The sequence below is a fragment of the Allostella sp. genome, from assembly GCF_041913585.1.
GTDB lineage: Bacteria > Pseudomonadota > Alphaproteobacteria > ATCC43930 > Allostellaceae > Allostella.
This window is the reverse complement of sequence record NZ_JAYSFE010000013.1, coordinates 1-53771: the sequence shown is the minus strand read 5'-3', so window position 1 is coordinate 53771 and position 53771 is coordinate 1. Positions and strand designations below refer to the sequence as shown.

The following is a 53771-nucleotide window of genomic DNA, read 5'->3' as shown; positions in this document are numbered from 1 at the left end:
GTCACCGGCCTCTACCCGCTCGTCATCGACTGGACCTTCGACCTCTTCACCGCCCGCGATCCGCGGGTCATCTGGGTGGTGCCGCTGCTCGCCGTCGCCGTGACGGTGGCGAAGGGCATCGCCACCTACGGCCAGAACGTGCTGACCGAGAAGCTGGTCCAGCGCACGGCCGCCGACCTGCAGAAGCGCATGTTCGGCCACCTGCTCGGCGCCGATTTCGGTCAGGTGACGGCAGTTCCCGCCGGCAGCCACGTCTCGCGCTTCGTCAACGACGTGGCGCTGGTGCGGACCGCCCTGCAGCGCGCCCTCAACAACCTGGTGCGGGACGTGCTGACCATCGCCGCCCTGGTCGCGGCGATGCTCTATCTCGACTGGATGCTGTCGCTGGTGGTGTTCGTGATTTACCCGATCGCCGCCATGCCGATCGTCGGCATCGGCAAGCGCCTGCGCCGCGTCTCCAAGGTGACCCAGGAGCATCTGGGCGAGATCACCACCCTGCTCGGCGAGAGCCTCGCCGGCGCCCGCATGGTCAAGACCTACGGGCTCGAGGCCTACGAGCGCCGCCGCGCCGACGGCGCCTTCGACCGCCTCTACGAGCTCTACATGCGCGCGACCCGGAACCGCGCCCGCCTCGACCCGATCCTGGAGGTGCTGGGCGGGATCGCGGTCGGCGGCGTCATCGCGTTTGCCGGCTGGCGCATGGTGACGGGCGGCGGCACCGTCGGGACCTTCACGGGCTTCGTCACCGCGCTGCTGATGGCGGCCCAGCCGGTGCGCGCGGTCGGCACGCTGAACAGCGTCGTCCAGGAGGGGATGGCGGCGCTGGAGCGGATCTACGCCATGCTCGACCAGCCCCCCGCCGTCGTCGACCGGCCGGACGCCCGCCCGCTCGCGGTGTCGGGCGGGCGGATCGAGTTCGCCGGCGTCCGCTTCGCCTACGGGCCCGGGGCGGCGGCGCTGGACGGCGTCGACCTCGCCGTTCCGGCGGGCCGCACGGTCGCCCTCGTCGGGCGCAGCGGCGCCGGCAAGTCGACCGTCTTCAACCTCATCCCCCGGCTCTTCGACGTCGCCTCCGGGTCGGTCGCGATCGACGGCCAGGACGTGCGCAGCGTCACGCTCGCCAGCCTGCGCGGCGCGATCACCCTGGTCAGCCAGGACGCCATCCTCTTCGACGACACGATCCGGGCCAACATCGCCTTCGGCCGGCCGCAGGCGGACGACCCGGCGATTGAGGCCGCCGCCCGCGCGGCGGCCGCCCACGACTTCGTGGCGCGGCTGCCGCAGGGCTACGACACCCGGGTCGGCGAGCGCGGCGCCCGCCTCTCCGGCGGCGAGCGCCAGCGCATCGCGCTGGCCCGCGCGATCCTGCGCGACGCTCCCATCCTCTTGCTCGACGAGGCGACGAGCGCGCTCGACGCGGAGTCCGAGACCCTGGTGCAGGCGGCGCTCGACCGGCTGTCGGCGGGCCGGACGACGCTGGTGATCGCGCATCGGCTGGCGACCGTCCGCCGCGCCGACCTGATCTGCGTCATGGATCGCGGCCGCATCGTCGAGCAGGGCACGCACACGGACCTGATGGCGATGGACGGCGTCTATGCCCGCCTCAGCCGGATGCAGTTCCAGGACGAGGCGGCGGCCCCCTCACTCGCGACGTAGGATGCGGTCGACGAGGGCGCTGCTGAACCGCCCGGCCTGGAACTCGGCGCGCAAGGCGAGCGGGTCGTAGCCGCGGCGGACCCAGTCGCGGAAGCCGACCCCCTCCCGCCGGAGAACCTGACCGTAGCGTTCGAGCATGAAGTCGAGGACCCCGGTCCGCGAATGCCGGAGATGGCCGAACTTCCAGTGGAGCTGGGCCTGGGCCTCGGCGAGCGGCCGCCCCTCCTGCAGCATCAGGTAGAGGGCGGCGCCGATGCCGGCGCGGTCGGCGCCCGACTTGCAGTGCATCAGCGCCGGGTACTCGATCTCGCGGAGCATGCGATCGAAGGCCGCGACGCGCTCGGGCGACGGCGGCTCGCGCGACGTCAGCGGGAAGTCCACCAGCGTCATGCCAAGGCGCCGGCAGGCTTCCTGCTCCAGGAGATAGGCGGCGCAGTCGCGGGCGCCACGCAGGTTGATGACCGTCTTGACCCCGAGCGCGGCGATCCGGGCGAGATGGCCGGGCGACGGCTGCGCCGAGCGCCACATCCGCGGCGAGACCGGGTGCAGGTTCAGCTTGATGTGGCGGAACACCGCATGGTCCATGAACAGCAGTTCGAAGCGTGCGAGCGCCCGCTGCCACGGCGTCGCCATGGTGCCGCGCCGGCGCTTCAACCGGTCGCCGGCGGCGCGGGTCCATCGTTTCATCATCGGGGGCCAGTCACTAGCACGGGACGCGTCGTCGCAGACAGCTTTGGGGTCGGGGCAAACTCCCCTAATATATGCGGGCGCGACGGACGGTCCGGTAGGGGGCCGTCCGATCGCCCGCATGAGGACCACGACGCGCATGAGTCTGTCCGCATCGGCGGATACTGCCGTGCTCCCGCCGCCCTCCCCGGCCCGGCGCGGCGGCCGCACCGCGCAGGCCGGTTTCGGGCCGGCACATTGGCTCGGCGCCAACCTCCTGGCGGCCGCGGGCTACTGCGTGCTCGGTCTTGCCGTCAGCCAGTTCTTCGCCGTCTACGGCCTCTTCCCGGCGCCGATCTGGCTCCCCGCGAGCGTCGCGGTGGTGGCGGCGACCCTGGGCGGGGTCCGGCTCGCGCCGGGGATCTTCCTCGGCTCGTTCATCGTCAATTTCTTCGTCTTCTCGGCCTCCGTCCCCGCGACGCTGGTGATTTCCCTCGGCAACGCGCTGGGCCCGGTGGCCGGCGCCGCGCTGCTCGCGCGCTTCCGGCCGATCCGCGGCACCTTCACGCGCTTCTCCGGCGTCGTCGCCTTCATCCTCTGCAACGTCGTGCTGCATCCGGCCATCACGGCATCGACGGGCACGCTGGCGCTCGCCATGGCGAACGATTTCGGCCCCAGCCAGATCTATTCGACCTGGGTGCAGTGGTGGCTGTGCGACAGCGGCGGCACGCTCTGCTTCGCCCCGGCACTGCTGCTGCTGCTCGGCATCGAGCACGAGGCGGCCGACGACGGGCCGCGACCGTTCGGGCGCAATCTGGCGATCTGGATCGCCGTCGCCGTCGGCGCGATCGCCCTCTTCGCCACGCTGCCGCTGCCGGGCGCGATCCCCTGGGGCCTGCCGTTCCTCCTGGTGATCCCGCTCTCCTGGGTGGCGCTGCGCATCTCGCTGCGCGCCGCCTACTCGCTGGTGTCGCTGGTGGCGATCGTCGCCGCCGGCGCCACCGTCGCCGGATTCGGACCCTTCCAGGGGCCCGGCATCGGCAATCCGCTCCAGCTCGTCGGCGTCCTCATCGTCCTGCTCGCGCTCACCGTCCTCACCATCGTCTCGCTGGTCAGCGAACTGCGCGAGGCGGAAGCGGCGAGCCGCGCCAAGTCGATGCTGGTCGCCGCCGCCAGCCACGACCTGCGCACGCCGCTCAACGCCATGATCGGCTTCTCCGAGATGATGCGCTCGGAGACCTGGGGACCGATCGGGAACCCGCGCTACCGCAAGTATGTCGAGCACATCCACGAGAGCGGCCTGCTGCTGGCCGAGATCGTCAACGGCGTCCTCGACCTCTCCAAGATCGAGGCCGGGCGCCGCGAATTGACGATCCGACGCCTCGAGTGGGTGCATGTCGGCGAGGCCTGCATGCGCCTCGTCAGCCCGCAGGCGCTCCAGAAGGGCGTCATCCTCTCGACCCGCGCCGTGCCCGGCCTCGTCGTCCATGCCGACGAACTGGCGCTGCGCCAGATCCTCATCAACCTGCTGTCGAACGCGGTGAAGTTCACGCCGGCCGGCGGCCATGTCGTGCTGCATGCCGCGACCGCCGAGGACGGCTGCGTCGACATCGAGGTGGTCGACGACGGCATCGGCATGGACGAGGCCGGCATCGCCAAGGCGCTGGAGCCGTTCGGCCAGGTCGGCAGGGACGGCGGCGGCACCGGCCTCGGCCTGCCGATCGCCGCCCGCCTGGCCGCCCTCCATGGCGGTGCGCTCTCGATCACCAGCGAGCCCGGCCGCGGCACCACCGTGCGGGTGACCCTGCCGGCGCACGGCGATTGACCGCACGCGACGGGACGCCCCGTCGCCCCTCGACCAGGACCGCTCGACCTCCTGGGGGGCTCACCCCGGGTATTGCGGCGTTCCCGGAACCTGGACGCGGATGCGGTAGACCGAAGTCGCGGCGGTGACGAAGAGGCTCTTCCAGTCCGGATCGCCCCAGCAGAAGTTGGCCGCGTATTCCGGCACCCGGACGACGCCGAGGCAGGTGCCGTCCGGCGCGAAGACATGGATGCCGCCCGGACCGCAGCAATAGAGATTGCCGGCGGAATCGATCTTCATGCCGTCGGGGGCACCCGCGCCCTCGCCGGTCGTCGCGGCCCAGACGGCGCCGCCCTCGAGCGTGCCGTCGGGCCGGACGTCGAAGACGCGGATATGCTGCCGCTCGGTGTCGTTGACGAAGAGCCGGCGCTCGTCGGCGGAGAAGCAGAGGCCGTTGGGCTGGCCGAAATCGTCGGCCAGCAGGGTGATCCCGCCAGCCGGGCCGATCCGGTAGACGCCGCGGAAATCGAGCTCGGTCGGCCGCGGCACGCCGTAATATTCGGCCCGGCCGTAGGTCGGGTCGCTGAAATAGACCGCGCCGTCGCGTTTCACCACGAGGTCGTTGGGGCTGTTCAGTTCGCGGCCGTCATAGTGGCTGGCGAGCACCGTGATCGTGCCGTCGCGCTCGGTGCGGGTGACGCGGCTGGTGGCGTGCTCGCAGACGACGAGGCGGCCCTCCCGGTCCCAGGCGAGGCCGTTCGACTTGTTGCAGGGCCTGCGGAAGGTGGTCACCCCCTCCGCCTCGCTCCAGCGCCGCAGATGATCCCCCGGCATGTCGCTGAAGAGCAGATAGCGCCCGCCCGGATGCCACAGCGGCCCCTCGGTGAACAGGCAGTCGCCGGCGATCTTCTCGAAGCGGACGGCGGCGCCGACCACCGCCGTCATGCGCGGGTCGCGGATCTCGATCGACATCGTCACTTGGCCCGTGCGCGCAGGACCGCGACCGAGTCCGGCCCGACATACCATTCCTCCGCCTTCACGTCCTCGAAGACGACCCACACCGCCTCCTTCGGGACTTCGGCGACCTCCGAGATCGTGGCGGCGACGCGGCGTGCGATCTCGTCCTTGCGGGCGGCCGAATGGCCCTCGACGATGCGGATGTTGACGAACGGCATGGGGTCCCTCCCTGGGGTTGGTCGACGGCGGGCGGCTCAGAGGGTGAGCAGGCGGTTGCGCAGGTCCTCGTCGTCGCGCAGCGCCGCCGACGGGCCGGAGAAGCGGACCGTCCCCTTCTCCAGCACATAGACGCGGTCGGCGAGCTGCAGCGAGAAGGCGACCCCCTGCTCGGCCAGCAGGATGGTGAGGCCGCGGTCCTTGAGGGCGGTCACCTGCTGCAGCAGGTGCTCGACGACGAGCGGCGCCAGGCCTTCGGAGGGCTCGTCGAGCAGCAGCAGTTCCGGGTTGCCCATCAGCGTGCGCCCGATGGTGAGCATCTGCTGCTCGCCGCCGGAAAGGAATCCCGCACGGCGGCGGGCGATCGCCCGGAGCGGCGGGAAGAGCTCGAAGACCGCCTCCGGCGTCCACTCGCCCGGGCGCTCGGCGACCCGGCGGGCGACGTCGAGATTCTCCCACACGCTGAGGTCGGCGAAGACGCGCCGATCCTCCGGGACGAAGCCGATGCCGGCGCGCGCCACCCGGAAGGGCGGCCAGCCGACGATGCTGCCCCCCTTCCACAGCACCTCGCCGCGTCGTGGCCGCGTCAGGCCCATGATCGACCGCATCGTCGTCGACTTGCCGACGCCGTTGCGTCCGAGCAGGCAGACGCATTCGCCGGCCGCGATCTCCAGCGACACCCCGAACAGCACCTGCGACAGGCCGTAGGCCGTGTGCAGGTCGCGGACTTCCAGGAGCGCCGCCATCAGTGGCCGCCGAGGTAGACGCGCCGCACGTCGGCATCGGCGCGGATCTCGTCCGGCGTCCCGAGCGCGATCAGGCGGCCCTGGTGGAGGACGCCGATGCGCTCGGCGATGCCGAACACCACCTCCATGTCGTGCTCGGTGAAGAGCAGCGTCAGGCCGCGTTCGCCGGCGATGCTCTGGAGCAGGCGGATCGTCTCGCGCGTCTCCGCCGCCGACATGCCGGCGGTCGGCTCGTCGAGGAGCAGGATGTCGGGATCGCTCGCCAGCGCGATGCCGAGTTCGATCTGCTTCTGGTTGCCGTGCGACAGGGCGCCGGCCACCGCGTCCGCCTTGTCGGCGAGCCCGAGCCGCGCCAGCAGCGCCAGGGTCTCGTCCCGGTGCAGCCGTTCGGCCCGCCCCCAGAAGTCGCGGCCGCGGCCGTGGTGGGCGATGAAGGCGGCCTGGATGCTCTCGAACACCGTCAGGCCGGGAAAGATGTTGGTGTGCTGGAAGGACCGGCCGATGCCGCGGCGGCAGATGCGGTGCGGGGAGAAGGCGGTGATGTCGGTCCCCTTGTGGAAGACCTGGCCGCCGGACGGCACGATGTGGCCGGTGATGAGGTTGAACAGCGTCGACTTGCCGGCACCGTTGGGCCCGATGATCGCCGTCACCGAGCGCGGCAGCAGCGAGAAGGTGACGTCGGCGACGGCGAGGAATCCGGCGAACGACTTCGTGAGGTCACGGACGTCCAGCATCGCGGCCCCTCGTGCGCAGCCGGCGGGCGATGTCGACGGTCGTGCCGACCAGCCCCCCCGGGAAGGCGAACAGCAGCAGGATCAGGATGCCCCCCAGGATGAGCGGCCAGTATTGGGTGTAGGCGGTGATCTGCAGGTTGAGGATGGTGAGCGCCGCCGCCCCGACCGCCGGCCCCCAGAAGTGCCCCATGCCCCCGAGGATGGTCATGATGAGGACCTCGGCCGACTTGGTCCAATAGGCGAAGTCGGGAAAGACCCCGCGGTTGAAGATGCCGAAGAGCGAGCCGGCGAGGCCGGCGAAGACCCCGGCGATGGCGAAGGCCGCGAGCTGGTAGCGCCGGACGTCGACGCCGATGAACTCCGCCCGCTCGGGATTCTCCCGGATCAGCGTCAGGATGCGGCCGAAGGGGGACTGGACGATGCGCCGCAGCACCGCCACCGCGAGCGCGACCAGGGTCACGGTCAGGAAGTAGAAGCGGTCGCCGACCCGGAACCCGTCGAGACCCGGGATGGCGCCGATCCAGTCGAGCGCCGGATAGGGCACGTTCGGCATCCCCTGCTCGCCGCCGGTGACGTCGTTCCACTTGAAGCACACCGCCCAGACGATCTGGGCGAAGGCCAGCGTCAGCATGGCGAAGTAGATCTTGGTCAGGCGGACGCAGAAGAAGCCGAAGACGAGTGCGAAGAGGCCGCCCGCCAGCCCCGCCGCCGGCCAGGCGAGCCAGAAGGGCAGGCCCAGCGACTTCATCATGATCGCCGAGGTGTAGGCGCCGATGCCGAAATAGGCGGCGTGCCCGAAGGAAACGAGGCCCGTATAGCCGAGCAGCAGGTTGAGGCTGAGCGCGAAGAGCGCCAGGATCGCGACGTCGGTGGCGATGAAGGTGTAGAAGCGCGAGCCGAGCCAGGGCACGCAGAACGCGACCGCGAAGACCACCAGCGTCCACGGAATGCGCCTCATCGCGCGAGCCGCCGTCCGAGCAGGCCCCACGGCCGCACGATGAGTACGATCGCCATCAGCGCGAAGACCGAGAAGATCGAGAAGCGCGGCATCAGGAGAATGCCGAAGGACAGCACCTGGCCGAAGATGACGGCGCCGAGGAAGGTGCCCCAGAGCGAGCCGAGCCCGCCGATGACGACGATGATGAAGACCTCGACGATGACCTCGACGTCCATCCCCGGCACGATCGTCTTGACCGGGGTCACGAGCGCGCCGCCGAGGCCGGCGAGGAAGGCGCCGACCGCGAACATGCCGGTGTAGATGCGCCCGACATTGGCGCCGAGCGCACCCAGCATCTCGCGGTCGAGCACCGCCGCGCGGATGATCCGGCCGGCGGCCGAGCGGTGCAGCAGCAGCCACAGGGCCAGCGCGATCGCCGGCCCGAGCAGGATGATGAAGAGATTGTAGTGCGGCACCAGCGTGCCGAAGATCGTCGTGCCGCCGGCGAGGCTGGCGGGGCGCGACACCGAGAGCTGCTGCGTGCCCCAGAGGATCTTGACGATGTCGGCGATCACCAGCACCAGCGCATAGGTGAAGAGGAGCTGGTAGAGCTCCTCCCGGTCGTAGAGCCGCCGGAAGAGGCAGCGCTCGATGACGGCGCCGACCACCGCGACGACCATCGCGGCCCCGAGTGCCGCCAGCCAGAAATGCTCCGGGCCCGGCCCCAGCCAGTTCATGATCTGCCAGGCGAGATAGGCGCCCAGCATGTAGAGCGAGCCGTGCGCGAAGTTGAGGACGCGCAGGACGCCGAAGATCAGCGACAGGCCGACCGCGGTGACGAAGAGGAACATGCTGGCGGTCAGGCCGCCGACGAACTGGCCGAAGATGAAGCTGGCTTCCGGCACCGCGGCTCCCCCCCCCGTTCAGTAGCTCAGCCGGTCGGAAAGCCGCTCGGCCGTCCGGTTCAGGGCCGCCACCCAATCCGGCACGTGCGCCCGATCGAAGCGCGCGCGCGGCATGGCGACGCTGAGGCCGGCGACGACGAGGCCACGGCGGTCGCGCACCGGCACGCCGACGCAGCACAGGCCGTCCGCCAGTTCCTCCTCGTCGAGCGCATAGTGCTGGAGCCGCACCTGCTCCAGTTCGCGGCGCAGGGCCGCCGGGGCGGTGATCGTCTGCGGCGTCACGGCGGCGAGCGGGCCGCGGGCGAGGAAGGCCTCGAGGTCGGCCGCCTCGCGCCCGGCGAGCAATACCTTGCCGATGGCGGTCGCGTGCGCCGGATCCCGCCGCCCCAGGCGCAGGGACACGCCGACCGGCTGGGTCGTCTCGGCGTGGCAGACCTCGAGCACCGAGCCATCGTCCCAGACGGCGACGTGGATCGTCTCGCCGAGCCGGTCGCGCAGTTCGTCGATCACCGGGTAGGCGGCGCCGACGATGTCGCTGCCGCCGAGATAGGCGCCGCCCAGCGCATGGACCCTGGGTCCCAGCGCGTAGCGGCGGTTGTCGCGCCGCTGCTCGACGAAGCCGCGGCAGACCAGGGTGCGCAGCAGGCGGTGCGCGGTCGAGACGTGCAGGCCGGTCGCCCGCGCCAGGTCGGAGATGCCGACCGGTTGGCGGGCGGCGCCGAGATGCTCGAGCAGGTCGAGCACCTTGGCGACGCTCTTGACCGTCCCGTCCGCCGCCTCCCCGACGGACCCGTTCATCGCGGGTGCACTCAATCCATGAACGGCGCGGGATCGATGTAGGTCACGTTCTCCATGACCGCGAAGGGATACTTCGGGTCCATCTTCATCTTGCCCCAGAACTGGCCGCGGTTGGCCTGGTGGTCCTTGGCACGGATCGTCTGCTTGCCGATCGGCGTGTCGATCGTCAGGTCCATCAGCGCCTTCGACACCTTGTCGGAATCGACGCTGCCGGCCTTGCGGATCGCCTCGGCCAGGAACTGCATCGAGACGTAGCCGGTGATCGGCCAGGAGGACGGGTACTCCTGCTTGGTGTAGGCCTTCACCCGCTCGACATAGGCCTTGTGCGCGGGCGGGCCCGACGGCCAGTCGAAGACGTCGTAGGTGTTGCTCCAGATGCCGACCGGATAGTCCGCACCCATCGCCTTGGCGCTCTCGATCGAGCCGGCCTCGCCGCCGCCGATGAAGTTGCTGTTGAGCGCCTTGAAGTAGCCGAGCGGCACCGCCTGCTTGGCGAAGGTGACGAAATGGCCGCCCCACAGCGAGGAGAACACCGCCTCGGGCTTCTTGCCCATCTGGGCGTTGATGAACGGGGTATAGTCGCCCTCGCCCAGCTTCGGCCATTGCTGGTCGACGATCTCGACGTCCGGCTTGATCTTCTTCAGGTGGTCGACGAACGCCTTGGTCACGTCCTGGCCGTAGGCATAGTCGGGACTCATCGTCCCGATCCGCTTGACGTTCCACTTGGCGACGATCTCCGCCGCCGAGCGGCCCTCGATGGTCGTCGTCGACGCGGTGCGGAAGACGTAGGGATGCAGGTTCGCCGGTGCCGTGAGCTGGTCGGTCTTGGTGATCGGCGCGATGAAGACGACCTTGTTCTCCTTGGCGATCGGCGACACCGCCGGCCCCTCGGCCGAGGTCAGGGTGCCGACCACGAACTGCACGTCGTCGCGCAGGATCAGGTCGCGCGTCACCCGCACCGCCTCGTCGGCGCTGCCCTTGGTGTCCCGCGGCACCAGTTCGAACTTGCGTCCGAGGACGCCGCCCTTGGCGTTGATCTCGTCGACGAACATCTGCGCGCCCTTCAGCGACGGTTCGCCGAAGAGCGCACCCGGACCCGACAGGATCATCGGGTACCCGACCCGGATCGGGTCGGCCGCGAGTGCGGTCAGCGGAGCCGCGACGGTGCCGATGGCCGCGAGCGACAGGAGCACGCTTCGCTTCATGACGTCTCTCCCCATGGGTGCGGCGGAGGATTTTTCCTTCTCGCCGTAGTTTTTCGTATTGCGAAAACTAATCCCAATTGACGAAATTATTGACCCCGGACTTCCCGAAGTCAAGGCGCCGTCTCGGCGTCTATTCCGCCGCCATCGGCCGTTCGGCCGCGCGGCGCGCGGGCGGGCGCTTGTGGAACCGCCCGTCCTGCATGATCGCCAGCAGGCGTTCGCGATCCTGCAGGATCGCGATGTCGCGGGCGGGGTCGCCGTCGACCAGCAGCAGGTCGGCGAGATAGCCGGGCCGGACCTGGCCCAGTTCGCCGCCCCGCATCATCAGTTCGCCGCCGTGCCGGGTCGCCGCGGTGATCGCCTCCAGCGGGGTGAAGCCGAAGAGGCGGACGAAATGCTCGAGGTCGCGGGCATTGCGGCCGATCGGGTTCCAGGCGAAGCCGTAGTCGCCCCCCGGCAGGATGCGGACGCCGCGCTTCTTCAACGCCCGCATCCCCGTGCAGGCCGCCTCCAGTTCGAACTCGAGCGCATGCAGCACGTCGGCCGGCAGCGGGATGCCGTAGTCGCCCGCCTCCTTCAGCGTCGCCCAGGTGATGCCGACCGTCGGCGCGACGAACACGCGGTCGCGCGCCGCCTCCAGCAGGTCGAGGGCCTCCTCGTCGCAGAGCGTCGCGTGGAAGATGATTTCGACCCCGTGGCGCAGCGCCATCTTCACCGACTCCGCGCTCCGCGCGTGCGCCGCCACGCGCTTGTCGCGCGAGCGCGCGACCTCGCACACCGCCGCCACCTCGTCGTCGTTCATGACCGTGTGCCGGGCCCGGGCGTGCGGCACGAACTCGTCGCCGGACGGGTTGATCTTGAGCGTGTCGACGCCCTCGCGGACGAAGTGGCGCGCGACCCGGCGGAACTCGTCGGCCCCGTCGGCGACGACCGCGAAGGTCTCGCGGTGCATGTGGTGAAGGCGGACGTCGCCGAGGCCGCTGGTCGGCGTGATCTCGGGCGACGCCGCCAGCATCCGCGGGCCCGGAATGTGGCCGGCGGCGATCGCGTTGCGGATGACGATGTCGAGCCGCGGCTTGGCAGCGGCGGCGCTGCTGATGCTGGTGAAGCCATGGTCGAGGAGCAGCGCGACATGGCGCATCGCCAGCAGCGTGTGCTCCTCGGGCGGGATTTCGCCGAGCGCCTCCAGGGTCGAGGTGTTGGCGAAGCTCGGATGGGCGTGCGCCTCGACCAGCCCCGGCATCAGCGTCGCACCGCCGCCGTCGACCATCTCCGCACCCCCGGCCGGGACGGCGCCGGCACGGCGGGCGACCGTCTCGATGCGGTTGCCGGTGACCAGCACCTCGCCCGCGAAGGGAGCTTTTCCGGCCCCGTCGATCACGCGGACGTTGCGGAACAGCACGCGCGCCGGCTCGGTCATGTCCTGATCTCCTGGCGGGGGATGGCGGAGGGACGCGAGCGGCAAAGGAAGGGCGCACCCGGACTCCGGGTCGGCAGGCGACTGGCGTACGCCGAGGGCTTCGGCAAGAAAGCCCCTCCTCCCAATGCGCCCGTGGGTAGCGATGCCCCGGGCGTCCATTCACGGCCGATGATTTGATTTCCGTGCCGGAGAGTCAATCGTGCGGGCACCCGAGGCGCGATTCGTGCGTTGATGCGGGGAACCGCCACCTCTGGTCCCGGACGAACCCGCTTGCCGCGCATCCTGACCTACAACGTCCATCGCTGCCGCGGCGGCGACGGCCGCCTGTCGCCCGCCCGCGTCGCCGCGGTGATCGCGGAGCACGCCCCCGACATCGTCGCCCTGCAGGAGGTCGACGTCGGACGCCGACGCTCGGGCGGCGTCGACCAGGCCGGCGAAATCGCCCGCGAGCTCGGCATGCAGATCCATTTCCATCCCGCCTACCACGTGCTCGAGGAGCGCTACGGCGACGCCATCCTGACCGGGCACCCCTCGCGCATCGTGCGGGCGGCGAACCTCCCCGGCCTGCAGCACTACCCGGGCCTGGAGCCGCGCGGGGCGCTGTGGGCCGAGATCGATCTCGGGGCGCACCGGCTGCAGGTGGTCAATGCCCATATCGGCCTGCTCGCCTACGAGCGGAAGCTCCAGGTCCAGGCGCTCCTCGGTCCCGAATGGACCGGCCATCCGGCCTGCACCGACCCCACGATCCTGCTCGGCGACTTCAACGCGGTGCCGCGCTCGCGCGCCTACCGCCGCATGGCCGAGCGCTTCCGGGACGCCCAGCGGGCAACGGGATCGGTGCCGCGACCGACCTTTCCCGCCCGGCTGCCGGTGATCCGGATCGACCACGTCTTCGTCAGCCCCTCGGTCCGAGTGCTGCGGACCGAGGTCGTGCGCGGCGCCCTGGCTCGGGTGGCCTCCGACCACCTGCCGCTGCTGGTGGAGTTCGAACTCGCCGGCGGCCGATGACGACGCTGGCCGACCACCCCCGCCATGGCCGGACCGCCTGGCGCCGCTGGGCGGGGTGGGCGGTCGGCGCGGCCGCCCTCCTCCTCGCCGCCTACCTGCTGCGGCGCATCTACCAGACCTACGGCTGGCACGAGATCGCGCGCTCGCTGGCCGAGATTCCGGCCGAGCGCCTCGCCGCCGTGGCCGGGTTCGTCGCCGCGAGCTACCTCTGCCTGACCCTGGTCGACTGGCTGGCGGTGCGCGCCGCCGGCCACCGCCTGCCCTGGCGGCGCTGCGCGCTCGCGTCCTTCACCGCGCTCTCGATCGGCCACACCGTCGGCCTCGCGGTGCTGAGCAGCGGCGCCGTCCGCTACCGCTTCTACAGCCGCTGGGGCCTGGGCGCCGGCGATGTGGCCCGCATCATCCTCTTCTGCGCCATGACCATCGGCCTCGCGCTGGCGACGCTCGGCGGCCTGGTGCTCATCCTGGCGCCCGACCTTGCGACCGGACGGCTGGAACTGCCGTCCGGCATCGTGCGCATGATCGGCGCCGCCGCCCTCGCCGCACCCGCGGCCTATCTCGGCTTCGCGGCCGCCGGACGCGGCCGGGTCCGGGTGCGGCGATGGCGGATCGAGGTCCCGTCGCTGCCGATCGCGCTGGGCCAGGTGGCGATCGGGCCGCTCAATCTCGCCTGCGTCTCGGCCGCCCTCCACCAGGCGCTCGCCGCGGGCGGCGGCCTCGCCTATCTCGACACGCTCTCGGTCTATGTCGTGGCCAACGTCACCGCACTCGTCTCCCACGTTCCGGGAGGGCTCGGCGTGCTGGAAAGCGTGGTGCTCGCCCTGCTGCCGGAAACGGATGCGATCGGCGGGGTGGTGCTGTTCCGCCTCGCCTACTTCCTGGCCCCGTTCGCGGTCGGCCTGCTGGTGCTGACCACCGTCGAGTTAGGTCGCCGACTGCATCCGGGCCGATGAGCGTCGCCGCCGACGCGGGCGGGAGGTGGCGTCCGTCCGCCGGGCCTTGCCCTCCCGCTTCCGGCCGAGGAACCACAGCGGCTCGAACGGGCGCTTGGGATCGAGCACGGCGGTCACGAAGACCGGCCGCACCGGCCCCGACAGCGGCAGTTCGTCCATCGGCCGGAGGCCGCGCCGGCCGCGGTTCAGTTCGGCGATCGCGCGAAGCGGCGACTGCTCGGGCCCCTCGGCGGCGGCGACGGCGGCGGCGGCACGGCCGAGATGCTCGCCCAGCAGCGTGTGCCGCAGCTCGCGGATCGTCGCCCGGGCGGCCTCGTCCGCCGCTTCGATGCCGAGGTCGCATTCGGTGTCGAGGCCGATCGAACGGTTGTTGAGGTTCGACGACCCGACCCGGAGGAACGTGTCGTCGACGATCATCAGCTTGGCGTGGACCAGCAGCAGCCTGGACGCCTCGCCGTCGGGAACGACCGGGCAGAAGACCCGCAGCCGGCCGTACCGGTCGGCGCGCTTGAGACGCCGCACCAGCCGGTCGCGGTTGCGGCCCATGATCCACTGCTCGAGCCATCCCTTCGAGAAGCAGGTGGCGACGACGACGACCTCCGGGCCCTCGGGCCGCTGCAGGGACTCCTCGAGCCAGCGGCCGATCGCGCCGGCGGTCAGGTACTGGGCTTCGATGTAGATGGAACGGCGCGCCCCGGCGATGGCGCTGCGGGTGAGCGCGGCACATTCCTCGACGCCCCGCAACTCGCCCCAGGCCGGCGCCGTGCGGGCGATCGCGACCGGCATCTCGCGGAAGCCGGCACCGAGGTCGGCCGGCCAGGGATCGGCGGCGATCGCTTCGACGGGCAGCAGTTCGCCCGTCGCGACCTTCCAGCGCTGCCGGGCGAGCGCGGCGATGGCGCGCGCCGCCTCGCCGTCGATCGCCATCTGGACGTCGTGCACGGAATCGTGCGGCTTGCCGTCGGGGGTGAGCCGGAGGGGATCGTCGACCCGGTGCTCGGGGGTGTCCCAGCGGCCGACCGTCAGGTCGATGCCGCCGACGAAGGCCATGGCGTCGTCGACGGTCACGATCTTCTGGTGATGGGCGGCATAGATCGGATGCCGGCCGTCGAGCCGGAGGTCGATGCGGGGATGGTCCTGCCATTCGGCGCCGAGGATCAGCGGCAGCGGCGCCCCCGGCGCGTGCAGCACGGCGACGCTCCAGATCAGGATCCGCACCGTCAGTTCCGGCCGTGCCTCGACGAGCTGGCGCAACAGGTCGCCGAGCTCGGGCGATCCCGGAACGTCGGGCCGCAGGCGGATGCGGGCATCGAAGTCCCAGCCGAGGATGGTGATCGAGCGCTGCGCGTTCCGCAGGGCCGCGTCGAGCCGGGCGAAATAGTCGGCTCCGTCGATCAGGACCGAGGCCCGCTGCGTCTCCGCCAAGCGCCAGCAGTTACGTCCCGGTTCGATGATCCGCACGGCGCCCCCGATTTCGGTCGTTCGCGAATTGAGGTCGGGCAGGAGATTGCCCGCGGCACTGGAACGCGGCGACGGAGCCGGCGGTTCCACCCGGGAGCCCCCCGATCGGCACCGGACCGGCGCTATGGACGCAGGACGCGCAGCACCGCCCCGCGGACCGCCGCGACGGCGCCCGCCAGGGCCGCCGGGTCGCCGCCGAAGCTGGCACCGCGCCGCATGCAGGACCGCAGGTACTCGCCGATGGCGGCATTGGGGACGACGGCGCCGTCGGCCCAGCGCCGCCCCGTCGGGACGGGTTCGAGGTCGATGTCGAGACCGCAGTCGCGGGCGCTCTGGACGCGCGGCAGGGTGCGCAGCGGCCCCGGCACGTCGAAGCCGTGGTGGGCGCCGGGGAAGATCTCGACCCGCACGTCGCTGCCGCGCGCCCGGAACCACTCGGCATAGCGCGCGCAGTGGGCGGCCGGCGTGTAGTCGTCGGCGCCGCCGAGCAGCAGCAGGACCGGCGCCCCGGTGGTCCGCTCGGAGCGGTAGGGCAGCGAGCAGGAGGCATAGAGCGCGACATGCAGCGCAAAGCGCAGGTCGCCCACCCCGCTGCCGCGGCGGTACGGCTCCAGCAGGGTGTAGAGCGCCACCTGCCCGCCCTTGGAGAAGCCCATCACGCCGATCCGCGCCGCATCAATCGCCGGATGGGTGGCGGCGATGCGCAGCGCCGCGAAGGCGTCGGCGACACTGGCCGCGGTCGACAGCCGGCCCTGGTCCTCGGCGGTGGCGCGGATGCCGCGCGGCCCGAAGCTGTCGACGACGAGCGTGGCGACGCCGAGCCCCCGCAGCCGCTCGGCCCACGCGTCCTCGCGACCGGCGAGGATGCCGCCGCTGCCATGGCTGACGATCATCAGCGGCACCCGCCCGGGGCCGGCGCGGGCCGGCAGCCGGAGTTCGCCCGCGATCGCCGTCTCCGGACCCTGGCCGGCCATCAGTTCCGAGGGGCCGGAGGGCGTCCGCGAGAGAAACGCGATGCGTCCGGTCGCACCGTCGCCGAGGTCGGTCCGCACCGGCGATGCGGCGGCCGGAAACATGCCGAGAATGGCGGCGACCAGCGCGCCGGCGACGATCCGAGTGCCCATCCGCCCCTTCCCTCCCTCGCTTTCGCTGCCTGACACGCGCGGGCCGGACCGCTCCTGCGCGCTATTCCACGGCCACGATCTCGACCTCGCCGCCGGCCACCCGGACGACGTCGCCCTCCTCGCGCCGCAGCAGCGCCGCGCCCATCGGCGAGACCCAGGAGATGCTGCCGGCGCTCGGATCGGCCTCGTCCTCGCCGACGATGCGGAAGGCCTGCCGCCGGCCGTCGGCGCGCTCGATCGTGACCCGGGAGCCGAACTGCACCGTGCCGCCCGGGCGCGGCGCGTCGACGACCTGGGCGGACGCCCGGCGCGCCGTCCAGTAGCGCAGATCCCGGGCCACCCGCGCCGCCACCAGGGCGTCGCGCTCCGGGTCGAGGCGCGCCGCCTCGGCGTGCAGGCGCGCCAGTTCGGCATCGATCGCCGCCAGGCCCGCGGCGGTGACGAAGTTCGGATGTGGCGAGACCGGCCGTTCGGGCAGATCGTCGCCCGCGTCGTCGCTCTCGCCCTCGCGCACGAATGCCTTGCTCATCGGCCTGCCATGCCGTTCCCTCTCGCCCCACACTAGCGCCGAACCCGCCCGAATGGACCAGCCGAGCGATTTTCTCGAGGACCGCGAACTCGCCTACGCCACCGCACGTCGCGTCTTCCGTCCGGGCGAACACCTGGAGTTCGACCCGTCCTACCGGCTCTGCCACCTGCCGCTGGTGGCGCCCGGTCATCCCCTGGCGATCCGTTCGGCACCCGGCCGCGCCTATGTCGACGGCCGCTACGAGGAGCCGCGCCGCGCACTGGTCGTCCCGGTGTCGTGGCCGGCGCTGGCGGCGTCGCCGGCCTTCCGGGCACTGGAGGACCGGATGGCGGCCGCGGCCTTCGCCGGCAAGATCGCCTGGGACCTCGGCCGACGCCGCCGGCCCCACCTCCACGCGACGCTGGCCGGCGGCCTCACCGACGCCGATGTCGCCCGGCTCGCGCGCGAACTGCCCGGACTGCTCGCCGAGCTCGGCCCGATCCGCATCCGCCTCGGCGGCCCGCTGGTCGGCGACCGGAACTGGGGTCGCATCTACCTGCCCCTCTATCCCGAACGGGTGGCGGGGAGCGACCCGTTCCGGCGCATCCAGGGTGCCGCCGGCGCGCCGGCGGGCGGCTTCTACGGCGTCGGCTACTATCACCTGACCGACCCGCTCGACCCGGCCGAAACCGCCGCACTGGCGGCGATCCTCGACGAATGGCGGGCGACGCCGGTGGCCGAGGTCGCCCTGTCCCATCTCGAGCTGCACGCCACCCATGACGATCTGGTGCTGTCGGGCCGGACGCTCGCGACCATTCCGGCGCCGCAGCGGCCGGGTCGACAGCCTCAGCCGCAGGCCATCTCCGACCGCGTGGGAGCCGGATCGCCGCCGCGCCGTTGACGGTGCACCGCAACAACCGGACCGGCCAGGCCATGAGACGTGCCCGCAGCACCAGGGATGCCCGCAGCGTCGCCGCAAGCATCGCCCGATCGCAGAAGAACGCCGCTCAGAGCGCCCGCCTGGCAACCGCTTCGGCGACGGTGATCGGCCGCCGGCTCGCCCTCGCCCAGGCGGCACTCCACGACCCGCTGACGGCCGACCACGGCGAATTCGCCCGGATGGTTGCCGAAAAGGGCTTCGCCGCATTCGATGCGGGATTGGCCGCCCTCGGCCGCCAGCCGTCGCTCGCCGTGCTCGGCGCGCGGTTCTGGGCCGTGGAGATCGGCGCCGCCGTAGAGGCAGGCCGCCGCATCGCGAGCGCGCGGTCCCCGGCCGAGGCGGTTCAGGCGCAATGGCGCTGGGCCGGCGAGTCCGCCGCCCGTGCCTGGTCGCTCTCGCTCGGGATCGGCCGGGCGCTCGCCGAGACGACGGGGGCGATGACGGCTCCCGTCCTGCGGGTCGCCGCCGCCAACGCCCGTCGCCTCGGCTGAGGGAGCCGGCTCAGGAGAGGTAGCCGGCCCAGGCGGCGATCATGCCGGCGTCGGCGGCGAGGATGTTGTCGACACGGAGGTCGGCGAAATCCAGGCCGTCGAGGAGGTAGGTCTGGTTGTTGCCGACGACGGTGAGCAGGATTCCGTCGGCATTGTCCTCGACCGCGACCTGGGCCGTCGTCGAGAAGCCGAAGTCGATCCGGTCCTCGGCCGGGTCGAATGCGAGGACCCGATGGCTGCCCCACGACCAGTCGATGCGGGTGGTCGTGCCGCTCTCCGGATAACCGTCGACGCCGTCGCTCTCGCCCATGGCGCTGCCGCTGCCGGCGTCGGCGATGTCGGCCCGGCTCCGCACGTTGGCCGGATCGAAGGTGATGCCGAGCTGCTGGTCGAGGTGATCCTCGTAGACCTGCCCCATGTGGAAGACGAAGTTCTCGCCCGAGAGGTCGTCGATGTCGGTGTCGAGCAGGATCAGCTTCTGTCCGGTGCCGCCGTTGGCGATCACCACGCCCTCGGCGGTCTGGTACATCGAGATCAGTTCGCGGGTGCCGTAGTAGCGGAAGTCGACGACGTCGGTCGCGGCGTCGAACTCGACCCGGTCGACCTGGTTCATCTCGTGCGAGCGGGCATAGACCGTGTTCGGCTGCTGCACGATCCCCTTCTCCCAGGCGAGCGCGCCGCTCAGGTCCTCGCGCAGGTGGTTGTTCCAGACCGGGGCGAAATTGCCGATGTCGAGTTCGCCGAGATTGATCCCCTGGATGACCTGGACGTTGCCGTTCCACGGGTTCATGAAGCCGAGCCCGTCCGGCGTGTCGATCGGAACGAAGACATGGACCGACACTTCGCCGAGGTCGAGCCGGTCGGTCGCCGGATCGAAGCCGGCGATGTCGGCGCCGCTGGTCGTCACCTGGAACAGGGTGCCGCCCGGCGGTGGCTCCGGATCGCCGGTCCCGCCGTCGTCCAGCACCGCCTCCCAGACGTCGAGCGTCGAGGGGTCGTTGGCGGTGATGTTCGCCAAGGACATCTCGTCCAGCGTCACGCCGGCCAGCGTGTAGCTCTGCAGCGCCGACGGCAGCGAGATGACGACCGAACCGGCGATTTCGGTGACCTCGAAATACTGGCCGGTGATCCAGCCGAAATCGAGCACCTGGTGGGTCGGGTCGAACTGCAGCACGGTGTGCGTGCCGTAGTTCCACGCCAGCGTGACGATGTGCCCGTCACCATGGTCGTGACCGGGATCCTCGCCGGCGCCGCCGTCGTCGAAGGCCGCTTCCCAGACCCCGAGGGCCGACGGATCCTTGGCGGTGACGTTGGCCAGCGACATCTCGTCCAGCGTCACGCCGGACAGCGTGTAGCTGTGCTGGTTCGACGGCAGCGAGATCACGACCGAGCCGTCGACCTCCGACACGGTGAAGTACTCGCCGGTGATCCAGCCGAAATCGAGCACCTGGTGGGTCGGGTCGAAGGCGATCGTCTCGTGGGCGCCCCAGTCCCAGGTGATGGCGATGACATGCCCGTCGCCAGGATCGCCGCCCATGCCGCCATCGTCGAAGGCCGCTTCCCAGACCTCGAGGGCCGACGGATCGTTGGCGGTGACGTTGGCCAGCGACATCTCGCCCAGCGTCACGCCGGCCAGCGTGTAGCTGTGCTGGTTCGACGGCAGCGAGATCACGACCGAGCCGTCGACCTCCGACACGGTGAAGTACTCGCCGGTGATCCAGCCGAAATCGAGCACCTGGTGGGTCGGGTCGAAGGCGATCGTCTCGTGGACGCCCCAGTCCCAGGTGATGGCGATGACATGCCCGACGCCGGGATCGCCGCCCATGCCGCCGTCGTCGAAGGCCGCTTCCCAGACCCCGAGGGCCGACGGATCCTTGGCGGTGACGTTGGCCAGCGACATCTCGTCCAGCGTCACGCCGGACAGCGTGTAGCTGTGCTGGTTCGACGGCAGTGAGATCACGACCGAGCCGTCGACCTCCGACACGGTGAAGTATTCGCCGGCGATCCAGCCGAAATCGAGCACCTGGTGGGCCGGATCGAACGCGACGGTTTCGTGGACGCCCCAGTTCCAGGTGATGCTGACGATGTGGTCCAACGCGTCCCCCCTGCCCCCATGTCCGGCCCCGCGCCGCCAGCGCGGGAGCCGAAGCCATGATGCCGGAGGTCCCGGTTTCGCCTATAACGCAATCTGGTCCAATTCGGACGCGAGTTTTTGGCGATAGTGACGGTGGTTTGATCCAGTTTGGCGCGATGGACCGAGACGGCCCGCGGCCTCACACCGCAGGGGAAAGGACGTGGATCCTGCGATCGGCCACGTGCTCGCGCGTCTTGGCCGCGTAGGCCGCCATGTGTGCCGAAGCGGCGTGGGCCTTGAGGTCCTCCGCCGTCGCCCATTTCTCGACGACGACGAAGGTGTCGGGGCCGTAGAGCGCCGGGAAGCCCTCGGCGTCGACCACCGGGACGTACTCGATGCAGCCCTTCTCGGCATGGACCGCCGGCATGTTCGCGCGGAAATGTTCCAGGATGGTCGCCCGCATGCCGGGCTTGGCGGTGATGACGGCGAGGACGTGGATCATCGGCGGTCTCTGGCTCCCCTCGATCGATGGATCTCAGGCCGGCTGGCCCGGATTCGGCGGCGATTCGGCCTGAAGGAAATCGAAGTCGCAACCCCGGTCGGCCTGCAGCACATGGTCGACATAGAGCTTCTCGTAGCCGCGCGCCGCGCGCGGTGCCGGGGTCCAGGCCGCCCGGCGGCGGGCGAGTTCGTCGGCCGCGACCAGGAGGTCGAGGCGGCGCGCCGGCACGTCCATCTCGATCAGGTCGCCGTCGCGGACGAGCGCCAGCGGGCCGCCGACGGCCGCCTCGGGCGAGACGTGCAGCACGATCGAGCCGGACGCGGTGCCGCTCATCCGGGCATCCGAAATGCGGACCATGTCCCTGACCCCGGCGCGCGCCAGCTTCTTCGGAATGGGGATGCCGCCCGCCTCCGGCATGCCGGGGGCGCCGACCGGGCCGGCATTGCGCAGCACCAGCACATGGTCCTTGGTCACCGGCAGGTCGGGATCGTCGATGCGCGCCATCAGGACGGCGATGGTGTCGAACACCATCGCGGGGCCGCGGTGCCGCATCAGCGCGTCGGTGGCGGCGGCGCGCTTGATGACGGCCCCGTCCGGCGCCAGCGAGCCCCGCAGGATGCAGAGCGCCTCGCCGGCCTGGATCGGGTCGGCGATGGGCCGGATGATCCGGTCGTCGACCCAGTCCGGCGTTCCGGCCAGCGCCTCGCCCAGGGTGCAGCCCATCACCGTCGGCGCCGCGAGGTCGAGCCGGTCGCCGAGCCGCTTCATCAGCGCCGGCAGGCCGCCCGCGCCGTGGAAATCCTCCATGTAGTTCTTGCCGACCGGCTTGACGTCGATCAGCACCGGCGTCTCGCGGCCGATGCGGTCGACCTCCGCGAGGTCGAGCGGAATGCCGAGCCGTCCGGCGATCGCCGACAGGTGGACGATGCAGTTGGTCGACCCGCCCAGCGCCTGCAGCACCGTGGCGGCGTTGCGCAGCGAGGCGGCGGTGACGATCTCCGACGGGCGCGGCCCGCCGGCGATCGCCATCTCGGCGGCGCGCCGGCCCGCCGCCTCGGCATGGCGCAGTCGCTCGGAATGGACCGCCGGGATCGAGGTGCCGCCGGTCAGCATCAGGCCCAGCGTCTCCGCCATCGCCGCCATGGTGCTGGCGGTGCCCATGATCGTGCAGGTGCCGTGGCTCGACACCAGCCGGCCGTGCGCGTCGGCGAGCTGCCGGTCGTCGATCTCCCCGGCGCGGTGGGCCGCCCACAGCCGGCGGCAGTCGGAGCAGGCGCCGAGCCGCTCGTTCTCGAAGCGGCCGGTCACGGTCGGTCCCACCACCAGCATGACCGCCGGCATGTCGGCGCTGATCGCGCCCATGATCTGCGCCGGCACCGTCTTGTCGCAGCCCCCGATCAGCACCGCGGCGTCGATCGGCTGGCGCTTCAGCAGTTCCTCGGTGTCCATCGCCATCAGGTTGCGCAGGATCATCGTCGAGGGGTGGATGAAGGCCTCGTGCAGGGAGACGGTGTGGAATACGAACGGCACCGCGCCGGCGTCGCGGACGCCGCGCGACACCGCCTCGACCAGCTTCGGCACGGTCGCGTGGCAGGGATTGAAGTCGGACGCGGTCGAGGCGATGCCGACGATCGGCCGGTCGAGGATGCCGTCGTCGTACCCCGCCGACTTCAGGAACGCCGTGCGCAGGTACTGGGCGAACCCCTCGTCGCCATAGCTCGTGAGGCGCGACCGCAGACCCGTCTTCTTCATCGCTCGGCTTTCCTGGCAGTGGGCGGTCGAGCCTGCGGATCGAGGGCCGGCCTGTCAACAATCGCCGCCCGAGGAAGCCGATTCGCTCCCGTTTGCGGTCCGTGTGTCGACATCCCGCCGCCCGGAGGGCGGTCAGGCGCGCTGGCCGCGACGGCGACCGCGGCTCGCGACGGCGTCGCGGGCGGCGATCCGCTGCAGGTACACGTCCTTGCTGGGGCGGACATGGTGGACGCAGAGTTCCGCCAGGGGCCAGGGGTCGCTGCCGCCGAGATACTCGATCATCAGCGCGTGGTGGGCGCGCGAGACGGCGAGCTGCGCCGGGTCGGCCAGCGTCTTGGCGCGGATGGCGTAGGTCAGGTCCATGTACTGCTTCACCAGCGCCAGCAGATACTCGTTGCCGCAGAGCCCGAAGAGCGCGGTGTGGAAGCGGTCGTTGGCGTCATGGACGCCGCCGAGGTCGCCGGCGTCGGCGCAACGCTCGTACTCGGCATGGATGGCGGCGATGCGCGCGACGTCCTCGGGCCGGGCGGGCAGCCGGATGCGCAAGGCGGCCTGGCGCTGCAGCATCTCGCGGACCTCGTAGATCTGCAGCACCTCCTCGGCCGAGAAGCTGCGGACGGCGGCGCCCTTGTTGCGCTCGCGCACCACGATGCCGACGCGCTCCAGCCGCACCAGCGCCTGGCGGACGAAGTGGCGGGAGCCGCCGAACCGCTGGTGCAGGTGCTCCTCGCGCAGCCGCGCTCCGGGTTCCAGGCGGCCGAAGATGATGTCCTCCTCGATCTCGCGGGCGATCTGCTCCTCGAGCGTGGTGGTATCCTCGTCGGCGCGGGCTTCGGTCATCGGGTCCGTCGGTGGCCTCTGCCGAAATCATAGGCATCGGACGAGGAAAAGGCGAAGGGAGGAACGTCGGCATGGACCTGCAATTGACGGGACGGACGGCCGTCGTGACCGGTGCCAGCAAGGGCATCGGCCGGGCGATCGCCGAGGCGCTCGCCGCCGAGGGCTGCCACCTGCACCTGGTCGCCCGCAGCGCCGACGCGCTCGCCGCCACCGCGGACGCCATCCGCGCCCGCCGCCAGGTGACGGTGGCGACGCACCCGCTCGACCTCGCCGCGCGCGGCGCGGCCGAAACCCTGGCGGGGCTCTGCGGCGACGCCGAGATCCTGGTGAACAATGCCGGCGCCATCCCGGGCGGCAGCCTCGACGCCGTCGACGAGGAGCGCTGGCGGGCGGCCTGGGACCTCAAGGTCTTCGGCTACGTCAATCTCGCCCGCGCCTTCCATGCCCGCATGAAGGCCCGGCGGGCGGGGGTCATCCTCAACGTCATCGGCCTCGCCGGGGAGCGCTTCGACTACGGCTACATCGCCGGCAGCACCGGCAATGCCGGGCTGATGGCCTTCACCCGTGCCCTCGGCAGCTGGAGCCTCGACTATGGCGTCCGGGTGCTCGCCGTGAATCCCGGTGCGGTGATGACCGACCGCATCGTCCAGCTCATGCGGACGCGGGCCGAAGCCGAACATGGCGACCCCGGACGCTGGCGCGAGTACTTCTCCGGCCTGCCGATGGGCCGGCCGGCCGACCCGGCGGAGGTCGCCGACCTCGTCTGCTTCCTCGTCTCGCCGCGCGCATCCTACCTCAGCGGCGTCGTCTATGCGGTCGATGGCGGGGCCGCCGCGCGCAGCGGCAGCCCGCCCGCCGGACCGGCCGCGGGGGTGCGCCGCGGCAGCGACCCGATGCGCCTTGCGGGCCGCACCGCGATTGACCAGAGTGCGCGCCACAACCGCATTCGGGGAGGAAGATTCGTGAAGATCACCCGCTATCTCGGCTTGGCGGCGCTGGCCGGCGCGCTCGTCTCCGCCTCGGCCGTCTCGGCGCAGACGTCCGTCAAGATCGGCTACGCGCTGCCCAACAACTCGCACTACGGCGCCGGCGCCAACGCCTTCGCGGCCGAGCTCGAGCGGGCGGCTCCCGGCCGCTTCAAGCTCGAGCAGTTCCCGGCGAGCGCGCTCGGCGGCGAGCGCGAGATGATCGAGAGCGTGCAGCTCGGCACGCTCGACCTCGTCATCACCTCGAGCGGACCGGTCGGCAACTTCGTGCCCGAGGTGGCGATCACCGACATCCCCTTCCTCTTCCGCGACACCGCGCATGCCCGCGCCGTCCTCGACGGCCCGATCGGCGAGGAGCTGCTGGGCAAGTTCCCGGCCAAGGGCATGGTGGCGCTGGCCTGGGGCGAGCAGGGCTTCCGCCACCTGACCAACGGCAAGCGCGTGGTCCAGGCGCCCGACGACATGAAGGGCCTGAAGCTCCGCACCATGGAGAACCAGGTCCACATGCTGGCCTTCCGCACGCTGGGCGCCAACCCGACGCCGATGGCGTGGCCGGAAGTCATCCAGGGCCTGCAGCAGGGAACCATCGACGGCCAGGAGAACCCGATCTCGGTGATCGTCAGCGCCAAGATGGCCGAGGTCCAGAAGCACCTGACGCTGACCCGGCACGTCTTCTCGCCGGCCCTCGTCATCGTCTCCAAGCAGCGCTTCGACGGCCTCTCGGACGCCGACAAGGCCGCCTTCCGGTCCGCCGGCAAGGCGGCTGCGGCCGGCATGCGCAGGTTCGTCGACGACGTCGAGACCAAGGGCGTCGAGACCCTGAAGGGCCAGGGCATGCAGGTGGTGACCGCGGTCGACACGGCCAAGTTCCAGGCGGTGCTGGCGCCGGCCTATGCCGAGTACGCCAAGCGCTTCGGCCAGGCGAAGATCGACGCCATCCGCAACCACAAGTGACCGAGCGCGGCCCGGCGGCGGACGCCGCCGGGCCGCCATCTGCGAGGCGCCCATGCTGGCCACCCTCGACCGCGGGATCCTCGGCGCCAACCGGGCGCTGATGATCCTGGCGCTCGCCGCCATGTCGGTCGTCGTCTTCGTCAACGTCATGCTGCGCTACCTGACGGCCGAATCCGTGGTCTGGGCCGAGGAGGTGGCGCGCTACCTGATGGTGTGGCTGACCTGCCTCGGGATCGGCCCGCTCATCCGCATGGGCGGCCATGTCGCCATCGACAACCTCCAGGACGCGCTGCCGACGCCGCTCGCCCGCGCCGTCCGGGTCCTCGTCGCCGGCATCGTGCTGGCCTTCTGCGTCTTCCTCGCCTGGATCGGCTGGCGCTTCGCGATGCGCACCATGGTGCAGACGACCCCGGTCCTGGAAATCCCCTTCGGCTACGTCGCGGCCGCCGTCCCGGTCGGCGGGGCGCTCGCGGTCTGGCACCTGCTGGCGGTGCTGGGCGGCTATGTCCGCGACCGCCGCTTCGAAGAGGAGCCCGAACTCGATCCGAACGCGGCGGGGTCGCTGTGATCACCGCCACCCTCTTCGGCAGCCTCGTGCTGTTCCTGGCGCTGGGCGTCCCCGTCGCCTTCGCCATCGGCGCCGCCACCTTCTCGGCGATGACCGTCCAGGGGCTTCCCTACATCAGCCTCGTGCAGAAGCTCTTCACCGGCATCGACAGCTTCCCGCTGATGGCGATCCCGTTCTTCCTGCTGGCGGCGGAACTGATGACCGGCGGGGCGCTGGCACACGTCCTGCTGCGCTTCGCGGCGATGTTCGTCGGCCACCGCCGCGGAGGGCTCGGCCACACCAACGTCCTGACCATCACCTTCTTCTCGGGCATCAGCGGCTCGGCCCTGGCCGACGCCGCCGGGCCGGGCGCCATCCTCATCCGCATGATGCGCAACAGCGGCTATCCGCCCGCCTACGCGGCGGCGCTGACCGCCTGCGCCTCGATCGTCGGACCGATCATCCCGCCCTCGATCATCATGATCATCTATGCCCTCCAGGACCAGCGCGTGTCCGTGCTCGGCCTGTTCTGGGCGGGCGTCATCCCCGGCCTGATGATCTCGGGCGCCATGCTCGGCTACAATGCCTGGATCAGCCGGCGGAACGACTATCGCGGCGAAGGCGGGCCGCCGACGCTGGCCGAGATCGTCGCCACCACCTGGCGCGCCCTGCCGGCCCTCTTCCTGCCGGCGCTCATCGTCGGCGGCATCCACTCGGGCGCCTTCACGCCGACCGAGGCCTCGGTGGTGGCCGTGTTCTATGCGCTCGCGGTCGGGCGCTGGATCTACGGCACGCTCGCCTGGGGGATGCTGCCCGCGATCATGGTGCGGTCCGCCCTGCTGACCGCCTCGGTGCTGCTGATCGTCGCCATGTCGGCCGCCTTCGCCTGGGTCCTGACCTACGCCCAGGTGCCGCAGGCGCTCGCCAGCTGGATCGGCACCCTCGGCCTGTCGCCGCTCGCCTTCCTCATCGGCGTCAACGTCCTGCTGCTGGTGTTCGGCATCTTCATCGAGCCCCTGCCGGGGGTCATGGTGCTGGTGCCGATCCTGGCGCCGATGGCCGCCGCGCTCGGCATCGACCCGACGCATTTCGCCATCGTCGTCATCGTCAACCTGACGATGGGGCTCATCACGCCACCGGTCGGCGGGCTGCTCTTCATCGTCTCCCTGGTCGCCAAGGTGCCGATGTCGGCCCTGTCACGGGCCCTGATGCCGATGCTGGGGCTGCAGCTGCTGGTGCTGCTCGCCCTGACGCTGGTGCCCGAGTTCAGCACGTTCCTGCCGAACCTCGTCGGCCGTCACTGAGAGGCCGCGTCGTACGCTCCGCGGCCGCCCGAGGTCGCGAACCGCTCTTCCGGCGACAGCACCAGGCGGTGGCGGCCGACGAGCGCGAAATAGGCGATGCCGACCGCGAACCAGACGGCGACGCCGATGACGCCGGCGCGGTAGACCGGGTCGGCGAGCTGGAAGCCCAGGGTCACCAGCGCGATGGCGATGGTGACGACCGCGCCCGGGACGCCGAACGGGCTGCGGTAGGGGCGGGGGACGTGCCCCATGCGCCGCCGCAGCACGACGAAGGCGAGGCACTGGAGGATGTAGGACAGCATGGCCCCGAACACGACCATGTTGAGCAGCATCCCGGAAATGACGACCGTTCCCCGCTCCGGCCCGAGGACGGCCCAGACGACGATCATGATCGCGAGCCCGACCGCCGCCCCCGCGACCATCGCCAGGTGCGGCGTCTTGCGCTGCCCGTGCGTCACCGACAGGACGCGCGGGAAGTAGCCCGCCCGCGACAGCGAATAGATCTGCCGCCCCTGGGCGAAGATGATGGTGTGGAAGCTGGCGATCAGCCCGAGGGCGGCGACGACGGCGAGCAGCCGGCCGATGCCGTCGCCGTAGATCGCCTTGAAGCCGTCGAGCAGCGGCTCGGCCGAGGTCGACAGGCGGAAGGCCCCGCCGGCGATCGCCGAGTTGAGCCACAGGGTGAGGAACGCGGACAGGATCAGCGTGGCGATGCCGAGGACGAGGCCGCGCGGCAGGTCGCGGCGGGGATCGAGCGATTCCTCGGCGGCCAGCGGCAGTTCCTCGATCGCGAGGAAGAGCCAGACCGCATAGGGCAGCGACGCCAGGACGCCCATCGCCCCGAATGGCAGGAACGGCCCCTGCCCTTCGGGCAGCTGCACCGGCTTGCCGTCCGGCCCGGCGGCGATGTCGAGCGCCCAGCGACCGAAGTCGGACACCGGCCAGGCCGACGCCCAGAACCCGACGAGACAGGCCAGCGCCGCCAGCGTCACCACCACCGTCACCCGGAAGGTCATGGCGACGCCGTGGACATTGAGCCCGACGAAGACGAGGTAGGCCACCACCCAGATCGCCGGCTGCCACGCCGTCGGCAGGCCGACGATCGTGCCGACATAGGCGCCGATGAAGGAGACGATGACGGCCGGGGCGAGGACATACTCGACGTTCTCGCAGAGCCCGGTCAGGAACCCGCCCCACGGCCCCATGGCCGAGCGCGCGAAGGAATAGGCGGCGCCGGTATGCGGCAGGGCCGCGCTCATCTCGGCGATCGAGAAGGCGAGCCCGAGATACATCACGGTGATCGCCAGGGTGGCGACGAAGAGGCCGCCCCATCCACCGGTCGCCAGGCCGAGGTTCCAGCCCGAGAAATGGCCGGAGATCACCGCCCCGACGCCGAGCGCCCAGAGCGCCAGGACGCCGGCATGGCGGCGCAGGCCGCGGGCGGCGAAATAGCCGGGCCCGACCGTCTCGTAGGTAACCCCGCCCAACCCATTCGCCACGGCCGTCCCTCCCTCCGGTCGATCCACGGCAAGATTACCGCATGGTCGGGACGCGGGCGATGCGCCGCGCAGCCGATCGGCGACGCGGAACCGACGCGGCGGGCTTCCCTCGCCGCCCGCCGTCGTGGGAGCATCGGCGACCGTCACCGCTGCCGATCCGAGGAGATCCCTTCCCGATGACCCTGGAAGTCGAATGGCGCAAGCTGCGCGCCGACGAGTTGCGCCGGCGTGCCGCCGAGGATGCGATCGTGATCCTGCCGGTCGGCTCGCTCGAGCAGCACGGCCCCCACCTGCCGGTCGAAGTCGACTCGATGCTCGGCGAGACCGTGGCGCTGGAAGCGGCGCGGCGGGTCGCGGCCAAGGGCGAGCCGATCCTCGTCCTGCCGATGCTCTGGACCGGCCTCTCCGAGCATCACATGAGCTTCGGCGGCACCATCACGCTCGACGACCAGACCTTCCTCGCCGTGCTCCGCTGCATCGTGAAGTCGGTCGTCCGCCACGGCTTCCGCCGCATCGTCCTGCTCAACGGCCACGGCGGCAACGACAATGCGATGCGGGTCGCGGCCGACATGCTGACGCCCGAGTTCCAGGTGCCGATCGTCCAGTTCACCTACTGGTACGCCGCCGCCGAGCCGATCGCGGCCATCCTGGAGACGCAGAAGGGCCTACGCCACGCCTGCGAGGCCGAGACCTCGATGATGATGGCGCTCCGCCCCGAGCTCGTGGCGCGCGAGCGCATCCCGCTCGCCAAGTCCAACGTCACGCCCGAGGTCTCGGACCTGGTCGGCGGCGGCATGTACAAGTGGCGGACGCTCGGCGCCATGTCGTCCTCGGGTGTCATGGGCAATCCCGAGGCGGCCACGCCGGAGAAGGGCGCGCGGCTGATCGCCGGCATCGCCGACGAACTGGCCCGGAAGCTGCTGAACAAGGACTTCTGGGCGCTGCCGTTCCTCTCCGAACCGGTGACGCCCTAGGAGGGACCCGCAGGATGCCGAGGATCGACGGCGGCCGGCTGATCGCCGACCTCAAGCGGATGGCCGAATTCGGCCGCTACAAGACGGGCGTCCACCGCCCGATGCTGTCCGAGCCGGACATCGCCTCGCGGCAGTGGCTGGCCGAGCGGATGCAGGACGCCGGACTGGAGCCGACGATCGACGGCGTCGGCAACGTCGTCGGCCGCCGCCCGGGCGCCGGCCCGCGCCTGCTCGTCGGCTCGCACACCGACACCCAGCCCCGGGGGGGCTGGCTCGACGGGGTCATGGGCGTGATGTACGGCGTCGAGCTGGCCCGCGCGTTCCGCGACGACCCGCGGCTGGCGGGCGTCGGCATCGACGTCGCCTCCTGGGCGGACGAGGAAGGCAATTTCCTCAGCTTCCTCGGCAGCCGCTCCTTCGTCGGCGAACTGGACGAGGCCGAGATCGCCGGCGCCCGGGGACGCGACGACGGCGCCAGCCTGCCCGCGGCGCTGGCGCGCTGCGGGCTTGCGGGGCGGCCTCGGCTGACGATCGAGCCCGGTCGCCATGTCGGCTATCTCGAGGCCCATATCGAGCAGGGCGGCGTCCTCGAATCCGAGGGGCTGCGGATCGGCGTCGTCACCTCGATCGTCGGCATCCGCGCCTATCGGGTCGCCTTCACCGGCAAGCAGAACCACGCCGGAACCACGCCCATGCCGATCCGCCGCGATGCCGGGGTGGCGCTGGTGCGCTTCTGCAACCGCATCTACGAGCGCTTCGCCGAACTCACGGGCCCGCGGACGGTGTGGACGGTGGGCAAGATCACGCTCGATCCCGGGGCGCCGTCGATCATCCCGGGCCGCGCCGAGATGGTCCTCCAGTTCCGGGACGCCGACACCGCCGTTCTCGACCGCTTCGAGGCGGCCGTCCACGCGCTGGCGGCCGAGATGAATGCCGCCGGCCCCTGCCCCGTCGAACTGGAGCGCACGTCCGACACCGCGCCGACGATGATGGACGACCGTTTCCAGGCGGCGCTCGCCGAGACGGCGGAGCGCCACCTGCCGGGCGGGTGGATGCGGATGCCGTCCGGTGCCGGCCACGACGCCCAGATCATCGCCCACAGGCTGCCGGCCGGGATGATGTTCATCCCCTCGATCGGCGGCGTCAGCCACCACTACAGCGAGGACACGGCCGAGGCCGACATCGTGCTCGGCTGCCAGGTCTTCGCCGATGCCGCCGAACGGATCCTGCTGGCCGGCTGATCTGTCGCCCGGCGGGAACGAGCAGGCGAAGGACGCGACGCCGGTCGGGTCGGCAGGTCCCGGTGCCGTTCGTCACCCCGCCAGCAAGCGGGCGTGATGGTCGATGTGATCGGCGACGAAGGTCTGGATGAAGAAGTAGCCGTGGTCGTAGCCGGGGTGTCGGCGCAGTTCCAGCGGCTGGCCGCCCGCACGGCAGGCGGCCTCGAAGAGATCCGGGTGGAGCTGATTGGCGAGGAACTGGTCGTCGAGGCCCTGGTCGATCAGGATCGGCCCGGTGCGCGCACCCGACCTGACCAGTTCGGTCGCGTCGTAGGCGGCCCAGCGGGCGCGATCGGTCCCGAGATAGTTCGAGAAGGCCTTCTCGCCCCACGGGCAACGCATGGGTGCGGCGATCGGCGCGAAGGCCGAGACGGAGCGGAAGCGGTCGGGGTTGCGCAGCCCGATCACGAGCGCGCCGTGGCCGCCCATGGAATGGCCGAAGACGCCGATCCGGCCGGCATCGACCGGGAACTCCGCTGCGACGAGGTCCGGCAGTTCGCGCGCGACGTAGGAATACATGCGGTAGGCGTCGCGCCACGGCGCCTCGGTCGCATCGAGGTAGAAGCCGGCCCCCTGCCCGAAGTCCCACGCCGCCTCGTCGCCCGGGAAGCGGCGGTCGCGCGGCGAGGTGTCGGGCGCGACGAGCGCGATCCCGGCTTCGGCCGCCCGGCCAAGGGCACCCGCCTTGATGACGAAGGTTTCCTCGGTGCAGGTCAGGCCGGCGAGATAGAAGAGCGCCGGCACCGGCCCGCGTTCGGCGGCCGGCGGCAGGTAGACCGCGAACCGCATCTCGCCGCCGATCGCCGCCGAGGGGTGCGAGTGGTACTGCAGCCAGCCACCGAAGGCGCGGTGGCGGCTGCGCAGCGCGACCCGCATCAGAACTCCACCACGCTGCGGATCGACTTGCCCTCGTGCATCAGGTCGAAGCCCTCGTTGATGCGCTCGAGCGGCAGCTTGTGGGTGATGAGGTCGTCGATGTTGATGCGGCCGTCCATGTACCAGTCGACGATCCTGGGCACGTCGGTGCGGCCGCGGGCGCCGCCGAAGGCCGTACCCTTCCAGACGCGGCCGGTGACGAGCTGGAACGGCCGGGTCATGATCTCCTCGCCCGCTGCGGCGACGCCGATGATGATGCTCTGGCCCCAGCCCTTGTGGGCGCATTCGAGCGCCTGCCGCATCACCTTGACGTTGCCGGTGCAGTCGAAGCTGTAGTCGGCGCCGCCGCCGGTCAACTCGACGAGGTGGCCGACGATGTCGCCCTGGATATCCTTCGGGTTGACGAAGTCGGTCATGCCGAACTTGCGGGCGAGCTCGGCCTTGGCCGGGTTGAGGTCGACGCCGACGATCTGGGCCGCGCCCACCATGCGCGCGCCCTGGATGACGTTGAGGCCGATGCCGCCCAGCCCGAAGACGACGACCCGGGCGCCGGGCTCGACCTTGGCCGTCCAGATGACGGCGCCGATGCCGGTCGTCACGCCGCAGCCGATGTAGCAGACCTTGTCGAAGGGCGCGTCGGACCGGATCCTGGCGAGGGCGATCTCGGGCACCACGATGTGGTTCGAGAAGGTCGAGGTGCCCATGTAGTGGTAGAGCGGCTTGCCGCCGAGGCGAAAGCGGCTCGTCCCGTCGGGCATGACGCCGCGGCCCTGGGTGAGGCGGATCTTCTGGCACAGGTTGGTCTTGCGCGAGAGGCAGTATTCGCACTCGCGGCACTCGGGCGTGTAGAGCGGGATGACGTGGTCGCCCGGCTTCAGGCTGGTCACCCCCGCCCCGACCTCGAGCACGATTCCCGCCCCCTCGTGGCCGAGGATCGAGGGGAACAGCCCCTCGGAGTCGGCGCCCGACAGCGTGTAGTAGTCGGTGTGGCAGATGCCGGTCGCCTTGACCTCGACCAGCACTTCGCCCGCCTGCGGGCCCTGCAGCTCGACCTCGACGATCTCCAGCGGCTTCTTGGCCTCGAAGGCGACGGCGGCACGGGTCTTCATGGCGGAACGGGCTCCGGCTGGTCGGGAAACGGGGCCGCAGACTGTCTCAACCACAGGCGCGGCGCAACGCTCAGACGACGTCCGAAGGCGATCCTCGCCGCCGTGCCGGCCGCGACCTACTGCTCGACGAACGCCTTTTCGATCACGTAGTGGCCGGGCTTGGCCTGGCTGCCCTCCTCGAAGCCGCGCGCCTCCAGCATCGCGCGGGCGTCGCGCAGCATCGACGGGCTGCCGCAGAGCATCAGCCGGTCCTTCGCCGGATCGAGCGGATCGAGGCCGAGATCGCGGAAGATGCGCCCTTCGGCGATCAGGTCGGTGATCCGGCCCTGGGTGTGGAAGGGCTCGCGCGTCACCGTCGGGTAGTAGACGAGCTTCTCGCGGACCATGTCGCCGATCAGCTCGTTCTCCGGCAGTTCCCTGGTGATGAGGTCGCGATAGGCGAGCTCGGCGGTGACGCGGCAGGTGTGGGTGAGCACGACCTTCTCGAAGCGCTCGTAGGTCTCGGGATCGCGGATCAGGCTGAGGAAGGGGGCGAGACCGGTGCCGGTGCCGAGCAGGTAGAGGATCTTGCCCGGCAGCAGGTTGTCGAGCAGCAGCGTGCCGACCGGCTTGCGGCCGACCAGGATCGTCTGCCCGACCTGGAGGTGCTGGAGCCGGGAGGTCAGCGGCCCGTCGGGCACCTTGATCGAGAAGAATTCCAGCGTCTCGTCGTAGTTCGCGCTCGCCATGCTGTAGGCGCGCAGCAGCGGCTTGCCGTCGACCGGCAGGCCGATCATCGTGAACTGCCCGCTCTGGAAGCGGAACGCCGGGTCGCGGGTCGTGGTGAAGCTGAACAGCGTGTCGGTCCAGTGATGGACGGACAACACGCGCTCCTCGCGCAGGTTGCTCATCGGGCAGGCCGGCCTTCTCGTGGGGTCGGATTCGGGTGCGTCACTAAATGACCTCGCTTCGGCCTTTTTTCTGCGAATGATTTGCACTATCAATGTTGCCGTGCAGCATCGCGGCAATTGGTCGCAAGGAGGAGCTTTGGATCGCATCCCCCCAATCGGCGGCGACGTCGTCGATCCGACGCGTCGGCGCCCGGCGGGTTACGAGACCGACGCGCCGGTCGCAGACCTGACGCCGGGCGAACTGTTCCCGCTCTCGGCCTTGCGCCTCTGGGCCGCGCCGCATCGCCGGCCGGACGAGCGCCATCCCGACTGGCGGGACGGCTTCGCGCTGGCCGACCTCGACGTCGACGCGGCCGCCGCCTTCGAAGCCTTCATGGCCACGCTCCTGGCGACCGCCTCGGCGACGCTCGACGTGCGCTGCGCCCGCTGCCCCCGTCTCGGCGCCGACGAGGCGACCTTCCTGCTCGCCGTCGGCCATCTCCAGCGGCACCGTCCGCTCGGCGCGACGCGCGTCCTCGCCCGCTGGATGCCGCCCGCCGCCGTGCGCAGCGGCCTCGTCCATCTCGGCCGTTTCGCGCGCGCGGCCGCCGATGCCGACCTGTGGATCCCTTCGGTCCGGATCGAGGCCCGCCGCATCCAGGAAGCCGGCATCGATGCCGGCCTCACCCGCGTCCACTGATCGCCGGCGGGGCCGCCGCGCCGTTCAGCGAAACCGCGCCACCACCTCCAGGAAGCGCTCCCCGTAGCGGGCGAGCTTGGCCTCGCCGACGCCATGCACCAGCCGCATGGCGTCGAGCGAGGTGGGGCGGCGCTGGGCCATGTCGATGAGCGTCCGGTCGGCGAAGACGACATAGGCCGGCACCGCCTGGGCGCGCGCGAGTTCGGCGCGCAGCGCCTTGAGCGCCGCCAGCAGCGACTGGTCCTCGGGTTGGGCAAGCGTCGCCGGCGGCGACTTCGCGCGCGCGCGGCCGCCCGGAGCCAGGACGTCGCGCCGGATTTCGATCCGCTCCTCGCCGCGCAGCACCCGGCGGCCGCGGTCGGTCACCAGCCAGCGGCCGTGCTGCACGATGTCGATCTGGATCAGCCCGGCGGCATAGATCTGGCGGAAGATCGACCGCCAGCCATTGGCGTCGCGCTCCTTGCCGACGCCGAAGGTCGGCAGGCGGTCGTGGCCGAAGCGGCGGATCGCCTCGGTGTCGGCACCGACCAGGATCTGCACCAGATGCTCGGTGCCGAAGCGCTCGCCGGTGCGCAGGATGGCCGACATCGCCTTCTGCGCCTCGACGGTGCCGTCGAACGTCTCGACGCCCTCCCGGCAGAGGTCGCAGTTGCCGCAGGGCTCGGTCGTTTCCGCGAAATAGGCGAGCAGCGTCTGGCGGCGGCAGCGCGGCGCCTCGCAGAGCGCGACCAGCGCGTTGAAGCGCTGGCGCTCGACCCGCTTCTGCGCCTCCGAGGCGTCGCTTTCCTCGATCTGCACGCGCCGGAGGCGCATGTCGTCGAGGCCGTAGAGCGTCAGCGTGTCGGCCGGCAACCCGTCGCGGCCGGCGCGCCCGATTTCCTGGTAGTAGGCTTCGACCGACTTCGGCAGGTCGGCATGGGCGACGTAGCGCACGTCCGGCTTGTCGATCCCCATGCCGAAGGCGACCGTGGCGACGACGATCACCCCGTCCTCCGCCTGAAAGACGTCCTGGACGCGGTCGCGCGCCTCCTTGTCCATGCCGGCGTGATAGGCGAGCGCCCGGTGACCCTGCCCGCGCAGATACTCCGCGAGGTCCTCGGTCTTCTGGCGGGAGGCGCAGTAGACGATGCCGTTCTGCCCGGCGCGCTGGCCGACGAAGGCGGCGATCTGGTTGCGGGCGCTGCCCTTCGGGCTCATGGCGAGGAAGAGGTTGGGCCGGTCGAAGCCCTGGACGAAGATTTCGGGATCGCCGTCGAACAGCCGCTCGACGATGTCGGCCCGGGTCGCGGCGTCGGCGGTGGCGGTGAGCGCGATCGTCTGCACGCCGTCGAGCGCCGCCCGCACCTGCCCGAGCGCCAGGTATTCGGGCCGGAAGTCGTGGCCCCATTGCGAGACGCAGTGCGCCTCGTCGATGGCGAGCAGCGACGGCCGGCAGTCGCGCAGCATCTGGATCGTGTCCTCGCGCACCAGGCGTTCGGGCGCGGCGTAGAGCAGGCGGAGCGTGCCGTCGCGCAGGCCCTGGCGGACGCGCCGGTTCTCGTCCGGGTCGTTGGCGGAGTTGAGGCTGCCGGCGGCGACGCCATAGTCGCGAAGCTGCCGCACCTGGTCGCGCATCAGCGCGATCAGCGGCGAGACGACGACCACCGGCCCGTCGCGCAGCAGCGCCGGAAGCTGGTAGCAGAGCGACTTGCCGCTCCCGGTCGGCATCACCGCGAGCACGTCGCGTCCCGCCAGCACCGCCTCGACCACCGCCTCCTGCCCCGGCCGGAACCCGTCGAACCCGAAGACGGTACGGAGCGCGGTGCGGGCGCGGCCTTCCGGCGCCGTGGCGGGGCGAATCGACATGGCCGACATATGAACCGGAAACCGGTGGGGCGGGTACCCCTCGCCGCGACGAATTGCGGTCCGCCGGGACCTCCCCCGAGGCGCCATGCCCCGCCTCGACCTCGACCCGGAGGACCCGGCGTCGCGCGCCGCGCACCGGCTCGTCGGCGGCCGGCTCCTGGGCGAGTTCGACGCCGGCCGCGGGACCGTCGACGGCGCCGCGGAGGCCATGTCATGCTTGCCAGGTCCGCCGATCCGAACGGAGCCTGCGCCATGACCGTGCGTCTCTTCGCCCTCACCTGCGGCCGCCTCGAGGTCGACATGGCGGCGATGATGGAGGGCGAGGCCGGCCGGAAGCTGGTGCCGGTCCCGACCTTCCTCGTCGAGCATCCGAAGGGCAACGTCCTCTACGACACCGGGATGCACCCGCTGCTCCAGTCCGACCCCGCGGCTCGGCTCGGCGCCGCCAAGGCGGCCCGGTTCGGCTACGACTACGTCCCCGGCGAGGAGGTGAGCGCCCGGCTGGAGCAGATCGGCCGCGACCCGGCCCGGATCGAGCGCGTCGTCACCTCCCACCTGCATTTCGACCATTCCGGCGGCAACGGGCTGATCCCCAACGCCGAACTCATCGTCCAGCAGGACGAGTGGGCGGTCGGCACCGATCCCGAGCGCGGGCCGCAATGGGGTCTCGACGGCGACGACCTCAAGCTCGGCCATCCGGTGCGGCGGGTCGACGGCGAGCACGACGTCTTCGGCGACGGCCGCGTCGTCTGCATTCCGACGCCGGGGCACACGCCCGGCCACCAGTCGCTGCGGGTGCGGCTCGACGGCGGCGAGGTCGTGCTCGCCGGCGACGCCTGCTATTTCTGCCGGACGCTCCGCGAGCGCCGCCTGCCGGCGCGCGTCTACGACCGCGAGAAGATGCACGCCTCGCTCGAGCGGCTGGCGGCGCTGGAGCGCGGCGGCGCCCGCATCGTCTTCGGCCACGACCCGGAATCCTGGGCGCTTGTGCCGCAGGCGCCGGCCGAGATCGCGTTCTGAGAGGAGGACCGACCGCCATGGCGAAGCCGGCCGTCACCATCTACCACAACCCCGCCTGCAGCACCTCGCGCAAGGTCCTGGCGGCGATCCGCGCCGCCGGCCACGAGCCCCGGATCGTCGAGTACCTGAAGACCCCGCCCGACCGCGCGACGTTGGCCGACCTGCTCGCGCGCGCCGGCGTGACGCCGCGCCAGGCGATGCGCACCAAGGGCGGACTGTGGCGCGAACTCGGTCTCGACGATCCGGCGAAGGACGGCGACGCCATCCTCGACGCGCTCGCCGCCAACCCGGCCCTCATCGAGCGACCGATCGTCGTCACCGGGCGCGGCGTGCGGCTGTGCCGCCCGCCCGAGCGGCTGGCCGAGATCCTGGCCTGACGGTCATGCTGCGGGCTGCCGTCCAGCTGCTGTTCGTTGCCCTGGCGGCGCTGCCGGCCGCGGCGGAGACGGCGGTCGAGCGCGGCGCCTATCTCGTCGAGACGATCCTCGCCTGCGGCAATTGCCACACGCCCAAGGACCCCGCCGGGCAGCCGCTGCGCGACCGCAACCTGTCGGGCGGGCACGCCTTCGACACGCCCACGTTCGCCGCCACCGCCCCCAACATCACGCCCGACCGCGACACCGGCATCGGCGGCTGGAGCGACCAGGATATCCGGCGCGCCCTGGTGGAGGGCATACGCCCCGACCATGCGCGGCTGGCCGGCGTGCCGCTCGCGCCGGTGATGCCGGCCGGCTTCTACCGCGCCATGCTGCCGGAAGACCTCGATGCCGTGATCGCCTACCTGCGGTCGGTGCCGCCGATCCGCAACCGGGTTCCCGACCCCGTCTACCGGCGGCCGGCCCAGCACGCCGCCTATCCGGACGCGGAACGTCCCTATGCTGCCGCCGACATGGCCGATCCGGTGACGCGCGGCCGCTACCTCGCCACCATCGGTCACTGCATGGAGTGCCACTCGCCGATGGTGGCCGGTCGCGTCGACTACGCGCACGGCCTGGGTCGCGGCGGCCGCCGTTTCGACGCCGCCCTCGTCCACGGCTTTCCCGCCGACTGGCCGGGGTCGGTCGCCCCCAACGTCACCCGCCACCCGACGGCCGGCCTCGGCGCATGGACCGACGCCGAGATCGCCCGCGCCATCACCCGCGGCATCGGCCGCGACGGGCGCCGGCTGCAGCCGCCGATGGGCTTCGCCTGGTATGCCGGCCTCCGCCCCGCCGACGTCGCGGCGCTGGTCGCCTGGCTGCGCACCGTCCCGCCCCTCGACTAGGTCAGACGTCGGACGTTCACCGGAAGAACCCGTCGAGGAACGCCGCCGCCGCATCGGAAAGGCCGACGATCTTGTCGGTTCCCTGCCGGTAGAACTTGAAGTCGATCTCGGCGGCGGGCGACCCGTCGCTCCAGTCGCTCCGCCGCGGCAGCTCGGCTCGGCCGAGCGGCCGGACGGCAAGCGCCGTGCGCCGGACCCGGAGATGGACGCGCGGCGTCTGGCGCGCGACGCCGGGCGTCCTCGGCAGGGGCTCGGCGCCGGTGACGATGCCGCGGGCGAAGAGGCCGCGGCCGCCTGCGCGCTCGCTGGCGAACAGGAACAGGCGGTCGCCCGCGGCGATCCTCTTGCCGCCGTACATCGTCCTGTGGGCGGGGAACTCGAACACCTCCGCGCCCGGATCGGCGATCGGCGCCTTGATGGCGAAAGCCATGGTCACTCCGCGTTCACTGGCAGGGCCTTGCTCATGTAGACGGTGAAGCCTTCCATGAAGGGCTCCTCGCGGTCGACGACGTAGCCGTGGCGCTGGTAGAGGCGGACGTTCGCGGCGAACGCCTTGTTGGTGTAGAGCCGCATCTCGCGGTGTCCGAGCGCGGATGCCACCGTTTCGGCGTGGTCGAGCAGGCGGCGGCCATATCCCCGGCCCTGCATCGCCGGATCGACCGCGACGTTCTCGATCAACAGATGGTCGCCCTCGTCGATCATCTCGACCAGCGCCACCGGCCGCCCGTCGACCAGCAGCAGGTCGATCCGGTGCTCGCGCACCGCCCGCTCGTAGTCCGCCGTCATCGGCATCGGTTCGCGGCCGATCAGCGGCACCCACCTGGCATAGGCGGCGCGGGTCAGGTCGCGGATCGTGGCGGCGTCGGCCGCGGTGGCGGGCCGGATGGAAGCTGCGGCCGGACCGGTCTGGCTCATGGCGGGCTCTCCTGGCTGCGGGCAACAAAAAACCCGCCGAGGGATCGGCGGGTCCGGGCTGGCGGAGGGAGTGGAAGTGGACCTAGTCCGGTCGCTTCCGCCTCGCAGATCGGCGCGCGCACGACGCCGACGCCGCCGCCCGGAGGCGGCGGCGTCGGATCGCGAGGTACGGACGCACCGTCATGGTCGAATGATGGCGGAGTGGTCCGGGACGCGTCAACCGGCTGCCGCGACGGCCGCGAATCCGGCGGCCGCCGCCGCCAGGGCGCGGTCGATGTCGGCCTCGCGATGGGCCGCCGACAGGAACATGTTGTGGCGCGGGTGGAAGTAGGCGCCGGCGCGGAGCGCGGCCGCGCAGAAGCGTTCGCCGCGGGCGAAGTCGGGATCGTCCTCGAACAGCACCATCGGCATCTGCACCGGGCCGGTCTGGCGGATGGCGACGCCGTTCGCGGCCGCCAGCGCCGCCAGCCCGTCGCGCAGCCGCTGGCCCATCGCCGTCATGCGGGCGATCGCCCCCTCCTCCTCCATCGCCCGGAGGGTGGCGAGCGCGGCCGCCATGGCCGACGCCTCGCACCAGAAGGAACCGGTGACGAAGACCGAGGCGGCCGCCGCCCGGAAGCGGTCGTTGCCGGTGACCGCGGCGAGCGGGTGGCCGTTGGCGATCGCCTTGCTCCAGCAGGCGAGGTCCGGACGGACGCCGAGCGGCTCCCAGCTTCCGGCCGGGTGCAGCCGGAAGCCGGCGCGCACGTCGTCGAGAACGAGGGCGGCGTCGGCGGCGTCGCAGAGTTCGCGCACGCGCCGGGCGAAGGCGGGCGTCGGCAGTTCCTGGTCGCGGGCGAGGTCGTGGCGGAACGCGGCGACGATGATCCCGGCGAGATCGCCCTTCGCCTGCTCGACCGCCGCCTCGAGGCTGGCGACGTCGTTGTACTCGAAGTGCAGGATGTGCGCCCGGTCCTCCGCCGTGACGCCGACCAGCGACGGCGAGCACCAGGGCATGGAGCCGTGATAGGAGCCGCGGGCGGCCAGGATCTTCCGGCGGCCGGTGCCGGCGCGGGCGATGGTGACGGCCGTCGTGGTGGCATCGCCGCCGTTCTTCTGGAACATCGCCCAGTCGGCATGGGCGACGGTCGCCACCAGCTTCTCGGCCAGTTCCACCATGACCGCACCCGGACCGTTCATGCAGCTGCCCTCGGCCGCCTGACGGCGGACCGCCTCCTCGACACGCGGGTGGCGGTGGCCGAGCACGATCGGCCCCCAGCTGCACATCAGGTCGACATACTCGTTGCCGTCGACGTCCCACAGCCGGCAGCCGTCGCCGCGCGCGAAGAACTGCGGATAGCCCTCCGGCAGCCGGGCGGCATTGAGGTGCCCCCACATCCCGCCCGGCACGACACGGGCGGCCCGCTGGCGCAGCGCGGAATCGACGGAGTTGGGCAGGCTCGGCATGGCACTCTCTCCAGGCGGCGCTAGAAGCCCGCGAACGGCGCGGGGTCGAGGAAGCGGCGCAGCACGTTCTCGGTGATGCGCGAGACGTTGTTGTCGTAGCCGCGGCAGGAGAGCGCGCAGGCCCAGGCGATCGAGCCGGTGGCGAAGACGCCGCCGCCGCCGGCCGTCGGGAAGAACACCATGTCGGCGCGGACATTGGCGTTCTGCTCGCCGTCGAGACCGCGGTGGGCGGTGCGGAACTCCTCGGGCGAGGGCAGGCCGCCATAGCCGATGCGGTCGGCGGTCGCCACCCGCAGCAGGCTGGGCGGCGAGCCCAAGGTCGGCTCGGCGCGGTCGATCTCGAGCCCGGCGGCACCGCCGTTGCGCAGCCCGAAATCGCCGATCCGCTCGTCCGCACCGATGCCCTCGAAGATGAAGGCCGCCCGCGGATCGTGGCTCGCCGGCAGGCGGCGGTACCAGGCCGAACGGTCGAAGACCTGGGCGTCGAAGCCGACGCCGACGAGGCGCTGCGGCGGCCGGCCGTTCTGGCGCCACAGCCCGGCGAACTCGCCGGTGAAGGAATGGTGCGCCTCGCCCGGCTCGCCCTCCCAGGTGCGGACGCCGCTGACGTCGCGCCGGACCTCGATCGCGGACGGCATCTCCGGGCTCCAGGCGATGCGCCAGTAGAAGCCGTTGCCGCCGAGATACATGTGCCGCCCGCCCGCGCTCTGGTAGGCGTCGAACGCGTCCCACATCTCCCGCGAGTAGTATTCCGGGTGCGAGCCGGTGATGACGCAGCGGTACTGCGCCAGGACTGCCGTGCCGTGGCGGTGGATGTCCTCGTCGGTGATGACGTCGTAGGCGAACCCCTTCTCCTCCAGCCAGTCGAGGACGTGGGTGTCGTTGACGTAGTTGAAGGTGTTGGCGCGCGGCCGCATGTTCAGGATCGGCCGGAGCGCCGTCGAATAGATCCAGCCGCTGCCGTCGGAATGGGTGTCGTAGGTCGACAGTCCGAGTTCGCGATGCTCGGCGATGTAGCAGTCGTCGAGCGAGAGCTGGATCAGCCCCTCCAGCATCGATTCCGCGTGGATCTGGTCGAGGCGGAGCGCGCTGTTGGCATAGGCGAGGAAGGTCGCCGTCGAGGCGACGAAGGCGACCGGCGCCTTGGCCCGCCCGAGCGGCGCCCGGACGAAGAACCCGACATGACTCTCGACCGGGGCGCCCTCGGGCCCGGTGCCGGTCATGCGCAGCGCATAGAAGCCGCTCGGCCAGTCGGCGGGGAGATCGAGCGCGAAGTCCGGCTCCCAGCCGGCATCGGCCATGTCGTCGTCGTGGAAATGGACGGCGCCGTAATGGTCGGGCCGCGCCTGCCAGGAATGGCTGCTGCCGTCCCAGTTGGCGCCGGTGACGCCGCGCGCCGGCAGGTTGTAGAGGCGGCCGTCGAGGCGGTTGGCCGAGCGGTCGCGGACGCGATCGGTGCCGATGCCGGCGGAGAAGTCCCAGGCGCCGATCAGGCCGGGCGCGTTCGGCTTCGGGTCGACCGCCTCGCAGAGCGCCCGCAACTCGCCGACGCCGAGGGCGGCCGAGACCAGCCTCGGCCGGTCGATCTTGCCGTTGAAATGGTCGGTCGTCAGCGGGCGACCGCCCTCCTGGCCGGCGCACCGCGCCCCCAGCGTCAGCGGCCCGGTCGCCCGCCAGTTCGCATCCCCCGGCGCCGAGACCGCGACCGAGCAGGTCGCGTCGCGCCCGCCCTGGGGATCGAGGCTCACCTGGTCGAGGACCATGGCGCCGCCCTCGTCGTAGCGGGCGGCGACGAAGACCCACTCGCGCTCGCGCAGCGGCTTCAGCGCGACGGCGGTGGCGGCGTAGCCGTCGACCCGCCGCAGCGAGAGGCGCAGGTAGCCGTCGGGTCCGATCTCCAGGCGCCAGCCGGACCCGTCCGCGCCGACGCGGGCGGCCACGGTCTGGACCGCCCCCGGCTCGCTCTCCCCCTTGGACGGCCAGGTCGGCCACAGGAAGCAGCCGAAGCCGAAGCTGCCGAGCAGCGGCATCGGCAGGCGGTCGGGGATGAGCGCGAAGGAACCGGGCCGGAGCGGCTGGAAGCGCAGCCGGCGGATGCCGTCGACGTCGGAACGCATCGGATGCAGGCGCAGGCCCGGGCCGGCCGGGTCGGGGTCGCCGCAGCGCACGCGCACGACCGCAACCTCGCATTCGGACATGGTGCGGCTGGAGAGATGGAAGGACACGCGCTCGCCGGGCGAGGCGACGAGCGGCGTCGCGTAGCCGAGTACGGAGTTGGTATCGACCATGTCAGGCTCGATTCTCGCCCATGCCTTCGGTCCCACCCGCGTCGTCCGCGATCGCGCGGCCGGTGATCGCCTGCCAGCGCGCCTTGAAGACGTGCCACTCGGCATCCGCCGGATTGTCGAAGGTCTGGTTGCGGAACAGTTCGACCGGCTGGCCGCGGCGCCCGGGCAGGCGCCCGAGCACCCAGCGGCGGCCGGGATCGATGGCGACGAGGACGAACCGGCCGCCCTCCCCCGACCAGCGCATCCGGTGCAGGACCTTGCGCAGCGTATCGCTGTGCGGCCCCTTCGGGTTGCGCCGGAATTCCTCGACGAGATCGGTCCGCTCGGGATCGATCTCGAAGTGGGCGGCGGCCGGATCGTTCACCAGCATCGGGCAGGCGCTCCCCTCACTTCGTGACCCAGGTGGTCCAGCGCTCGCGCAGCCGGTCGCGGTTGGCGGCAATCCACTCGTAGTCGGCGATCACCAGCTTCGACCAGTTCTCCGGCCAGGACGGACGGAACTTGCGCTCCGCCTCCGGGATCATGCCCGCCGCCTCGCGATTGTTGCTGTCGAAGCTGACCTTGGCGCTGAAGGGAACGTGCTCGGCCGCGCCCTTCACGAAGAACTCCAGGAACGCCATGGCGTTCTGGGTGTTCGGGCCGTTCTTCAGCACCGCCCAGTTGCCGACGTCGCGGATGGCGCCGTTCCAGGTGAAGTCGAACTCGCCCGACTTGGCGAGCGGCACCGAGCGGCTGGAATAGGCCATGGTCATGACCGCGTCGCCGCCGCGCATGATCTGCATGATGTTGTCGCCGCTCTTCCACCAGGCCGCGACGTGGGGCTTGATGGTGTCGAGCTTCCGGTAGGCGCGGTCGACGTCGAGCGGGAACAGCTTGTCGACCGGCACCCCGTCGGCGATCAACGCCATGGTCGGGACCCACCATTCGCGGTCGCCGGTGTCGGGCAGCGCGCGCGGGCCCGGGAAATTCCTGACGTCGAAGAAGTCGGCCCAGCTCTTCGGCGCCTTGTCGCCGGGGAAGGCCTTGCTGCTCCACACCAGCGTCATGCCGCCGGCCGTGCGCATCAGGCCGTTCGGGAAGCAGGAATTGGGCAGCGCGTTCGCCTCGATCTTCGTGCAGTCGAGCGTCGCCAGGATGTCCTTGCGCTGCACGAGGTCGGGCGGCGTCGCCGTGACGATGTCGAACGGCACGTTGCCGCTGCGGGCGCCGGCGACCGCGCGCGCCCACTGATCGGGCAGTTCGATCGGCACCGAGCGGACACGGATGCCGGTTTCCGCCTCGAAGCGCTTGTAGAAGTGCTCCTGCAGGCTCTTTTCCATCAGGCCGCCGGTGGTGGCGATCACCACCTCGCCCTTCTGGGCGGCGGCCGGGGCCGCCAGCGCCGACAGCGCCACGGCACCGGCCAGGAGCGCGCGTCTCGAGATCCCCATCTGACCCTCCTCCTCGTTCAAGCGGTCGTGCCCTTGCCGGCCGCGGCCGGCGGCGGCTCGGACGCCTCGATGAGGGCGATCCGGCCGGCCTCCATGTCCTCCATCAGACGCACCAGCCGGACCCCGCCCTCGATCGTGTCGGCGCGGATCGCCTCGCGGACGCTGGCGGCGTCGCGGCGGGCGAGCGCATCCAGCACCTCGAGATGCTGGTGGCGGCCGGGATAGGTCGGCATGGCGTGCGGATAGAGGTAGTTCAGGAGCGGCCCGTTGCGCAGCCAGATTCCCTCCAGCAGCGCCAGCAGTTCCGGCATGCCGGCCGCTTGGTAGAGCGTGTGGTGGAAGCGCCAGTTGGCGCGGATGGCGTCGCGCCAGCGCCCCTCCCGCTCGGCCGCGATGAGATCGGAATGGACCCGGGCGAGTGCGGCGATGCCGTCGTCGGTGATCCGCATCGCCGCCGTCTCCGCCGCCAGCCCCTCCAGCATCAGGCGGATGGTGCGCAGCTCCAGGTACTGCGCCAGCGTCAGCCGGGCGACGGTGATCGAGCGGCCGGCATGCATCTCCAGCCCGCGCTCGCGGACGAGCTGCATCAGCGCCTCGCGGACCGGCGTCTCCGACACGCCCATGGCGGCGGCGAGCGCCCGGATCTTGAAGCGGTGGCCGGGCCAGAAGCGGCCCTCCATGAGGGCGGTGCGGAGCTCGCCATAGACGCGCGCCGTCAGGCTCTCGCGCTCGAGCGGCGCGAAATTGTCCGCCACCGGCCGTACCCCGCCCGCGCCCGTCACCGTCGCCTCAGCGCGTCAGCCAGGAGACCCAGCGCTCGCGCAGCCGGTCGCGGTTGGCGCCGATCCACTCGAAGTCGGGCATCACCTGCCGCGACCAGTTGTCGGGATGGTTGGCGCGCCGCCGCTTCTCGGCCTCCGGCAGCAGGTCGAGCGCATCGAGGTTGGCGGTCGCGGTGTTGAGCTGGTCGGCGAACTTCACGTGCCGCTCCGGCCCGCCCATGAAGAAGTCGAGGAAGGCCATCGCACCGTCGGTGTTCGGGCCGCCCTTGATGACCGCCCAGATGCCGACGTCGCGGATGCTCTGGTTGAAGGTCATCTGGATGTTCGGCCGCTCGCGCGACATGATGAGCGCGCGGCCGCTGTAGCTCATGGTCATGGCGACCTCGCCCGAGCGCAGGATCTGCTGCACGTGGTCGCCGCTCTTCCACCACACGGCGACGTGCGGCTTGATCTGGTCGAGCTTGCGGTAGGCGCGGTCGAGGTCGAGCGGGAAGAGCTTGTCCTTCTCCACCCCATCGGCGAGCAGCGCCGTCACCGGCACCCAATATTCGCGGTCGCCGGTGTCCGGCAGGCCGCGCGGCCCGGGGAAGTTCCGGACGTCGTAGAAGTCCTTCCAGCTCTCCGGCGCCTTGCCCTTCACCATGTCGGTGTTCCACACCATGACCATGGCGCCGATCGAGCGCATGACGCCGTATTCCATGCAGGCGCCGGGGGCGGCGCGCTTCATGTTCGGCAGCTTCTCGCAGTCGATGCGGACGAGCTGGTCCCGGTGCTGGATCAGGTCCGGGAAGGTCGCGGTGACGATGTCGAACTGCTGGCGGCCGGTGCGGGCGTTCGCCTGGACCCGTGCCCACTGCGCCGGCAGCTCGGTCGTCACCTTGTTCACCGGCGTGCCCGTCGCCTCCTCGAAGGGCTTGTAGAAATGCTCGACGAGGGCCCGCTCCATGGTGCCGCCGGTGGCGGCGATGACGACTTCCTTCTTCTGGGCGATCGCCGGGGCGGCGGCGAGGACGAGGCCGGCGGCGAGTGCGAGGATGGACTTCATGGCGTGTTCCCCTCCCGTGCGGGCGCCGCCCGGCGCTCCGCCATCTGCTTGAAGGCGTGGCCGAGCACCAGGACCAGGATGGTCAGCAGGCTCAGCATGGTGGCGACCGCCGCCAGCACCGGCGAGACGTCGAAGTCGATGTCCTCGAACATCTTGCGCGGCAGCGTCTTGCGGTCGAGGTCGGAGATGAAGAACGACACCACCGCCTCGTCGAAGGAGATGATGAAGGCGAAGAGCGCCGCCGACGCGACGCCCGGGGCGATCATCGGCAGGGTGACGTGGCGGAAGGTGGCGATGCGGCTGGCGCCGCAGGACAGCGCCGCCATCTCGAGGTCGGCGTCGAAGCGGTAGAGCGCCGCCAGGATGGTGAAGATTGCGAACGGCAGCGCCAGCACGATGTGCGCCATGGCGAAGCCGAGCAGCGTGCCGGTGAGGCGGAGCTGCTCGTAGACGAGGAACATGGCGACCGCGAGCGCGATGTGCGGCACCACCACCGGACCGATGATGAGGAGCTCGACGATCGCCCGGCCGCGGACCCGCCCGCGCACCAGCGCCAGCGCCGCCATGGTGCCGACCACCGTGGCGCCGATCGCGGCGATGATGCCGGCCTCGGCGCTGAACAGCGTCGCCTCGACCCATTCCCGGTCGGCGAAATACTCGCCGTACCAGCGCAGCGAGAAGCCCGACGGCGGGAACTGCAGGTACTTCTCCGGCGACACCGACATCGGCGCGACCAGGACCGTCGGCAGCAGCAGGAAGACGATCACCGCGTAGGCGACCGCGTTGAGGAGAAGCCGGCCGACGCCGCCCGGCCGCGGGGGACGGCCGCCGCTCACGACCGCGTCCCCACGAAGCGCTCCAGCCGGATGAAGCGGTTGAACGCGAGCGTCAGCGCCAGGACGAAGGCGAGCAGCACGCCGACGAGGGCGCCGGCGAAGGGCCAGTTCAGCATCTCCCGCACCTGCTGCGAGACGAGGGTCGCGATCATCATCTGCTGCGGTCCGCCGATCAGGGCGGGCGTGATGAAGAAGCCGAGCGCCAGGAGAAACACCATCAGGCAGCCGCTGACCACCCCGGGCAGCGACAGCGGCCAGATCACCTCGCGGAAGGTCGACCAGTTGGACGCGCCCAGCATCAGGGCCGCGCGCGGATAGTCGTCGGGGATGCCCTTCAGCGCCGAGAACACCGGCAGCACCATGAAGGGCAGCAGCACATGGCTCATCGCCAGCACGACCGCGCCCTCGGTGTAGAGGAGCCGGATCGGCGCATCGACGATGCCGAGCCCCGTCAGCCCCTCGTTGACGAGGCCGTTGCGCTGCAGCAGGACCATCCAGGCATAGGTGCGCACCAGCACGCTGGTCCACAGCGGCAGCAGCACCGCCGCCGCCATCAGGCCGAGCTTCAGCCCGCGCGAGCGCGACATGACGTAGGCCAGCGGATAGCCCAGCAGCAGCGCGACGATGGTGACGTAGAAGGCGATGCGCAGCGTCCGCCACATCACCCGCAGATAGACCGGCTCGCCGAAGACGCGCTCGTAATGGGCCGTCGTCGGCCGCGGCACCAGCAGGCTCTCGTGCAGGAGCGTGCCGAGCGGCAGCAGGAAGACGACGACGAGCAGGATCACGAACGGCACCAGCAGCGCCAGGCTCGCCGCCTCGCTGAGGTGGCGGCCGCCGAGGAAGAAGGCCGGCGGGCGGCGGGCGCTCATCCGGCGCGGTCCGCGGCGAAGGCGCGCGCGTCCTCGGGCCGCCACGCGAGGTCGACCGCCTCGCCGGCCGCCCACTGCCGCTCGTCGACCCCGGCCGCGAGGCGGGCGCGCACCCGCCGCTCGGACCCGAGGTCGGCGATCAGCGTCGTCGCGACCCCGGCATAGATCGCCTCGACCAGGGTCGCCGCCATGCCGCCCGCCGGCGGTGCCAGCCGCACGCGCTCGGGCCGGACGGCGATGCGCAGGGCCGTCCCGGCCGCCAGCCGGTCGACCGCGACGGCGCCGACCCGGCCGCCGCCGTCGAGGTCGACGGCCCGGATCTCGCCCGGCGCCGCCGCGGCGACGGCGCGGCCGGCGAGGAAGTTGGTCTCGCCGATGAAGCCGGCGACGAAGGGCGTCGCCGGCGTCTCGTAGAGTTCGCGCGGGGCGCCCACCTGCTGCAGCCGGCCGTGGTCGAGGACCGCGACCCGGTCGGCCATGGTCATCGCCTCGGTCTGGTCATGGGTGACGAAGACGACGGTGACGCCGAGCTGCTGCTGGAGATGCTTGATCTCGAGCTGCATCTCCTCGCGCAGGTTCTTGTCGAGCGCCGACAGCGGCTCGTCCATCAGCAGCACCCGTGGCTGGTAGACGATGGCGCGGGCGAGCGCGATGCGCTGCTGCTGGCCGCCCGAGAGCTGGTTGGTGCGGCGCCCGCCATAGCCGCCGAGGCGCACCGTCTCCAGCGCCGCGAGCGCCCGGCGCTCGCGCTCGGCCTTGGCGACGCCGCGCATCTTCAGCGGAAAGGCGATGTTCTCGGCCACCGTCATGTGCGGGAACAGCGTGTAGCGCTGGAACACCATGCCGAGGTTGCGCTTGTTGGCGGGCGCCCAGGTGACGTCCTCGCCGCCGATCTCGACCCGGCCGGAGGTCGGGTACTCGAACCCGGCGATCGCCATCAGGATGGTGGTCTTGCCCGAGCCCGAGGGCCCGAGCAGGGCCACGAACTCGCCCGGCGCCACCGACAGCGACACGCCGTCGACGGCCGCGACCGGGCCGAACCGCTTGACCAGGTCATGGACGGCCACCCGTCCCTCGGAATTCGCCGGTCCCCGCGCCACCCGCTGCTCCGCCGTCATGGTTCGTTGCCGACGACGCTACCGTCTATATGATATATCCCGCAAGAGGCGTTGTCGGGAGGCGAAGATGGCGGTCGATCGGGCGAAGCTGCGGGCGGCGGTGCCGCCGCTCGACGGGCGCATCATTGTCGACGGAATTACCCGGCCGGTCGAGATTTTCCGCGACGCCTGGGGCATCCCGCACGTCCGCGCCGCCAGCGCCGCCGACGCCTTCTTCGGCCAGGGCTTCGCCCATGCCCAGGACCGGCTGTGGCAGATGGATGCCGCGCGCCGCCGCGCCGTCGGGCGCTATGCCGAATGGGCGGGCCCGTCCGCCGTCGCCGCCGACGCGCTCGCCCGCCGTTCCGGGGTCGAGGCCGCCTCCCGGCGCGACCTCGCGGCCGCCTCGGCCGAGACCCGCGACATGCTGGCGGCCTATGCCGCGGGGGTGAACGCCTTTGCCGGACGCGGCCCGCTGCCGGTCGAGTACCAGCTGCTGGCGGCCGGGTTCGAGCCGTGGGAGCCGTGGCAGAGCATCGCCACCATGCGCCAGCGCGGCTTCCTGATGGGCTCGGTCTGGTTCAAGCTCTGGCGCGCCGCGGCCCTGCGGACGATCGGGCCGGAGCAGGTGGCCAAGCTGCGCTACGACGACGGCGGCGGCGACCTTCTCTGCATCCCGCCCGGAGTCGCCGCCGAGCGCTGGGTCGCGACGCTGGCCGACCTCGCGCCGGCGCTGGAGGCGATGGCGGCACTGGGCGCCGCCGACGCGACCGGCGGCGGCAGCAACAACTGGGCGCTCGCGCCGGCGCGCGCGACGACCGGCCGGCCGATCCTGGCGGGCGACCCGCACCGCGTCTTCGAGATCCCCTCGATGTACGCCCAGGGCCACCTCGCCTGCCCGGATTTCGACGCCGTCGGGCTGACGGTACCGGGCGTGCCGGCCTTCCCGCATTTCGCCCACAACGGCCGGGTGGCGTGGTGCGTGACCCACGCCTTCATGGACATCTACGACCTTTTCGTCGAGCGCTTCCGGCCGGGCGACGCCGGCGCCTATCTCTTCCGCGGCGAATGGCGCCCGACCGTGCGGCGGACCGAGCGCATCGCCGTCCGCGGCGCGGCCGCCGTCGCGGTCGAGGTCGTCGAGACCCACCACGGACCGGTCGTCGCCGGCGACCCGGCCGCGGGCGCCGCCGTCGCCCTGCGGAGCGTCCAGGTGGCGGAGACCGACCGCTCGCTCGATTGCCTGCTGCCGATGCTGCGCGCCGGCACGGTCGACGAGCTGTTCCGGTCGACCCGCGAATGGGGTCTCATCGACCACAATCTCGTGGCGGCCGACACCGCCGGCCGCATCGGCCATCTCGTCCGCGCCAAGGTGCCGCGGCGGCCCCGGGTCAACGGCTGGCTGCCGGTGCCGGGCTGGACCGGCCTGCACGAGTGGGAGGGCATGATCCCGTGGGAGGAGATGCCGCGCGTCTTCGACCCGCCGGCGGGCGCCATCGTCACCGCCAACAACCGGGTCGTCGCCGACGACCATCCCGACTACCTCACGACCGACTGCCACCCGCCCTACCGCGCCGCCCGCATCGCCGAGCGGCTGGCCGCGGCCGAGCGCTGGTCGCCGGCCGAGATGGCGGCGCTCCACATGGACACGGCCTCGCCCAATGCCCGCCTGCTCCGCGACCGCATCGCCCGGCTCGCGCCCGCCGACCCGGCGGCCCGCGCGCTCCGCGACCGCATCGCCGGCTGGGACGGCCGCATGGATGCCGGCTCGACGGCGGCCGCCGCCTATGCCCGGGTCCGCCGGGCGCTGACGCTGCTGCTGGCGGAGCGCTCGGGCCTCGCGGCCGCGGCCGCCGACCCGCTGCTCCAGGTGCCGCCGCCGGTCGTGCCGGCCAACCAGCTCTGGTGGACCCTGCCGACCCTGCTGCGCAACGGCGACACCGGCCTGCTCGGCGGCCTCGACTGGGACGCGGCGCTCGGCGCGGCGCTGGCCGAGGTCGTCGCCGAAGGCGCCGCCGGCGCCTGGGCCGACCTGCACCGGCCGCGCTTCGTCCACCCGCTGTCGCCGCTCTTCCCGCAATGGGCGGCGCTGCTCGACCCGCCGTCGCTGCCGGTCGGCGGCGACAACGACTGCGTCCTGGCGACCGGCATGATCTGCTCGGCCGGCTTCGCCGCCGCCTACGGCGCGGTCGCGCGCTACGTCTTCGACGTCGGCGACTGGGACGCCTGCGGCTGGTCCGTCTTCCACGGCGCCTCCGGCCATCCCGGAAGCCCGCACTATGCCGACCAGAACCCGGCCTGGACCGCAGGCGAACTGGTGCCGATGCTCTATCGCTGGCCGCGGATCGCCGCCGAGGCGGCGGCGCGGACGGAACTCGCCCCCGCCGGATAGGAACCCCGCCTCCAGCCGCCGCCCGTGCGGCGCGCTGGCGAAGTCTATGCGAATGCGTTGCACTAGTAATATCTGCCGTGCTACCGCCCCGGCACCGTCGCCATCCGGGGCCGTCCGATGCTGCTGCAGATTCCCGCCATCCTGTCGAAGGCCGAGGTCGCCCGCTGCCGCCAGGTGATCGACCAGGCGGAATGGATCGACGGCAATGCCACCTCGGGCAGCCAGTCGGCGCTGGCCAAGCGCAACCAGCAGCTTGCCGAGGGCTCGCCCGCCGCCCGCCAGGTCGGCGAGGCGGTGATGGCCGCCCTCGGGCGCAGCCCGACCTTCATCTCGGCCGCCCTGCCGCTCAAGGTCTTCCCGCCGCTCTTCAACCGCTATGCCGGCGGCGAGGAGTTCCGGACCCATGTCGACAACGCCATCCGCCAGCTCCGCGGCAGCGACTTCCGCATCCGCAGCGACCTCTCGGCCACCCTCTTCCTGGCCGAGCCGGAGGAATATGACGGCGGCGAACTGACGGTCGAGGACACCTACGGCATGCATCCGGTGAAGCTGCCGGCGGGCCACCTCGTGCTCTACCCGGCCTCCAGCCTGCACCATGTGACGCCGGTGACCCGCGGCGCCCGGGTCGCCTCGTTCTTCTGGATCCAGAGCATGGTGCGCAGCGACGCCCACCGCCGCCTGCTCTTCGAGCTCGACACCACGATCCAGGACCTCGCCGCCGAGCGCGGCCAGGGCGACGACGCCGTCGTCCGCCTCACCGGCACCTACCACAACCTGCTGCGCGAATGGGCGGAGTGCTGAGGGCGGGCGGTTCGGATAGAATGCCCGTCGCGAAGGCCGAGGGCATCGCCGCGCTGGAGGCGATGGGGCTGACGGCCGCGGACGCCGTCCGTCTGCTGTTCCATCGGATCGTCACAGACCAGGCGTTCCCGCTCGAGCTCAAGGTGCCGAATGCGGCGACCCGGGCCGCCATGGCCGAAGCCGAGGCGATGCTGGCCGAGCGCCGGACCCGCTTCGCGGACGGAGAGGCGTTGGTCGCCGACCTGGATGGCTGACCGGCCCAAACGGGCGAACCAGCCGCGTGCCTGCGACTACACGCGCGCCTTCTCGAAGGATTGGGATCGACTGTCGGGCTCCGGACGCTACGGCATGCACCGCCCGAAGGCAGCGATGTTGCTGCTGGTGGGGAACGACGGCCCGCTCGGCCCGGAGTGTACGGATCATGCGCCGAAGGGCGAGTGGAACGGCTATCGCGAATTGCACATCGGCGGCGACTTTCTCCTGATCTACAAGTGCGACGATACGACCGGAAAGAGCGGAGTGGTCATCTTCGTCCGCGCCGGCACCCATAGCGAGCTGTTCCAGGAATAAGGGTCGTGACGGGCCTCCCGCCGCGGATCGCGCAGGCGTAGCGCCCTACGCCGCCTCCCTCGCCCGCCGCGCCGCCATCGCCGCCTTGTAGAACGCCACGATCCACCGCCCGACCGTCGCCGCGTCGGTGCCGCCGGAGAGCGTCGCGAGTGCGGCGTCGGCGGTGGCGTCGGGGATGAGGGTGCCCTTGCGGGTGCGGATGAGTTCGCCCGAGAAGTCGGACGAGAACTCGGGGTGGCCCTGGAAGGACAGGGCCGTCGTGCCGTAGGCGAGCGCGCCCAGGGGGCAGAAGTCGGAGCCGGCGATGACCTCGGCCCCCGGCGGCAGCTCGACCACCTGGTCCTGGTGCATCGCCTGGATGGCGAACTCGGGC

The 53771-nt window shown here is 71.5% G+C and carries 52 protein-coding genes and 1 pseudogene; 19 read left to right on the top strand and 34 right to left on the bottom strand.

The features are described from left to right. The coding region (locus ACE3Q3_RS04395) for an ABC transporter ATP-binding protein (protein WP_374442434.1) at window positions 1–1656 on the top strand (1656 nt) is incomplete at its 5' end. Here the strand turns inward: ACE3Q3_RS04395 and ACE3Q3_RS04390 are convergent. Beyond that, window positions 1642–2346 (bottom strand): tyrosine-protein phosphatase, encoded by a 705-nt coding sequence (locus tag ACE3Q3_RS04390; RefSeq protein WP_374442430.1) that lies wholly within the window; start codon window positions 2344–2346, stop codon window positions 1642–1644. The genes ACE3Q3_RS04395 and ACE3Q3_RS04390 overlap by 15 nt on opposite strands. 166 nt (window positions 2347–2512) lie before the next feature. Here ACE3Q3_RS04390 and ACE3Q3_RS04385 point away from each other — a divergent pair, with 166 nt between their 5' ends. Next, window positions 2513–4147 carry an ATP-binding protein gene (locus tag ACE3Q3_RS04385; protein ID WP_374442428.1) on the top strand — a complete coding sequence of 545 codons (1635 nt, stop codon included), beginning with the start codon at window positions 2513–2515 and terminating at the stop codon, window positions 4145–4147. 60 nt (window positions 4148–4207) lie between these two features. On the opposite strand, the gene ACE3Q3_RS04380 is transcribed toward ACE3Q3_RS04385, so the two are convergent. The 9 genes from ACE3Q3_RS04380 to ACE3Q3_RS04340 all read right to left on the bottom strand — a co-directional run bounded on the left by ACE3Q3_RS04380 (window position 4208) and on the right by ACE3Q3_RS04340 (window position 12044). Next, the gene (locus ACE3Q3_RS04380; protein WP_374442438.1) at window positions 4208–5098 is read right to left on the bottom strand and encodes an SMP-30/gluconolactonase/LRE family protein; all 891 of its coding nucleotides are present in this window, start codon (window positions 5096–5098) and stop codon (window positions 4208–4210) included. A gap of 2 nt (window positions 5099–5100) precedes the next feature. Then, the gene (locus ACE3Q3_RS04375; RefSeq protein WP_374442426.1) at window positions 5101–5301 is read right to left on the bottom strand and encodes a 4-oxalocrotonate tautomerase family protein; all 201 of its coding nucleotides are present in this window, start codon (window positions 5299–5301) and stop codon (window positions 5101–5103) included. A 36-nt stretch (window positions 5302–5337) separates the two neighbouring features. Continuing rightward, entirely contained in the window at window positions 5338–6045 is a 708-nt protein-coding gene (locus ACE3Q3_RS04370) for an ABC transporter ATP-binding protein (RefSeq protein WP_374442424.1), read from the bottom strand. After that, a complete protein-coding gene (locus tag ACE3Q3_RS04365) occupies window positions 6045–6779 on the bottom strand; it encodes an ABC transporter ATP-binding protein (protein ID WP_374442421.1) in 735 nt (244 codons plus the stop codon). Before ACE3Q3_RS04365 ends, ACE3Q3_RS04370 begins: the two co-directional genes overlap by 1 nt. Next, window positions 6763–7737: a branched-chain amino acid ABC transporter permease gene (locus tag ACE3Q3_RS04360; protein ID WP_374442418.1), complete on the bottom strand. Its 975-nt coding sequence runs from the start codon at window positions 7735–7737 to the stop codon at window positions 6763–6765. The genes ACE3Q3_RS04365 and ACE3Q3_RS04360 overlap by 17 nt, the downstream gene beginning before the upstream one ends. After that, window positions 7734–8621 carry a branched-chain amino acid ABC transporter permease gene (locus ACE3Q3_RS04355; RefSeq protein WP_374442416.1) on the bottom strand — a complete coding sequence of 296 codons (888 nt, stop codon included), beginning with the start codon at window positions 8619–8621 and terminating at the stop codon, window positions 7734–7736. The genes ACE3Q3_RS04360 and ACE3Q3_RS04355 overlap by 4 nt, the downstream gene beginning before the upstream one ends. 18 nt (window positions 8622–8639) lie before the next feature. Continuing rightward, on the bottom strand, window positions 8640–9419 hold the full coding sequence (locus ACE3Q3_RS04350) for an IclR family transcriptional regulator (protein WP_374442413.1): 780 nt from the start codon (window positions 9417–9419) through the stop codon (window positions 8640–8642). A gap of 11 nt (window positions 9420–9430) precedes the next feature. Further along, complete coding sequence (locus ACE3Q3_RS04345) at window positions 9431–10624, bottom strand: ABC transporter substrate-binding protein (RefSeq protein ID WP_374442410.1); 1194 nt, start codon at window positions 10622–10624, stop codon at window positions 9431–9433. 130 nt (window positions 10625–10754) lie between these two features. After that, a complete protein-coding gene (locus ACE3Q3_RS04340; RefSeq protein WP_374442408.1) occupies window positions 10755–12044 on the bottom strand; it encodes an amidohydrolase family protein in 1290 nt (429 codons plus the stop codon). Window positions 12045–12314: 270 nt separating this feature from the next. Between ACE3Q3_RS04340 and ACE3Q3_RS04335 the strand changes: the two genes are divergently transcribed. Both ACE3Q3_RS04335 and ACE3Q3_RS04330 read left to right on the top strand, forming a co-directional pair. Then, window positions 12315–13052: an endonuclease/exonuclease/phosphatase family protein gene (locus tag ACE3Q3_RS04335; RefSeq protein WP_374442405.1), complete on the top strand. Its 738-nt coding sequence runs from the start codon at window positions 12315–12317 to the stop codon at window positions 13050–13052. Beyond that, on the top strand, window positions 13049–14005 hold the full coding sequence (locus ACE3Q3_RS04330) for a hypothetical protein (protein WP_374442402.1): 957 nt from the start codon (window positions 13049–13051) through the stop codon (window positions 14003–14005). Before ACE3Q3_RS04335 ends, ACE3Q3_RS04330 begins: the two co-directional genes overlap by 4 nt. Here the strand turns inward: ACE3Q3_RS04330 and ACE3Q3_RS04325 are convergent. The 3 genes from ACE3Q3_RS04325 to greA all read right to left on the bottom strand — a co-directional run bounded on the left by ACE3Q3_RS04325 (window position 13976) and on the right by greA (window position 17119). Beyond that, window positions 13976–15466, bottom strand: coding sequence for a phospholipase D-like domain-containing protein (locus ACE3Q3_RS04325; RefSeq protein WP_374442399.1), 1491 nt, complete (start codon window positions 15464–15466; stop codon window positions 13976–13978). The genes ACE3Q3_RS04330 and ACE3Q3_RS04325 overlap by 30 nt on opposite strands. Before the next feature lie 122 nt (window positions 15467–15588). After that, window positions 15589–16590 carry a dienelactone hydrolase family protein gene (locus ACE3Q3_RS04320; protein WP_374442396.1) on the bottom strand — a complete coding sequence of 334 codons (1002 nt, stop codon included), beginning with the start codon at window positions 16588–16590 and terminating at the stop codon, window positions 15589–15591. A 61-nt stretch (window positions 16591–16651) separates the two neighbouring features. Then, a complete protein-coding gene (greA, locus tag ACE3Q3_RS04315) occupies window positions 16652–17119 on the bottom strand; it encodes a transcription elongation factor GreA (RefSeq protein WP_374442393.1) in 468 nt (155 codons plus the stop codon). A 52-nt stretch (window positions 17120–17171) separates the two neighbouring features. Here greA and ACE3Q3_RS04310 point away from each other — a divergent pair, with 52 nt between their 5' ends. Together ACE3Q3_RS04310 and ACE3Q3_RS04305 are read left to right on the top strand one after the other, a co-directional pair. Next, on the top strand, window positions 17172–17999 hold the full coding sequence (locus tag ACE3Q3_RS04310) for a hypothetical protein (protein WP_374442391.1): 828 nt from the start codon (window positions 17172–17174) through the stop codon (window positions 17997–17999). Window positions 18000–18031: 32 nt separating this feature from the next. Continuing rightward, entirely contained in the window at window positions 18032–18529 is a 498-nt protein-coding gene (locus ACE3Q3_RS04305; RefSeq protein ID WP_374442388.1) for a hypothetical protein, read from the top strand. Window positions 18530–18539: 10 nt separating this feature from the next. Here ACE3Q3_RS04305 and ACE3Q3_RS04300 read toward each other — a convergent pair whose 3' ends face one another. The 4 genes from ACE3Q3_RS04300 to ACE3Q3_RS04285 all read right to left on the bottom strand — a co-directional run bounded on the left by ACE3Q3_RS04300 (window position 18540) and on the right by ACE3Q3_RS04285 (window position 23697). After that, on the bottom strand, window positions 18540–20624 hold the full coding sequence (locus ACE3Q3_RS04300; protein ID WP_374442385.1) for a hypothetical protein: 2085 nt from the start codon (window positions 20622–20624) through the stop codon (window positions 18540–18542). A gap of 178 nt (window positions 20625–20802) precedes the next feature. Next, entirely contained in the window at window positions 20803–21105 is a 303-nt protein-coding gene (locus tag ACE3Q3_RS04295; protein ID WP_374442382.1) for a putative quinol monooxygenase, read from the bottom strand. Between the two features lie 33 nt (window positions 21106–21138). Next, complete coding sequence (locus ACE3Q3_RS04290; RefSeq protein WP_374442379.1) at window positions 21139–22857, bottom strand: dihydroxy-acid dehydratase; 1719 nt, start codon at window positions 22855–22857, stop codon at window positions 21139–21141. 132 nt (window positions 22858–22989) lie between these two features. Continuing rightward, window positions 22990–23697 carry a GntR family transcriptional regulator gene (locus tag ACE3Q3_RS04285; protein ID WP_374442377.1) on the bottom strand — a complete coding sequence of 236 codons (708 nt, stop codon included), beginning with the start codon at window positions 23695–23697 and terminating at the stop codon, window positions 22990–22992. Between the two features lie 71 nt (window positions 23698–23768). On the opposite strand from ACE3Q3_RS04285, the gene ACE3Q3_RS04280 reads away from it, so the two are divergent. The 3 genes from ACE3Q3_RS04280 to ACE3Q3_RS04270 are packed head-to-tail and all read left to right on the top strand — an operon-like array spanning window position 23769 to window position 27488. Continuing rightward, window positions 23769–25637, top strand: a complete 1869-nt coding sequence (locus ACE3Q3_RS04280; protein ID WP_374442374.1) for a short-chain dehydrogenase/reductase — start codon at window positions 23769–23771, stop codon at window positions 25635–25637. A gap of 52 nt (window positions 25638–25689) precedes the next feature. After that, entirely contained in the window at window positions 25690–26205 is a 516-nt protein-coding gene (locus ACE3Q3_RS04275) for a TRAP transporter small permease (protein ID WP_374442370.1), read from the top strand. After that, entirely contained in the window at window positions 26202–27488 is a 1287-nt protein-coding gene (locus ACE3Q3_RS04270; RefSeq protein ID WP_374442367.1) for a TRAP transporter large permease, read from the top strand. The genes ACE3Q3_RS04275 and ACE3Q3_RS04270 overlap by 4 nt, the downstream gene beginning before the upstream one ends. Here ACE3Q3_RS04270 and ACE3Q3_RS04265 read toward each other — a convergent pair. Further along, entirely contained in the window at window positions 27482–28987 is a 1506-nt protein-coding gene (locus ACE3Q3_RS04265; protein WP_374442362.1) for an amino acid permease, read from the bottom strand. The two genes, ACE3Q3_RS04270 and ACE3Q3_RS04265, sit on opposite strands and share 7 nt — an antisense overlap. 176 nt (window positions 28988–29163) lie before the next feature. Here ACE3Q3_RS04265 and ACE3Q3_RS04260 point away from each other — a divergent pair, with 176 nt between their 5' ends. Then, entirely contained in the window at window positions 29164–29961 is a 798-nt protein-coding gene (locus tag ACE3Q3_RS04260; RefSeq protein WP_374442359.1) for a creatininase family protein, read from the top strand. Between the two features lie 14 nt (window positions 29962–29975). After that, window positions 29976–31202, top strand: a complete 1227-nt coding sequence (locus ACE3Q3_RS04255) for a Zn-dependent hydrolase (protein ID WP_374442356.1) — start codon at window positions 29976–29978, stop codon at window positions 31200–31202. 72 nt (window positions 31203–31274) lie between these two features. Here ACE3Q3_RS04255 and fghA read toward each other — a convergent pair whose 3' ends face one another. From fghA to ACE3Q3_RS04240, 3 genes are all read right to left on the bottom strand, one after another. Then, entirely contained in the window at window positions 31275–32117 is an 843-nt protein-coding gene (gene fghA / locus ACE3Q3_RS04250) for an S-formylglutathione hydrolase (RefSeq protein ID WP_374442353.1), read from the bottom strand. Continuing rightward, a complete protein-coding gene (locus ACE3Q3_RS04245; RefSeq protein ID WP_374442350.1) occupies window positions 32117–33226 on the bottom strand; it encodes an S-(hydroxymethyl)glutathione dehydrogenase/class III alcohol dehydrogenase in 1110 nt (369 codons plus the stop codon). Before ACE3Q3_RS04245 ends, fghA begins: the two co-directional genes overlap by 1 nt. A gap of 116 nt (window positions 33227–33342) precedes the next feature. Beyond that, entirely contained in the window at window positions 33343–34116 is a 774-nt protein-coding gene (locus ACE3Q3_RS04240; RefSeq protein ID WP_374442347.1) for a ferredoxin--NADP reductase, read from the bottom strand. A gap of 136 nt (window positions 34117–34252) precedes the next feature. On the opposite strand from ACE3Q3_RS04240, the gene ACE3Q3_RS04235 reads away from it, so the two are divergent. Continuing rightward, the gene (locus ACE3Q3_RS04235) at window positions 34253–34795 is read left to right on the top strand and encodes a hypothetical protein (RefSeq protein ID WP_374442344.1); all 543 of its coding nucleotides are present in this window, start codon (window positions 34253–34255) and stop codon (window positions 34793–34795) included. A gap of 24 nt (window positions 34796–34819) precedes the next feature. Here ACE3Q3_RS04235 and recQ read toward each other — a convergent pair whose 3' ends face one another. Beyond that, window positions 34820–36640, bottom strand: coding sequence for a DNA helicase RecQ (gene recQ, locus ACE3Q3_RS04230; RefSeq protein WP_374442342.1), 1821 nt, complete (start codon window positions 36638–36640; stop codon window positions 34820–34822). Window positions 36641–36892: 252 nt separating this feature from the next. Here recQ and ACE3Q3_RS04225 point away from each other — a divergent pair, with 252 nt between their 5' ends. Genes ACE3Q3_RS04225 through ACE3Q3_RS04215 form a run of 3 tightly spaced genes read left to right on the top strand, consistent with a single transcriptional unit; the run spans window position 36893 to window position 38924 of the window. After that, the gene (locus tag ACE3Q3_RS04225) at window positions 36893–37660 is read left to right on the top strand and encodes an N-acyl homoserine lactonase family protein (RefSeq protein WP_374442338.1); all 768 of its coding nucleotides are present in this window, start codon (window positions 36893–36895) and stop codon (window positions 37658–37660) included. Between the two features lie 17 nt (window positions 37661–37677). Further along, window positions 37678–38037 (top strand): arsenate reductase (glutaredoxin), encoded by a 360-nt coding sequence (arsC, locus tag ACE3Q3_RS04220; protein ID WP_374442334.1) that lies wholly within the window; start codon window positions 37678–37680, stop codon window positions 38035–38037. Window positions 38038–38042: 5 nt separating this feature from the next. Beyond that, window positions 38043–38924 (top strand): c-type cytochrome, encoded by an 882-nt coding sequence (locus tag ACE3Q3_RS04215; protein WP_374442331.1) that lies wholly within the window; start codon window positions 38043–38045, stop codon window positions 38922–38924. A gap of 16 nt (window positions 38925–38940) precedes the next feature. Here the strand turns inward: ACE3Q3_RS04215 and ACE3Q3_RS04210 are convergent, their stop codons facing one another. From ACE3Q3_RS04210 to ACE3Q3_RS04160, 11 genes are all read right to left on the bottom strand, one after another. After that, a complete protein-coding gene (locus ACE3Q3_RS04210) occupies window positions 38941–39354 on the bottom strand; it encodes a hypothetical protein (protein ID WP_374442328.1) in 414 nt (137 codons plus the stop codon). Window positions 39355–39356: 2 nt separating this feature from the next. Next, window positions 39357–39839 carry a GNAT family N-acetyltransferase gene (locus tag ACE3Q3_RS04205; RefSeq protein ID WP_374442323.1) on the bottom strand — a complete coding sequence of 161 codons (483 nt, stop codon included), beginning with the start codon at window positions 39837–39839 and terminating at the stop codon, window positions 39357–39359. A 216-nt stretch (window positions 39840–40055) separates the two neighbouring features. After that, a complete protein-coding gene (locus ACE3Q3_RS04200) occupies window positions 40056–41285 on the bottom strand; it encodes an aminotransferase class III-fold pyridoxal phosphate-dependent enzyme (protein ID WP_374442315.1) in 1230 nt (409 codons plus the stop codon). A 20-nt stretch (window positions 41286–41305) separates the two neighbouring features. After that, complete coding sequence (locus ACE3Q3_RS04195; RefSeq protein WP_374442296.1) at window positions 41306–43573, bottom strand: N,N-dimethylformamidase beta subunit family domain-containing protein; 2268 nt, start codon at window positions 43571–43573, stop codon at window positions 41306–41308. A 1-nt stretch (window position 43574) separates the two neighbouring features. Then, window positions 43575–43943 carry a hypothetical protein gene (locus ACE3Q3_RS04190; RefSeq protein WP_374442294.1) on the bottom strand — a complete coding sequence of 123 codons (369 nt, stop codon included), beginning with the start codon at window positions 43941–43943 and terminating at the stop codon, window positions 43575–43577. Window positions 43944–43959: 16 nt separating this feature from the next. Beyond that, complete coding sequence (locus ACE3Q3_RS04185; protein WP_374442273.1) at window positions 43960–45003, bottom strand: extracellular solute-binding protein; 1044 nt, start codon at window positions 45001–45003, stop codon at window positions 43960–43962. 17 nt (window positions 45004–45020) lie between these two features. Continuing rightward, window positions 45021–45758 carry a GntR family transcriptional regulator gene (locus tag ACE3Q3_RS04180; protein ID WP_374442270.1) on the bottom strand — a complete coding sequence of 246 codons (738 nt, stop codon included), beginning with the start codon at window positions 45756–45758 and terminating at the stop codon, window positions 45021–45023. A gap of 34 nt (window positions 45759–45792) precedes the next feature. Then, window positions 45793–46830 carry an extracellular solute-binding protein gene (locus ACE3Q3_RS04175; RefSeq protein ID WP_374442262.1) on the bottom strand — a complete coding sequence of 346 codons (1038 nt, stop codon included), beginning with the start codon at window positions 46828–46830 and terminating at the stop codon, window positions 45793–45795. Next, window positions 46827–47666 (bottom strand): ABC transporter permease, encoded by an 840-nt coding sequence (locus ACE3Q3_RS04170; RefSeq protein ID WP_374442256.1) that lies wholly within the window; start codon window positions 47664–47666, stop codon window positions 46827–46829. The genes ACE3Q3_RS04175 and ACE3Q3_RS04170 overlap by 4 nt, the downstream gene beginning before the upstream one ends. Next, window positions 47663–48538, bottom strand: a complete 876-nt coding sequence (locus ACE3Q3_RS04165; RefSeq protein ID WP_374442250.1) for an ABC transporter permease — start codon at window positions 48536–48538, stop codon at window positions 47663–47665. Before ACE3Q3_RS04165 ends, ACE3Q3_RS04170 begins: the two co-directional genes overlap by 4 nt. Further along, complete coding sequence (locus ACE3Q3_RS04160; RefSeq protein WP_374442244.1) at window positions 48535–49605, bottom strand: ABC transporter ATP-binding protein; 1071 nt, start codon at window positions 49603–49605, stop codon at window positions 48535–48537. Before ACE3Q3_RS04160 ends, ACE3Q3_RS04165 begins: the two co-directional genes overlap by 4 nt. Window positions 49606–49723: 118 nt before the next feature. Here ACE3Q3_RS04160 and ACE3Q3_RS04155 point away from each other — a divergent pair, with 118 nt between their 5' ends. The 4 genes from ACE3Q3_RS04155 (at window position 49724) to ACE3Q3_RS04140 (ending at window position 53398) form a co-directional block, all read left to right on the top strand. After that, window positions 49724–52027 (top strand): penicillin acylase family protein, encoded by a 2304-nt coding sequence (locus ACE3Q3_RS04155; protein WP_374442239.1) that lies wholly within the window; start codon window positions 49724–49726, stop codon window positions 52025–52027. A gap of 117 nt (window positions 52028–52144) precedes the next feature. After that, window positions 52145–52828 carry a Fe2+-dependent dioxygenase gene (locus ACE3Q3_RS04150; RefSeq protein ID WP_374442236.1) on the top strand — a complete coding sequence of 228 codons (684 nt, stop codon included), beginning with the start codon at window positions 52145–52147 and terminating at the stop codon, window positions 52826–52828. Continuing rightward, the gene (locus ACE3Q3_RS04145) at window positions 52822–53082 is read left to right on the top strand and encodes a type II toxin-antitoxin system RelB/DinJ family antitoxin (protein WP_374442233.1); all 261 of its coding nucleotides are present in this window, start codon (window positions 52822–52824) and stop codon (window positions 53080–53082) included. Before ACE3Q3_RS04150 ends, ACE3Q3_RS04145 begins: the two co-directional genes overlap by 7 nt. Next, window positions 53075–53398, top strand: coding sequence for a type II toxin-antitoxin system YafQ family toxin (locus ACE3Q3_RS04140; protein WP_374442224.1), 324 nt, complete (start codon window positions 53075–53077; stop codon window positions 53396–53398). The genes ACE3Q3_RS04145 and ACE3Q3_RS04140 overlap by 8 nt, the downstream gene beginning before the upstream one ends. Before the next feature lie 45 nt (window positions 53399–53443). Here the strand turns inward: ACE3Q3_RS04140 and ACE3Q3_RS04135 are convergent. After that, window positions 53444–53771 (bottom strand): annotated as a pseudogene (locus ACE3Q3_RS04135) (type 1 glutamine amidotransferase); the annotation flags it as partial.

What these genes read in the sequence shown, in the direction of transcription:
- ACE3Q3_RS04390 (WP_374442430.1), bottom strand. Translation starts at nt 2,346, where the DNA reads ATGATGAAACGATGGACCCGCGCCGCCGGCGACCGGTTGAAGCGCCGG.
- ACE3Q3_RS04380 (WP_374442438.1), bottom strand. Translation starts at nt 5,098, where the DNA reads ATGTCGATCGAGATCCGCGACCCGCGCATGACGGCGGTGGTCGGCGCC.
- ACE3Q3_RS04375 (WP_374442426.1), bottom strand. Translation starts at nt 5,301, where the DNA reads ATGCCGTTCGTCAACATCCGCATCGTCGAGGGCCATTCGGCCGCCCGC.
- ACE3Q3_RS04370 (WP_374442424.1), bottom strand. Translation starts at nt 6,045, where the DNA reads ATGGCGGCGCTCCTGGAAGTCCGCGACCTGCACACGGCCTACGGCCTG.
- ACE3Q3_RS04365 (WP_374442421.1), bottom strand. Translation starts at nt 6,779, where the DNA reads ATGCTGGACGTCCGTGACCTCACGAAGTCGTTCGCCGGATTCCTCGCC.
- ACE3Q3_RS04360 (WP_374442418.1), bottom strand. Translation starts at nt 7,737, where the DNA reads ATGAGGCGCATTCCGTGGACGCTGGTGGTCTTCGCGGTCGCGTTCTGC.
- ACE3Q3_RS04350 (WP_374442413.1), bottom strand. Translation starts at nt 9,419, where the DNA reads ATGAACGGGTCCGTCGGGGAGGCGGCGGACGGGACGGTCAAGAGCGTC.
- ACE3Q3_RS04345 (WP_374442410.1), bottom strand. Translation starts at nt 10,624, where the DNA reads ATGAAGCGAAGCGTGCTCCTGTCGCTCGCGGCCATCGGCACCGTCGCG.
- ACE3Q3_RS04340 (WP_374442408.1), bottom strand. Translation starts at nt 12,044, where the DNA reads ATGACCGAGCCGGCGCGCGTGCTGTTCCGCAACGTCCGCGTGATCGAC.
- ACE3Q3_RS04330 (WP_374442402.1), top strand. Translation starts at nt 13,049, where the DNA reads ATGACGACGCTGGCCGACCACCCCCGCCATGGCCGGACCGCCTGGCGC.
- ACE3Q3_RS04320 (WP_374442396.1), bottom strand. Translation starts at nt 16,590, where the DNA reads ATGGGCACTCGGATCGTCGCCGGCGCGCTGGTCGCCGCCATTCTCGGC.
- greA (WP_374442393.1), bottom strand. Translation starts at nt 17,119, where the DNA reads ATGAGCAAGGCATTCGTGCGCGAGGGCGAGAGCGACGACGCGGGCGAC.
- ACE3Q3_RS04310 (WP_374442391.1), top strand. Translation starts at nt 17,172, where the DNA reads ATGGACCAGCCGAGCGATTTTCTCGAGGACCGCGAACTCGCCTACGCC.
- ACE3Q3_RS04305 (WP_374442388.1), top strand. Translation starts at nt 18,032, where the DNA reads ATGAGACGTGCCCGCAGCACCAGGGATGCCCGCAGCGTCGCCGCAAGC.
- ACE3Q3_RS04295 (WP_374442382.1), bottom strand. Translation starts at nt 21,105, where the DNA reads ATGATCCACGTCCTCGCCGTCATCACCGCCAAGCCCGGCATGCGGGCG.
- ACE3Q3_RS04290 (WP_374442379.1), bottom strand. Translation starts at nt 22,857, where the DNA reads ATGAAGAAGACGGGTCTGCGGTCGCGCCTCACGAGCTATGGCGACGAG.
- ACE3Q3_RS04285 (WP_374442377.1), bottom strand. Translation starts at nt 23,697, where the DNA reads ATGACCGAAGCCCGCGCCGACGAGGATACCACCACGCTCGAGGAGCAG.
- ACE3Q3_RS04280 (WP_374442374.1), top strand. Translation starts at nt 23,769, where the DNA reads ATGGACCTGCAATTGACGGGACGGACGGCCGTCGTGACCGGTGCCAGC.
- ACE3Q3_RS04275 (WP_374442370.1), top strand. Translation starts at nt 25,690, where the DNA reads ATGCTGGCCACCCTCGACCGCGGGATCCTCGGCGCCAACCGGGCGCTG.
- ACE3Q3_RS04260 (WP_374442359.1), top strand. Translation starts at nt 29,164, where the DNA reads ATGACCCTGGAAGTCGAATGGCGCAAGCTGCGCGCCGACGAGTTGCGC.
- ACE3Q3_RS04255 (WP_374442356.1), top strand. Translation starts at nt 29,976, where the DNA reads ATGCCGAGGATCGACGGCGGCCGGCTGATCGCCGACCTCAAGCGGATG.
- fghA (WP_374442353.1), bottom strand. Translation starts at nt 32,117, where the DNA reads ATGCGGGTCGCGCTGCGCAGCCGCCACCGCGCCTTCGGTGGCTGGCTG.
- ACE3Q3_RS04245 (WP_374442350.1), bottom strand. Translation starts at nt 33,226, where the DNA reads ATGAAGACCCGTGCCGCCGTCGCCTTCGAGGCCAAGAAGCCGCTGGAG.
- ACE3Q3_RS04240 (WP_374442347.1), bottom strand. Translation starts at nt 34,116, where the DNA reads ATGAGCAACCTGCGCGAGGAGCGCGTGTTGTCCGTCCATCACTGGACC.
- recQ (WP_374442342.1), bottom strand. Translation starts at nt 36,640, where the DNA reads ATGTCGATTCGCCCCGCCACGGCGCCGGAAGGCCGCGCCCGCACCGCG.
- ACE3Q3_RS04225 (WP_374442338.1), top strand. Translation starts at nt 36,893, where the DNA reads ATGACCGTGCGTCTCTTCGCCCTCACCTGCGGCCGCCTCGAGGTCGAC.
- arsC (WP_374442334.1), top strand. Translation starts at nt 37,678, where the DNA reads ATGGCGAAGCCGGCCGTCACCATCTACCACAACCCCGCCTGCAGCACC.
- ACE3Q3_RS04215 (WP_374442331.1), top strand. Translation starts at nt 38,043, where the DNA reads ATGCTGCGGGCTGCCGTCCAGCTGCTGTTCGTTGCCCTGGCGGCGCTG.
- ACE3Q3_RS04210 (WP_374442328.1), bottom strand. Translation starts at nt 39,354, where the DNA reads ATGGCTTTCGCCATCAAGGCGCCGATCGCCGATCCGGGCGCGGAGGTG.
- ACE3Q3_RS04205 (WP_374442323.1), bottom strand. Translation starts at nt 39,839, where the DNA reads ATGAGCCAGACCGGTCCGGCCGCAGCTTCCATCCGGCCCGCCACCGCG.
- ACE3Q3_RS04200 (WP_374442315.1), bottom strand. Translation starts at nt 41,285, where the DNA reads ATGCCGAGCCTGCCCAACTCCGTCGATTCCGCGCTGCGCCAGCGGGCC.
- ACE3Q3_RS04195 (WP_374442296.1), bottom strand. Translation starts at nt 43,573, where the DNA reads ATGGTCGATACCAACTCCGTACTCGGCTACGCGACGCCGCTCGTCGCC.
- ACE3Q3_RS04190 (WP_374442294.1), bottom strand. Translation starts at nt 43,943, where the DNA reads ATGCTGGTGAACGATCCGGCCGCCGCCCACTTCGAGATCGATCCCGAG.
- ACE3Q3_RS04185 (WP_374442273.1), bottom strand. Translation starts at nt 45,003, where the DNA reads ATGGGGATCTCGAGACGCGCGCTCCTGGCCGGTGCCGTGGCGCTGTCG.
- ACE3Q3_RS04175 (WP_374442262.1), bottom strand. Translation starts at nt 46,830, where the DNA reads ATGAAGTCCATCCTCGCACTCGCCGCCGGCCTCGTCCTCGCCGCCGCC.
- ACE3Q3_RS04165 (WP_374442250.1), bottom strand. Translation starts at nt 48,538, where the DNA reads ATGAGCGCCCGCCGCCCGCCGGCCTTCTTCCTCGGCGGCCGCCACCTC.
- ACE3Q3_RS04155 (WP_374442239.1), top strand. Translation starts at nt 49,724, where the DNA reads ATGGCGGTCGATCGGGCGAAGCTGCGGGCGGCGGTGCCGCCGCTCGAC.
- ACE3Q3_RS04150 (WP_374442236.1), top strand. Translation starts at nt 52,145, where the DNA reads ATGCTGCTGCAGATTCCCGCCATCCTGTCGAAGGCCGAGGTCGCCCGC.
- ACE3Q3_RS04140 (WP_374442224.1), top strand. Translation starts at nt 53,075, where the DNA reads ATGGCTGACCGGCCCAAACGGGCGAACCAGCCGCGTGCCTGCGACTAC.